Annotated in this window: 42 protein-coding genes (1 of these 42 running past the window's edge); 27 read left to right on the plus strand and 15 right to left on the minus strand. The window is 43.9% G+C overall.

The genetic code is table 11. The annotated features are described in order from the left end of the window. The coding region (locus QUA42_RS19945) for an AAA family ATPase (RefSeq protein WP_333139429.1) at positions 1 to 4,538 on the minus strand (4,538 nt) is incomplete at its 3' end. A gap of 406 nt (positions 4,539 to 4,944) precedes the next feature. On the opposite strand from QUA42_RS19945, the gene QUA42_RS19950 reads away from it, so the two are divergent. After that, positions 4,945 to 5,433 (plus strand): hypothetical protein, encoded by a 489-nt coding sequence (locus QUA42_RS19950; RefSeq protein WP_333139505.1) that lies wholly within the window; start codon positions 4,945 to 4,947, stop codon positions 5,431 to 5,433. A gap of 123 nt (positions 5,434 to 5,556) precedes the next feature. Here the strand turns inward: QUA42_RS19950 and QUA42_RS19955 are convergent, their stop codons facing one another. The 3 genes from QUA42_RS19955 to QUA42_RS19965 all read right to left on the minus strand — a co-directional run bounded on the left by QUA42_RS19955 (position 5,557) and on the right by QUA42_RS19965 (position 7,773). After that, positions 5,557 to 6,225 (minus strand): 2OG-Fe dioxygenase family protein, encoded by a 669-nt coding sequence (locus tag QUA42_RS19955; RefSeq protein WP_333139431.1) that lies wholly within the window; start codon positions 6,223 to 6,225, stop codon positions 5,557 to 5,559. A 181-nt stretch (positions 6,226 to 6,406) separates the two neighbouring features. After that, on the minus strand, positions 6,407 to 7,171 hold the full coding sequence (locus QUA42_RS19960; protein WP_333139433.1) for an aldolase/citrate lyase family protein: 765 nt from the start codon (positions 7,169 to 7,171) through the stop codon (positions 6,407 to 6,409). 89 nt (positions 7,172 to 7,260) lie between these two features. After that, a complete protein-coding gene (locus QUA42_RS19965) occupies positions 7,261 to 7,773 on the minus strand; it encodes a hypothetical protein (RefSeq protein WP_333139434.1) in 513 nt (170 codons plus the stop codon). A 160-nt stretch (positions 7,774 to 7,933) separates the two neighbouring features. Between QUA42_RS19965 and QUA42_RS19970 the strand changes: the two genes are divergently transcribed. The 11 genes from QUA42_RS19970 (at position 7,934) to QUA42_RS20020 (ending at position 31,001) form a co-directional block, all read left to right on the plus strand. Then, positions 7,934 to 10,042 carry an FAD-dependent oxidoreductase gene (locus QUA42_RS19970; protein ID WP_333139436.1) on the plus strand — a complete coding sequence of 703 codons (2,109 nt, stop codon included), beginning with the start codon at positions 7,934 to 7,936 and terminating at the stop codon, positions 10,040 to 10,042. Positions 10,043 to 10,333: 291 nt separating this feature from the next. Next, positions 10,334 to 16,153, plus strand: a complete 5,820-nt coding sequence (locus tag QUA42_RS19975; protein WP_333139438.1) for a HAMP domain-containing protein — start codon at positions 10,334 to 10,336, stop codon at positions 16,151 to 16,153. 75 nt (positions 16,154 to 16,228) lie between these two features. Continuing rightward, the gene (locus QUA42_RS19980; RefSeq protein ID WP_333139440.1) at positions 16,229 to 17,056 is read left to right on the plus strand and encodes a protein-glutamate O-methyltransferase CheR; all 828 of its coding nucleotides are present in this window, start codon (positions 16,229 to 16,231) and stop codon (positions 17,054 to 17,056) included. Further along, entirely contained in the window at positions 17,010 to 17,735 is a 726-nt protein-coding gene (locus QUA42_RS19985; protein ID WP_333139442.1) for a chemotaxis protein CheB, read from the plus strand. The genes QUA42_RS19980 and QUA42_RS19985 overlap by 47 nt, the downstream gene beginning before the upstream one ends. A gap of 7 nt (positions 17,736 to 17,742) precedes the next feature. Next, a complete protein-coding gene (locus QUA42_RS19990) occupies positions 17,743 to 19,809 on the plus strand; it encodes a response regulator (protein ID WP_333139444.1) in 2,067 nt (688 codons plus the stop codon). Positions 19,810 to 19,951: 142 nt separating this feature from the next. After that, entirely contained in the window at positions 19,952 to 20,779 is an 828-nt protein-coding gene (gene map, locus QUA42_RS19995) for a type I methionyl aminopeptidase (RefSeq protein WP_333139446.1), read from the plus strand. Between the two features lie 205 nt (positions 20,780 to 20,984). Further along, positions 20,985 to 21,677, plus strand: a complete 693-nt coding sequence (locus QUA42_RS20000) for a response regulator transcription factor (protein WP_190663224.1) — start codon at positions 20,985 to 20,987, stop codon at positions 21,675 to 21,677. A 106-nt stretch (positions 21,678 to 21,783) separates the two neighbouring features. Continuing rightward, on the plus strand, positions 21,784 to 21,972 hold the full coding sequence (locus QUA42_RS20005) for a hypothetical protein (RefSeq protein ID WP_333139449.1): 189 nt from the start codon (positions 21,784 to 21,786) through the stop codon (positions 21,970 to 21,972). Between the two features lie 361 nt (positions 21,973 to 22,333). Beyond that, positions 22,334 to 22,693 (plus strand): hypothetical protein, encoded by a 360-nt coding sequence (locus QUA42_RS20010; RefSeq protein WP_333139451.1) that lies wholly within the window; start codon positions 22,334 to 22,336, stop codon positions 22,691 to 22,693. Positions 22,694 to 23,174: 481 nt separating this feature from the next. Further along, the gene (locus QUA42_RS20015) at positions 23,175 to 28,358 is read left to right on the plus strand and encodes an nSTAND1 domain-containing NTPase (protein ID WP_333139453.1); all 5,184 of its coding nucleotides are present in this window, start codon (positions 23,175 to 23,177) and stop codon (positions 28,356 to 28,358) included. A gap of 357 nt (positions 28,359 to 28,715) precedes the next feature. Continuing rightward, complete coding sequence (locus QUA42_RS20020; RefSeq protein WP_333139455.1) at positions 28,716 to 31,001, plus strand: FdhF/YdeP family oxidoreductase; 2,286 nt, start codon at positions 28,716 to 28,718, stop codon at positions 30,999 to 31,001. A 162-nt stretch (positions 31,002 to 31,163) separates the two neighbouring features. On the opposite strand, the gene QUA42_RS20025 is transcribed toward QUA42_RS20020, so the two are convergent. Together QUA42_RS20025 and QUA42_RS20030 are read right to left on the minus strand one after the other, a co-directional pair. Further along, positions 31,164 to 31,376: a hypothetical protein gene (locus QUA42_RS20025; protein ID WP_333139457.1), complete on the minus strand. Its 213-nt coding sequence runs from the start codon at positions 31,374 to 31,376 to the stop codon at positions 31,164 to 31,166. Continuing rightward, a complete protein-coding gene (locus tag QUA42_RS20030) occupies positions 31,370 to 31,684 on the minus strand; it encodes a glycosyltransferase family A protein (protein ID WP_333139459.1) in 315 nt (104 codons plus the stop codon). The genes QUA42_RS20025 and QUA42_RS20030 overlap by 7 nt, the downstream gene beginning before the upstream one ends. A gap of 391 nt (positions 31,685 to 32,075) precedes the next feature. Between QUA42_RS20030 and QUA42_RS20035 the strand changes: the two genes are divergently transcribed. After that, entirely contained in the window at positions 32,076 to 32,468 is a 393-nt protein-coding gene (locus QUA42_RS20035; protein ID WP_333139461.1) for a hypothetical protein, read from the plus strand. Beyond that, a complete protein-coding gene (locus QUA42_RS20040; protein ID WP_333139463.1) occupies positions 32,462 to 34,963 on the plus strand; it encodes a protein kinase domain-containing protein in 2,502 nt (833 codons plus the stop codon). Before QUA42_RS20035 ends, QUA42_RS20040 begins: the two co-directional genes overlap by 7 nt. Before the next feature lie 102 nt (positions 34,964 to 35,065). On the opposite strand, the gene QUA42_RS20045 is transcribed toward QUA42_RS20040, so the two are convergent. Continuing rightward, the gene (locus tag QUA42_RS20045) at positions 35,066 to 36,478 is read right to left on the minus strand and encodes a hypothetical protein (protein WP_333139465.1); all 1,413 of its coding nucleotides are present in this window, start codon (positions 36,476 to 36,478) and stop codon (positions 35,066 to 35,068) included. Positions 36,479 to 36,555: 77 nt separating this feature from the next. Between QUA42_RS20045 and QUA42_RS20050 the strand changes: the two genes are divergently transcribed. Then, positions 36,556 to 37,581, plus strand: coding sequence for a hypothetical protein (locus QUA42_RS20050; RefSeq protein ID WP_333139468.1), 1,026 nt, complete (start codon positions 36,556 to 36,558; stop codon positions 37,579 to 37,581). Between the two features lie 118 nt (positions 37,582 to 37,699). Here QUA42_RS20050 and QUA42_RS20055 read toward each other — a convergent pair whose 3' ends face one another. After that, complete coding sequence (locus tag QUA42_RS20055; protein WP_333068784.1) at positions 37,700 to 38,023, minus strand: TMEM14 family protein; 324 nt, start codon at positions 38,021 to 38,023, stop codon at positions 37,700 to 37,702. A 126-nt stretch (positions 38,024 to 38,149) separates the two neighbouring features. On the opposite strand from QUA42_RS20055, the gene QUA42_RS20060 reads away from it, so the two are divergent. From QUA42_RS20060 to QUA42_RS20075, 4 genes are all read left to right on the plus strand, one after another. After that, entirely contained in the window at positions 38,150 to 39,454 is a 1,305-nt protein-coding gene (locus QUA42_RS20060; protein WP_333139470.1) for an ATP-binding protein, read from the plus strand. A gap of 238 nt (positions 39,455 to 39,692) precedes the next feature. Next, entirely contained in the window at positions 39,693 to 40,139 is a 447-nt protein-coding gene (locus QUA42_RS20065; protein ID WP_190739853.1) for a tellurite resistance TerB family protein, read from the plus strand. A 152-nt stretch (positions 40,140 to 40,291) separates the two neighbouring features. Continuing rightward, a complete protein-coding gene (locus tag QUA42_RS20070) occupies positions 40,292 to 40,717 on the plus strand; it encodes a thioesterase family protein (RefSeq protein WP_333139507.1) in 426 nt (141 codons plus the stop codon). Between the two features lie 76 nt (positions 40,718 to 40,793). Then, positions 40,794 to 41,765 carry a putative 2-dehydropantoate 2-reductase gene (locus tag QUA42_RS20075; RefSeq protein ID WP_333139472.1) on the plus strand — a complete coding sequence of 324 codons (972 nt, stop codon included), beginning with the start codon at positions 40,794 to 40,796 and terminating at the stop codon, positions 41,763 to 41,765. A 97-nt stretch (positions 41,766 to 41,862) separates the two neighbouring features. On the opposite strand, the gene QUA42_RS20080 is transcribed toward QUA42_RS20075, so the two are convergent. The 4 genes from QUA42_RS20080 to menA all read right to left on the minus strand — a co-directional run bounded on the left by QUA42_RS20080 (position 41,863) and on the right by menA (position 46,236). Continuing rightward, positions 41,863 to 43,281: a 2-succinylbenzoate--CoA ligase gene (locus QUA42_RS20080; protein WP_333139474.1), complete on the minus strand. Its 1,419-nt coding sequence runs from the start codon at positions 43,279 to 43,281 to the stop codon at positions 41,863 to 41,865. A 69-nt stretch (positions 43,282 to 43,350) separates the two neighbouring features. Beyond that, positions 43,351 to 44,385 carry an o-succinylbenzoate synthase gene (locus QUA42_RS20085; RefSeq protein WP_333139476.1) on the minus strand — a complete coding sequence of 345 codons (1,035 nt, stop codon included), beginning with the start codon at positions 44,383 to 44,385 and terminating at the stop codon, positions 43,351 to 43,353. A gap of 11 nt (positions 44,386 to 44,396) precedes the next feature. After that, the gene (gene menH / locus QUA42_RS20090; protein ID WP_333139478.1) at positions 44,397 to 45,197 is read right to left on the minus strand and encodes a 2-succinyl-6-hydroxy-2,4-cyclohexadiene-1-carboxylate synthase; all 801 of its coding nucleotides are present in this window, start codon (positions 45,195 to 45,197) and stop codon (positions 44,397 to 44,399) included. Positions 45,198 to 45,339: 142 nt separating this feature from the next. After that, positions 45,340 to 46,236 (minus strand): 2-carboxy-1,4-naphthoquinone phytyltransferase, encoded by an 897-nt coding sequence (gene menA, locus QUA42_RS20095; RefSeq protein ID WP_333139480.1) that lies wholly within the window; start codon positions 46,234 to 46,236, stop codon positions 45,340 to 45,342. 384 nt (positions 46,237 to 46,620) lie between these two features. On the opposite strand from menA, the gene QUA42_RS20100 reads away from it, so the two are divergent. Beyond that, entirely contained in the window at positions 46,621 to 48,051 is a 1,431-nt protein-coding gene (locus QUA42_RS20100; RefSeq protein WP_333139482.1) for an isochorismate synthase, read from the plus strand. Between the two features lie 126 nt (positions 48,052 to 48,177). Here QUA42_RS20100 and QUA42_RS20105 read toward each other — a convergent pair whose 3' ends face one another. Next, positions 48,178 to 48,477 carry an antibiotic biosynthesis monooxygenase gene (locus tag QUA42_RS20105; protein ID WP_333139484.1) on the minus strand — a complete coding sequence of 100 codons (300 nt, stop codon included), beginning with the start codon at positions 48,475 to 48,477 and terminating at the stop codon, positions 48,178 to 48,180. 73 nt (positions 48,478 to 48,550) lie between these two features. Between QUA42_RS20105 and menD the strand changes: the two genes are divergently transcribed. Next, positions 48,551 to 50,368, plus strand: coding sequence for a 2-succinyl-5-enolpyruvyl-6-hydroxy-3-cyclohexene-1-carboxylic-acid synthase (menD, locus tag QUA42_RS20110; protein ID WP_333139486.1), 1,818 nt, complete (start codon positions 48,551 to 48,553; stop codon positions 50,366 to 50,368). A gap of 44 nt (positions 50,369 to 50,412) precedes the next feature. Here menD and grxC read toward each other — a convergent pair whose 3' ends face one another. Further along, positions 50,413 to 50,727: a glutaredoxin 3 gene (gene grxC, locus QUA42_RS20115; RefSeq protein WP_333139488.1), complete on the minus strand. Its 315-nt coding sequence runs from the start codon at positions 50,725 to 50,727 to the stop codon at positions 50,413 to 50,415. A 264-nt stretch (positions 50,728 to 50,991) separates the two neighbouring features. On the opposite strand from grxC, the gene QUA42_RS20120 reads away from it, so the two are divergent. After that, on the plus strand, positions 50,992 to 51,207 hold the full coding sequence (locus QUA42_RS20120; protein WP_190731630.1) for a hypothetical protein: 216 nt from the start codon (positions 50,992 to 50,994) through the stop codon (positions 51,205 to 51,207). 175 nt (positions 51,208 to 51,382) lie between these two features. Here the strand turns inward: QUA42_RS20120 and QUA42_RS20125 are convergent, their stop codons facing one another. Continuing rightward, positions 51,383 to 52,249 carry a WYL domain-containing protein gene (locus QUA42_RS20125; protein ID WP_333139490.1) on the minus strand — a complete coding sequence of 289 codons (867 nt, stop codon included), beginning with the start codon at positions 52,247 to 52,249 and terminating at the stop codon, positions 51,383 to 51,385. A gap of 88 nt (positions 52,250 to 52,337) precedes the next feature. Here QUA42_RS20125 and QUA42_RS20130 point away from each other — a divergent pair, with 88 nt between their 5' ends. The 5 genes from QUA42_RS20130 to cas3 all read left to right on the plus strand — a co-directional run. After that, positions 52,338 to 52,547 (plus strand): hypothetical protein, encoded by a 210-nt coding sequence (locus tag QUA42_RS20130; protein WP_333139492.1) that lies wholly within the window; start codon positions 52,338 to 52,340, stop codon positions 52,545 to 52,547. 69 nt (positions 52,548 to 52,616) lie between these two features. Further along, a complete protein-coding gene (locus QUA42_RS20135) occupies positions 52,617 to 55,157 on the plus strand; it encodes a hypothetical protein (RefSeq protein ID WP_333139494.1) in 2,541 nt (846 codons plus the stop codon). Positions 55,158 to 55,159: 2 nt separating this feature from the next. Continuing rightward, positions 55,160 to 56,104: a hypothetical protein gene (locus QUA42_RS20140; RefSeq protein ID WP_333139496.1), complete on the plus strand. Its 945-nt coding sequence runs from the start codon at positions 55,160 to 55,162 to the stop codon at positions 56,102 to 56,104. Positions 56,105 to 56,146: 42 nt separating this feature from the next. Continuing rightward, positions 56,147 to 56,920, plus strand: coding sequence for a hypothetical protein (locus QUA42_RS20145; RefSeq protein WP_333139498.1), 774 nt, complete (start codon positions 56,147 to 56,149; stop codon positions 56,918 to 56,920). Positions 56,921 to 56,924: 4 nt separating this feature from the next. After that, positions 56,925 to 57,671: the 5' portion of a CRISPR-associated helicase Cas3' gene (gene cas3, locus QUA42_RS20150; RefSeq protein ID WP_333139499.1), read on the plus strand. The gene runs 2,001 nt beyond the window's last position; the window shows 747 of its 2,748 coding nt (coding positions 1–747); its start codon is at positions 56,925 to 56,927; its stop codon lies beyond the right edge, outside the window.

Genomic DNA, 57,671 nt, shown 5'->3' on the forward strand with positions numbered 1-57,671 from the left:
CGATCGCTCACTAATTGCTCTAAGTTTTGATTGAACTCCTGCAAGTTATTGTAGAGTTGGGCATTTTCAATGGAAATGGCTATTTGGGCCGATAACAATTTTAACAGTTCTAGTCTATCTTTAGTGAAAGCTCCTTCTGTGAGGTTATTTTCTAGGTAAAGAATGCCTGTCAGTTTGCCTTGGTGTAGCAGAGGCGTGCAGAGAATGGATTTGGGTTGAGTGGCTGCTATATAAGGATCGCGGGTAAATTGTCCCTCTTGGGTGGCGTTATTTAAAACTACGTTTTCCTGGGTGCGGATGACGTAGTGGGCGATCGCACTTGCGAGTTTGGGCGTTTCAAGAGAAGCTGCTTCTGCATTCAGAGGAAGTGATCGCAGCACGCTAACTTCATCTTCCTTCACGGAACCTTCTGCCTCGATGGCCCAGTTTCCTGCTTTTTCTAAAATTAAAAATCCTTTTTGGGCGCCTGCATTTTCGATGGCGATTTTCATCAACCTTTCTAGTAGCTTACTCAAAACTATTTCACCGGAAATTGCTTGGGAAGCTTTCATTACTGTGGCTAAATCTAGTGTCTCTCCCAAATTGGTGCTAGTGGTGGTAGTAGGCTGAGTCGTTGTTTGGTTAAGTTTTGTTTGAGTTGTGGTTTTGATTTTAGCTAGGAATTGGGGGTATTTTTGTTCTAAATCCTCAACTTTAGCTAGAGCGCCCCAGAGTTGGTAGCTATAATGAGCTTTTTGCATATAAAGTTGAGCAAAATCTTCTTTGCCTTTAGCCAACCAGAATTTAGCCGCTAGTTCGTTCGCCAAAGCTTCGTTCTGGATATAGTCGTTTTCTCTAGCCGAAGCGATCGCTTTGTCGTATAAATCAAAGGCTTCTAAATCTTTCCCAGCTACCCGCGCTATTTCTGCTTCAACGAGCAGATACTTATGTAAATAGTTTTCCGGACAATTATTTGCCCAAATTTTCATTTTTTCTTGATTTATTGCCAGCTTTGAATAATACTCGGCTTTTTCAATTGGACTCGCTTGAAGAATAACATTCAATAAAATTAAAGAATGGTAAAAATAATGTTCAGATTCGTTGGCAAGTCCGATTGTAAAGGGGAGCATTTCTTCACTTGAATTAGCGGCATTCAACGCTTCAGCATAGTTTTCATACAGGAAAAAAAGTTGAGCTTTCAATGTCCTATACAATGCTATGCCGGGGGAAAACTGACTTTCCTGCCCCATTTGCATACAGCCATTTTCATTAAAGCGATCGCTGCTCAAGGAGAATTTATCTGCTGTCAAACCTTGTAGATTAAAGACAAAATGCTGGCACATCATTTGTGCCTCTACAAAGACTTGATTTTTTATCTTTAGTAAATATTCGGTATATTTATAAGATTCTTCTAGAACGCTCGTTAATTCCTCTCCCATTAAAATCTTTTGCAAAAGAGAATTGTACGCAATATAGCAAGCATAAATATCCCCAGTTTCAATCCCGGCTTGATAACCTTTTATGAAAATGGGAACATTGGTCCGCATATGGCTGCGCCAGTGACCAATTAACCCAGCAAATAAATTAGAAACTTTACAGATTAACTTAAAATTATTAAGTTTTTCATTCAAATCTATGGCTAATTTACCAAACTCATAACCTGCTTCATAATCCTCTAATCTCGATCCAGCTATAATTCCCCAGAACGCATAGCCGTGAGGAGATACGTCAGAATTGCCATATTGGATGGAGAGATTCACCATCTTTAATGCAGTCAAAGCGAGTAAGTCTTGGTCAGTAAAATAAGCAGGCCCAGTCATATTCATCAATATCTGCATGCAAGCCATAATTTCTAGGTCTTGCATTGCAGAGGCATCAATTAAATCTGCTATTTTAATTGTTTGGAGGTGGGTGCGATAGGTCTGCAACTCTAATTCTAATTGCGCTAGCAGTTCGTCATTATTACTAGGCCAGTTTAACCCTAACTCTTTTAAGGCTTCTGAACCTACTTTAATGTTCGCTATATATTTGCCAGTATTATCATAAAATACTAAGCGCATATTTTGAACCGCTGCTCTATCTAAATTAGATTTAGCTTTAGTTAAAAGTAGATCGAAAAGTTCTTCGGCTTTTTCAAAATTGCTACAAAGATATTCGCACTCTGCCTGTTCTTGGTATAACTCAAAAATTAACCGATAATCTTGCTCCCAAATATTTTTTGGCAATATTTCGATCGCTGCCGTCAGATATTTTAAAGCGGGTTCATAAGCTGCCGAAGCCTTAGCTTTTTTACCAGCGATTAAATTCAACTTTGCAAGTTCATAAATTGATTCAGAACTGGTTAGGAGTTCGGCGCCTATATTCAAATGGTTAATAATATCAAAGATTTTTTCTTCTAATTCTTTGTCGGTAGTATTTTGGAGAACTAATTGACCTATTTTTAAATGAGTTTCCTTTTTTTCCTCTTCGGGAATGAGGGCATAAGCCGCTTGTTGCACTCTGTCATGAAGAAATTTAAAGGAAAGAATTACTAAGCGAGCTTCTATTATTTCTTCTGGTGTAGTTTCCCATTCAGAAATCGGCAAGACTAACCCTTCCTGAATGGCAGGTAAAAGGTCGTAATAAGTTACGGCTGCAGTTGTCTCTTGAATGATAGAAATAGTATGTAAATTAAATGTATTACCGACACAAGCAGCTAACTGCAAAATCTTTTGGGTGGCGGGAGACAGTTTTCTTAACTTCCTAATCATTAACTCCACAACATTATCAGTAATTCCGATTGCCTCAATTTGAGCAATGTCCCATTGCCATTGGGCGTGACTGCCTTGGGAGGGAGGGATAAACTTCAGTAATTTTTCCTGAAAGAGGGTTTTGAAAAATTGATTTACAAAGAAGGGATTGCCCGAAGTTTTTTTGATGGCTAATTCGGCTAAATGCCCTACTGCGTTAGTATGTAGCGTGTCGGCAATTAGGTTGCTAATATGTTCGAGGGCTAAAGGAGTTAAGGTAATTGCATTAATAATTGCACCTTTAGTCCGAAGCAAATCCAGCGTTATAATTAACGGATGGTTGCGATTCACTTCGTTATCCCGATACGCACCAATTAAAAATAAATATTTTGTTCCTTCATCCGCGATCGTTGTTTCCAGCAATTTCAGAGTAGCGGAGTCAGCCCATTGCAAATCGTCTAGAAAGATAACTAAAGGATGCTCGACTGAGCAGAATACGCGGATGAATTTTTGAAAGATTAAATTAAAGCGGTTTTGTGCTTCGCTAGCACCTAATTCTTGGACGGGTGGTTGTTTGCCGACGATGAGTTCTACGTCGGGAATGACATCTATAATGATTTGACCGTTATCACCAAACGCCGCTAAAAGTTTTTCTTTCCAGGCGCCCAGTTGCGTTTCGCTTTCAGTTAATAGTTGCTTGACCAAGGATCCAAAAGCTTTGACAACAGCCGCATAAGGAACATTGCGTTGAAATTGGTCGAATTTCCCGGCAATAAAATAACCGCTTGCCTTAGTAATCGGTTTATAAACTTCTTGCACTAAGGCTGATTTGCCAATGCCAGAGTAACCGGACACTAACATAATTTCTGTTGTGCCATTGCTGACTCGCTCGAAGGCTGCTAATAAGGTTTCTATTTCGCGTTCTCTACCATAAAGTTTTTGAGGTATTTGAAACTTATCAGTAATATCTTTTTGGGCGAGATCAAAATCTAAAATCGTTCCTTTAGCCTGTAGTTGTTCCAGACATTGTTCTAAATCTGCGATAATTCCCCAAGCACTTTGGTATCTTCTTTCAGCAGTTTTTTCTAACAGTTTTACTACAATCTCAGAAACCGCTTTAGGAATTTCTGGATTGATTTCATGGGGCGGCACTGCTTGTTTAGCAATATGACAGTGCAGTAATTCCATTGCATCGTTGTAATCCCATGGCAGTTGCCCCGTTAGCAGTTCGTAAAAAGTAACTCCTAATGAGTAAAAATCCGTGCGGTAGTCGATCGCTCGGTTCATTCGGCCTGTTTGTTCCGGCGATATATAGCTGAGAGTGCCTTCTAAAACATTAGGATTTTTTAGGGTAGGATTCTCACGAGTTAAAACAGTAGAGATGCCAAAATCTATGATTTGGACTAGCCCTGTTGTCGAGTTAATAATAATATTGCTGGGGTTGATATCTTTATGAATAATGTTATGTTGATGAATTTGACCTAAAGCTCTGGTTATTTTAATAGCTGTTAACAAAAACTCTTCTAAGGTAAGTTTGTGATCAGCCAACCACAGCTTTAATGCTTCTCCACCACTCTCCTCGAAAATAATAACCAAACTGTTCTGGTATCTTTCTAAGCTGTAGGTTTTAGGTACCGTTTCTAGGTTGAGATTGCGTGTAATTTCGTATTCCTGCTTGTATCTGACTAACGAAGCTGGCATCGGATAATCTTGCTTGAGAAATTTGAGAATGACTGGTTGGTTGTCTTGCTTTCTCAGTCCTTGGGAAACTAAAGAATTGTTACTTTCATGAATTTGGTTAGTAATCTCGTAGCCGGCTAACTTAATCATCCTTGCAGCCTCTTTTAATAATAAATACACATTTTCTTTAGCAATTATCAATTTGTAAGTAGATGTACCCTCTCATATAAAGACTAGCCTGCACTTTAAGCAAAATTTAAATTTCAGCTAAAAAAATATTAATTTTTACATTTCTTCAAAAAAATACAAATAAAGATTTATGTTAGGAGGGATCTCGCAGCTTCCTCCAAAAGCAGGCAGAACAGAGACCAAGGGCGATCGCTCTTGGTCTTCAGAGGAGATTTGTACGGCTTGTTATAGTTACTCTATCCATAGCCAGATATGGGGGGACTGGCGGGGGGTGAATTTGACTTTTGCAAGAACTCTAAAGAAGTTTATAGATCACCTGGGATCGTGTAGAATCTGAAAAAATAATTTTAATGGAGTTTTGTTGCAAATGAAATTTTTGGCGATCGAAACACTAATTGTTAGTTCTATCCTTCTGTCAATTTCATCATTGTCCTCTGCTCAAAGTAATCAACAGGGCTCTACAATTCTCCCCACAGGAACTTACTACGCTCAAGGAACAATGTTCAATAACTTCCGTAGAGAGATTGCACATCAAAACAATAGAATCTGCATCAAGATCGTCGATGGCCCTGCAAATCCCTACAAAGGAGTCGAATCAATCACAATTAGCAGCGTGTCTTTGGAAAATGGGAAATTCTATATTGATGCAACTGGTACAGAGCTACTATTAAAAAACAATGGAAAAGCATTCTCTGGCGACATTCGCGGTACATGGGAGTATAGAGGTATCTCCCCCGATCCAAGGAGTCAACCCATACAAGCTAAAAAAATGGCAGAATGTGTAGCTGCTCAAGGACGATATGTGCAGAAGATGGAAGGAATATCCATTTCAGGAATCGATTTTCCCAAGCATTAACCACGATCGAGATGGGTGGGGGCGCAACCAAAAGGTGATCTGTGGGATGCAGTAATGGGTAATCGGAGTAAGGTGCGCGGCGCGCACCCTACATCATTAGGTTATGCGTCCAGGACTGTATCCTCAATCGGTCAGCAAACTCGGAGAAGTCAGCACAAAGACATCCCTGGTTCCCACCCCTTCAGATTCCGGTTTAATCGGTGTAGTAAAGTGGAAAAACTCGTGGTCGTTAACTAACAGCAATTCTCCCGGATGCAGAATTTTATTAAAAACAGGCTTCTCTTTTTTAGCCAAGTACAAATGCGTTTCCCCGCCTACAATATTAGTTCTGTCAACCGAGAAAATCCCGATAAAGTCAGTACCGTCTTGGTGAATGCCTTCCGGTGCCGGGTTGCCGAAATTGTTTGGCGAACAAGTCGTCCTGATTTGATGGATGCCGATTTCAGCTTCCGGGTGAATTTTGCAGGAATCGAAAAAAGCAAAAATCATCTGTTTGAAATTATCGAGGGCGATTAGCCGATCGTCCAATTCGGCAAATTCCCGCCTGATATCACCCACTAGCGGATTGTATGTTTTGCTTTGATACAAATAGCCGTGAGGTAACTTAACTAACTCATTTCCGTTGACTGCAAACCGCGACAATCTTCTAGAACGATACTTACCTTTCACATACGGATCGACAGGCATATCGTCAAAAAATTCCTTGAAACCTTCTAGCTTAATCGAGTTTACTTTTTTGAAAGTAAACATGAAGGCATAATCCAAATGAATGGATTCTAATACGGTTTTCATAGATTTTACTCCCTGAAGCCTTGCTCCCCTCCCTAATTTTGCCTTGAGGAGGTGTATGCTTCTACTCTAGCGCAGGTTTTTTGTATGTGTCGTAAAAGACACTACTAAAATTGCAAAGATATCGTAAAGCTTGCAAGATGAATCCGGGGGCTGGTTCTTCTTTTAATCCCAAATCCAAAATCTAAAATCGATTGACCGCTTTCACCAGCGACTGACAGGCGCGCAGGAAAACGGCAACATCGACCCCAAGTGTGACGTACTGAACGCCAGCATCAATCCACTGCTGGGCGATTTCGGGGTTGTCAGCAAAAGTACCCGCGGCTTTGCCTGCTTTGCGGATGGTTTGCACTGCCTCCTGCATCATGTCGATGACCCGGGGATCGCGGACTTGGCCGGGAATGCCGATCGACTGCGACAGATCGTAAGGCCCTAGAAAAATCACGTCCACCTCTGGGACAGTCACTATTTCTGCCAGGTTGTCGATGCCAGCTTTGCCTTCGACATGAATCACAACTAAGGATTCTTCGTTGAGTTTGTCGGTGATATTTGTACCTGCGGCGGTGTAAAGTCCCGCCCGCGTAGCGAAGGAAAGGCCTCGCGTGCCCAGAGGACTGTATTTAGCGCTTTTGACAGCGGTTTCAGCATCAATTTTGCTTTCAATTTGAGGTACTTGAACACCTGCACTGCCGATGTCGAGAGCTCGTTGGATTTGCGGCCCGTCGTTTTTGCGGACGCGAATAATCGGTGCAATGCCGGTACAGTCGGCGGCGCGACACAAATCTTCAGCAGCAAGCGGGTTCAGGGGGCCGTGTTCCATGTCGATAACCGCAAAGTCGAATCCAGCGTGACCGCATATTTCCATGAATGCGGGATAAGCGCAGTTCATAAATAAACCGAGGACTGTTTCCCCTTGTTTAATTTTTTGTTTTAGTTTGTTGGGACGCATAATTTGGGAGTTTTTTTACCGCCGCTGACGGCCGATGAACCTAAAGTGTTTTTAATAATACAGCTAAATTATTGCCGTTACCAATTACTTTATGTTAAGAGAATAGACAAAAATTTTGTAGCTGCTTTTGCTTCTATTTTAAAGGGAATCAAGCACAAAAGCCAGCCCAAAATAAACATTGCTAAAATTGGTAAAAATATTGCTCCCACGGATGGTTCTACTAACCAAGCAAATAAAGCAAACATTCCAATACTGCCAGTTGTCCACAGCCAAAGAATCAGAAATCCTATAACTGTTTTATGTAAACTCATCCTAATTTTGATGGAACAACCGAACTGTTGATTCTGTATATCTCCGTGTATAATTGGAAACAATAAATGTCTCCCGATGATGATGCGATTAATTTTGAAGGTTTTGCCATAAATCGTTCCTTCATAGGGTTTCGCAGGGGGCGGACCAAAGGGTATAATTATTCTAACAACTTTTGGAGGAGTAACAACTTCGTCCAACCTGCGTAAAAGTTCGGAATAAGTTAAACTGGTGGTAATTGTTAAAGTCTCAAAAGGAATTAATGACCTAAAAAATTTGACGATTTTCAGCATAAGGTAGATCCGGCTGTTCAATAGTTGTTGCTGGTATTAATGCCTCTTCTCTAAAAAAGTTTTCCCTGACAACACCGCGAAATACCAGTATACTGCAAAATAAACATTTAGATGGGATGAGTGTTTTTCGCTGATGTCAAAATTAATTCCACAATCTCCGATGAAACTTCGACAGTATCTATTTTTGCTCAAAGGTCGATCGATCCTTAGCCTCACCCTCGGCATAATTTCCGCGATGGGGAGCATTTCCCCAGTATTTGCCGCACCTCCCCGCAATCCGGACACTGCAGAAACTTGCGACATTCTAGTAGCAGGCGGCGGGCTTGCAGGCGCTGCTACCGCTTACGAAGGTTTGCTGGCGGGGCGCACAGTTTGCCTCACTGAAATTACTGACTGGGTAGGCGGCCAAATTTCCTCCCAGGGAACTTCGGCACTCGATGAAAGAGAGACTCAGCGATCGCTCTTATTTTACCCCCGTGGCTACCTCGAATTGCGGGGGCGGATCAAGGAACATTACGGGCGGCTAAATCCTGGAGGCTGTTGGGTTAGCTATTCGTGTTTCATGCCCTACGACGGTCACAAAATTCTATTTAACATCTTGCAGGATGCCGCTAGAAAAGGCAAAGGCACGCTGAAATGGTTTCCTAATACGGTTATTAAAGAACTAGCAATTACTCCTGCTGTGGCTGGGAATACGGTTGGGGGCCAACAAATTAAAAGTGCGATCGCCATTCAACACAAACCCGCCGCCAACACGCCACCACTCAACACCGAAACTCTTTCTCAAACTATCGAAGATGCCTATCGCTACGAAAATTCTCCGCGATTTAACAAAACTATTATTCGGTTTATTTCTAAAGCCTCTCAGAACCCCCCTAACAAAAAAAGGGGGGGAGATTCCCCAAGTTCCCCGCCTTTACAAGGGGGTGCTGATTGGTACGTTGTAGATGCCACTGAAACAGGCGAATTGATCGGACTTGCCGATGTTCCCTACCGCCTCGGAATTGACCCGCGTTCCCCTCTTGAACCTTCCTCCCCCAGCGCAACCGGCGATGCTTACTGCACTCAAGGTTTTACCTACACCTTTGCGATGCAGGCAACGAAGGAACCGCAGCAGCATCAAGTGCCATCTTTTTATCAACAATACGCTCCTTACTACAGCTACGAATTGCAGAGATTAGCGAGCTTTCCCTTAGTTTTTACCTACCGCCAAATCAGGAGCATGAGACCGGATGAAAAGCGACCTTCAGACCCAAAGCAATTTCCGATTTATCCGGGGGATATTTCGATGCAAAACTGGACTTGGGGCAATGACTATCGTCCCGGTTCTGCTGAGGATAATTTAATTTATTCTCGCGCCCAGTTGGAAGCAGCAGGTCAACTGCAACCGGGGGGATGGATGGGCGGTGTGCGAACCGAAACTTTGCGAAAGGGAGAAGAAAATGCCAAAGGATTTTTCTACTGGCTGGTAACAGGAACTACTGACTCGCAGCTAGGAGAGGGAGTGAAAAAGCCTAATCCAAACAATCGTTTTTTGAGCGGGTTGGATTCGCCGATGGGAACAGTACACGGACTTTCTAAATATCCTTATATGCGGGAGGGCCGGCGCATTATTGGGCGGCCGAGTTTCAATCAGCCTCAAGGTTTTACGGTGTGGGAAGTTGATATGTCTCGCACTGACTTTACGGCTGATTTTTATCGCCAGAATTTGTCAGAGGAAGAGTATCGCAATTTGTGGTTGGCTGTGGGTGGTTTGAATGCGCCGGCTTTGGCTGTGGGAAGTCAATCTGTTGAGGATACAAAATCGCGATCGCGCGCTACGATTTATCCTGATTCTGTGGGTATCGGTCATTATGCGATCGACTTTCACCCCTGCATGACTAACAGTCCGCCGGAAGCACCGGGAAATACCGAACGCGAAGGCACTCGCAAAGCTCAAGGGCAAGCTTATCCCTTCCAAATTCCGCTGCGGGCAATGATTCCCCAGAAAATTGACAATATGTTAGTGGCAGGTAAAAGTATTGCTGTTAGCCACACAGCGGCGGCTGCTTATCGAGTGCATTCTTTTGAATGGTCTGCCGGTGTGGCGGCGGGAGTTACGGCTGCTTTTTCCCTAGAAAAGGGGATTCTACCTTATGAATTAGTGGACGAATTGCCGTCCCGCGAGCCAAACTTGGAAGTGTTACAGTTGCGGTTGCAACAAAATGCCAATCCCATCGCATTTCCGGGTACTTCTATTTTCAATAGTTCGTGGCAAAATTGGAAATAATCGCAGTTGGTAATCTGTAGGGCGGCCAGGATGCCCGCCCTACAAGAAAATTCACTCTTTGTAGAAAAGGGTGGAACATGCTTTGGGGCTTGTTCTTGACACCCGACAATTAACTGGTTATTAAGAAGAGCCTGCGAACCAGTATAAAATAACCAATAACAAAATAGCTGATAAACAGCAATTTGTCATCCATCTTTCGATAGAAGCAATCAGACACTGCTTTAGTCGGATAATATCAATAATCTCAAAAATATTCCCCCTTCCCCTTCAAACTCGTCAAAGGTAACTGTCATGTCAACTGCACAGATCACAAGCCCCAATTCCAATAATGGTTATGCCAAACAGTTACTTAGAACCTTAGTGGCAGTCAAAAAAGGGGACTTTTCAGTTCGGATGCCCATAGACCAGACCGGTCTAGCGGGGAAAATTGCTGACGAACTTAACGACATTATCGATCTCAATGAGAGAATGGCGGCCGAACTCGATCGGATCGGCACAGTTGTCGGTAAAGAAGGCAAAATCGCCCAGCGGGCCACCATCGGCAGCGCCGAGGGTTCATGGGCAGCTAGCGTAAACTCTGTCAATACCCTAATTACAGATTTAGTGCAACCAACCTCTGAAACCGCCAGAGTAATTCGGGCCGTAGCAAAAGGGGATTTATCGCAAACTATCGCCTTAGAAATAGAAGACAGACCCCTCAAAGGAGAATTCCTCCAAACAGCGCAAATTGTTAACACAATGGTAGACCAGTTGAGCTCCTTTGCGTCGGAAGTAACCAGGGTTGCTAGGGAAGTGGGAACCGAAGGGAAATTAGGCGTGCAAGCTGAAGTTAAAGGAGTTGCTGGAACTTGGAAAGATTTAACAGATTCAGTTAACTCGATGGCGGGGAATTTAACAGCACAAGTGCGTAACATTGCCGAAGTGACAACGGCGGTGGCAAATGGCGACTTGTCGAAGAAAATTACGGTAGATGTAAAAGGGGAAATTCTCGAACTGAAAAACACGATTAACATCATGGTGGATCAGTTGAGTTCCTTCGCATCTGAAGTAACCAGAGTTGCTAGGGAAGTGGGAACCGAAGGGAAATTAGGCGTGCAAGCTGAAGTGCGGGGAGTTGCAGGAACCTGGAAAGATTTAACGGATTCAGTTAACTCGATGGCAGGCAATCTTACGGCACAAGTACGGAACATTGCCGACGTGACGACTGCTGTGGCAAATGGTGACTTATCTAAAAAAATTACAGTAGATGTTAAAGGTGAAATTCTGGAGTTAAAAAACACTATTAACATCATGGTGGATCAGTTAAATTCCTTCGCATCTGAAGTAACGCGGGTGGCGAGAGAAGTAGGTTCCGAAGGCAAACTCGGCGGTCAAGCTGAGGTGAAAGGAGTTGCCGGAACTTGGAAGGATTTAACGGATAGCGTTAACTTCATGGCAGGCAGTTTGACAGCACAAGTGCGGAACATCGCTGAAGTGACAACCGCTGTGGCAAAGGGCGATTTATCTAAGAAAATTACAGTAGATGTTAAAGGGGAAATTCTCGAACTCAAAAATACCGTCAACACGATGGTTGACCAGTTAAATTCCTTCGCATCTGAAGTAACCAGGGTTGCTAGGGAAGTGGGAACGGAAGGTAAATTAGGCGTGCAAGCTGAAGTGCAGGAAGTAGCAGGAACCTGGAAAGATTTAACGGATTCAGTTAACTCAATGGCCGGGAATTTAACAGCACAAGTTCGCAACATTGCTGAGGTGACGACGGCTGTTGCTAACGGTGACTTATCTAAAAAAATTACGGTACAGGTTAAAGGCGAAATTTTAGAACTAAAAAACACCATTAACGTGATGGTGGATCAGCTTAATTCCTTTGCATCTGAAGTAACCAGGGTTGCTAGGGAAGTGGGTTCCGAAGGTAAACTCGGCGGTCAAGCGGATGTCCGAGGCGTAGCAGGAACTTGGAAGGATTTAACGGATTCAGTGAATTTTATGGCGGGTAGTTTGACCGAACAAGTACGGAATATTGCGGCTGTTACGACTGCTGTGGCAAATGGCGACTTGTCGAAGAAAATTACTGTAGATGTTAAAGGTGAAATTCTGGAGTTAAAAAACACCGTCAACACGATGGTGGATCAGTTAAATTCCTTCGCTTCGGAAGTAACCAGGGTTGCGAGGGAAGTGGGGACGGAAGGGAAATTAGGTGTGCAAGCAGAAGTTAAAGGAGTTGCTGGAACTTGGAAAGATTTAACGGATTCAGTTAACTCGATGGCGGGGAATTTAACAGCACAAGTGCGTAACATTGCCGAAGTGACAACGGCGGTGGCAAATGGCGATTTATCCAAAAAAATTACAGTAGATGTTAAAGGGGAAATTCTCGAACTGAAAAACACGATTAACATCATGGTGGATCAGTTGAGTTCCTTTGCATCTGAAGTAACACGGGTGGCGAGGGAAGTGGGAACGGAAGGTAAATTAGGTGTGCAAGCTTACGTGCGGGGTGTAGGGGGAACTTGGAAAGATTTAACCGATAATGTTAACTTGATGGCGGGGAATTTGACGGCGCAGGTGCGGAATATTGCGGAAGTGACGAAAGCGGTGGCAAATGGCGATTTGTCTAAGAAAATCACCGTCGATGTCAAAGGCGAAATTCTGGAGTTGAAAGACACTATTAACGTGATGGTGGATCAGCTTAATTCCTTCGCTTCTGAGGTAACGCGGGTGGCGCGGGAGGTGGGGACTGAGGGTAAATTGGGCGGTCAAGCTGAGGTGAAAGGAGTTGCGGGAACTTGGAAAGATTTAACCGACAACGTAAACTCGATGGCGGGGAATTTGACAGCGCAAGTGCGGGGTATTGCTAAGGTTGTGACGGCGGTGGCGAATGGCGATTTGAAGCGCAAATTAATGCTGGAAGCTAAGGGAGAAATTGCGACTCTGGCAGATACGATTAACGAGATGATTGATACGCTGGCGACGTTTGCCGATCAAGTTACTACAGTGGCGCGGGAAGTAGGAATTGAAGGGAAATTGGGCGGCCAGGCGAAGGTTCCGGGCGCGGCGGGGACGTGGCGAGATTTGACGGATAATGTGAATGAATTGGCGGCGAATTTGACTACTCAGTTGCGGGCGATCGCCGAAGTGGCAATTGCTGTTACCAGAGGCGATTTAACGAGGTCAATTTCCGTCGCCACGGAAGGAGAAGTTGCGATCGTTAAGGACAACATTAACCAGATGATCGCCAATCTCCGGGAGACTACGCAGAAAAATACTGAGCAAGATTGGCTCAAAACCAACCTTGCTAAGTTTACTCGAATGCTACAAGGTCAGCGGGATTTAGAAACTGTTTCTAAACTAATTCTCTCAGAATTGACGCCGCTGGTGTCTGCTCAGCATGGCGTCTTCTTTATGATGGAATCTGTCGAACACGATCCGTTTCTCAAACTGTTAAGTACCTACGCATACCGCGAACGCAAACAGTTAGGAAATAGATTCCATTTAGGCGAAGGTTTGGTAGGACAGTGCGCCCTGGAAAAAGAACGGATACTGTTGACAGAAGTGCCGGAAAACTACGTTAAAATTGGATCGGGACTGGGAGAATCTACGCCGCTGAATGTGGTGGTTTTACCCGTATTATTTGAGGGACAAGTGACGGCAGTAATCGAGTTAGCTTCGTTCCGCCGATTCAGCGAAATACACTTGACATTCCTCGACCAACTTACAGAAAGTATCGCCATTGTCTTAAATACAATTGCGGCGAGTATGCGGACGGAAGAGTTGCTGAAACAGTCACAGTCTTTGGCAGAAGAGTTACAAACTCAGCAAAAAGAACTAACGGAAACTAACAAGCGTCTCGAACAACAAGCGCAGTCACTCCGCGCATCTGAGGAACTGTTAAAGAGTCAGCAGGAAGAGCTGCAACAAACGAATGAAGAACTAGAAGAACAAGCAGAATTGCTAGCGCTGCAAAATAAGGAAGTTGAGCGGAAAAACCGAGATATCGAACAGGCGAGGGGGTTGTTGGAAGAAAGAGCAGAACAGTTGGCTCTAACTTCTAAGTATAAGTCGGAGTTTCTGGCAAATATGTCTCACGAGTTGCGAACTCCGCTAAATTCGCTGTTGATTCTGGCTCGATTGCTTTCTGACAATACTGAAGGCAATTTGACTCTGAAGCAAGTTGAATATACGCGCACAATTTACTCGGCGGGAAATGATTTGCTGGGGCTGATTAATGACATCTTGGATCTCGCTAAGATTGAATCAGGCACGATGTCGGTGGAAATTGAGCAAGTGTTGTTTACGGACTTGCGAGATCATTTGGATCGGACTTTCCGCCAAATCGCCCAGGATAAGAAGTTGAGTTTTAAAATAGAGCTTGAGGCTGGGTTACCAAAAGGTCTCTATACTGATGCTAAACGGCTGCAACAAGTTTTGAAGAATCTCCTCTCTAATGCGTTTAAGTTTACAGAGCGAGGTGAGGTGAAATTGCGTGCCGAAGTAGTGCGGGAAGGGTGGAGTTTAGAGATAGAAAGTTTAAGGAATTCCCCTACTGTTTTGGCTTTCTCAGTTAGCGATACCGGGATAGGGATTTCTGCTGAAAAACACAGGGTTATTTTTGAGGCTTTCCAACAAGCAGATGGTAGCACTAGCCGCAAATACGGGGGCACGGGTTTGGGTTTGTCAATTAGTAGAGAAATCGCTAATTTGCTAGGCGGAGAAATTAAATTGACAAGTAGTCCTGGTGAGGGTAGTAGGTTCACGCTTTATCTGCCACAAACTTACCAAGAATCGCGAATAATAATCACTGATACGGGAGCGGGAACGGGCAAGCAAACGCCTCCATTACCCTCTGCTAATTCTCCCGCACTTCCTTTGCCGAATTTCCACTTGCCGATCGCGCCTTACCCCTCACCTTTAATCTCTGATGATCGAGAAAATATTGAGAGTGACGATCGCGTGCTTTTGATTATTGAAGATGATGTAAACTTCGCTCGAATTCTGTTGGATATGGCGCAGGAACAGGGTTTTAAAGGTTTGGTGGCTTTGCGGAGCGATATCGGTTTGGCGATGGCGCGAGAGTTCAAGCCAACTGCGATTATGCTGGATCTAAATTTGCCTGTGATGGATGGCTGGACAGTGCTCGATCGCTTGAAGCACGACCCAAGTACGCGCCACATTCCGGTTCACATTGTATCAGTTGAAGAAGGGCGGCAGCGCAGTTTGCAGTTAGGGGCGATCGCCTACTTACAAAAGCCTGTCAGTCGCGAAGCATTGAGCAAAGCTTTGACTGATATTAAGGGTTTTGTCGAGCGGCCAGTGAAGAATTTGCTAGTCGTGGAAGACGACGAAACGCAACGTCTGAGCATTGTGGATTTAATCGGCAATCACGATGTTTCTACCACGGCTGTGGGAAGTGGTGCAGAGGCGCTAGCAATTTTGAAATCGGGGCATTTTGACTGCGTTGTACTCGATTTGGGACTACCAGATATGACTGGTTTTGAACTGATAGAGCAGATCAAGCAAGAGACTACTTTGAAAAGTCTGCCGCTTATTATTTATACGGGCAAAGAGTTGACAAGATCCGAAGAAACTCAACTCAAGCGCATGGCGGAAACAATCATTGTTAAAGATGTGCGATCGCCTGAGCGCCTTTTAGATGAAACAGCTTTGTTTTTGCACCGAGTCCAAGCAAATTTGCCGGAACCCAAGCGCCAAATGCTAGAGCAATTGTATCAAACAGATTCGACGCTTGCGGGCAAAACAGTCTTGATTGTTGACGACGATATGCGGAATATTTTCGCCCTCACAAGTATGCTGGAGCGCCATAAAATGGAAGTTGTGTATGCTGAGAATGGTAGAGAGGGCATTGCTAAATTGCAAAATACGCCTGAGATAAATATTGTGTTGATGGACGTGATGATGCCAGAGATGGACGGTTACGAAACAATGCAAGCAATTCGTAATATGCCTCAATTTGCTTCGTTGCCAATGATTGCTCTGACTGCGAAAGCTATGAAGGGCGATCGGGAAAAATGTATCGAAGCTGGTGCGTCTGACTACATTACCAAACCTGTTGATACGGAACAGTTGCTCTCGCTGCTGCGTGTCTGGCTTTATCGATAATGGAAATCACTTGTCAACTGTCAACTGTCAACTGTCAACTGTCAACAATGCCCAATAACCAATTAGTAATTAAAAATGCCCGAAAGCCATGAACTTGAAACAATCGAAATTCAACTCCTACTAGAGGGAATGTTTCGCTATTACGGATTTGATTTTCGCAATTATGCTCTTGCCTCTCTCAAGCGCCGTATTTGGAACACTATTCGCTCGGAACGGCTCACCACTGTCTCTGCTCTTCAGGAAAAGGTACTGCACAATCCTGCTTATCTAGACCGTTTACTGCTGGACATTTCTGTCAATGTAACGGCGATGTTTCGCGATCCCAGCTTTTACATTAGTTTCAGAAATAAAGTGGTGCCGCTGCTGCGTACTTATCCTTTTATTCGGATTTGGCACGCTGGATGTTCAACGGGAGAAGAAGTCTATTCTATGGCAATCTTGCTGCAAGAAGAAGGACTTTATGACCGTTGTCGGATTTACGCTACGGATATGAATGAATTAGTTTTGAAAACCGCAAAAACTGGGATATTCCCGCTAAAACAAATGCAAGAATATACGCAACTCTACCACCAAGCGGGGGGCAAGAAAGCGTTTTCTGAGTATTACACTGCTGCCTATGAAAATGCGATTTTTCGCTCTTCACTTAAAGATAATATTGTCTTTGCTCACCACAACTTAGCAACGGATAACTCTTTTAATGAATTTAATGTTATTTTATGCCGTAATGTGATGATTTATTTCAATTCACACCTCCAAGAGCGGGTACACAAGCTTTTTTATGAGAGCCTGGGAATGTTTGGGGTTTTAGGACTAGGACATCAGGAGTCTCTAACTTTTACACCTTATGAAAAATACTATGAACCAATTGAAAGTAGTGATAAACTCTACCGAAGAGTTAAATAAAAAAAAATTTGAAATAGTGGTTGTTGGCACGTCTTTGGGAGGACTAGAGGCTCTGACTGTGCTGCTGGCAGATTTGCCACAAAGCTTTCCTTTGCCTGTAGTTATTGTCCAACACCGCCATAAGAGTTCTCAGAATAGGCTTACTTATTTTTTACAAAAGCAAAGCTCTCTCCAAATCACAGAGGCAGAAGACAAAGAAGAGATCGCACCTGGACGGGTTTACTTGGCTCCCGCTGACTATCACTTGCTAATAGAATCGCCCTCTGAGGAGGAGTTTAGCCTGTATGAAAACGAGTTTACAGAATGGGGGAGCGTGGCAGTGGAGTCAATCCATAATTCAAAATCCCCAATCCCCTATCGCGGAACTCCTAAATTTGCACTATCAACTGAAGCTCCTGTCTGCTACGCGCGGCCCTCAATCGATGTGCTGTTTGAGTCGGCTGCGGATGCCTTTGGGGAGAAAGTTATCGGCATAATTTTAACGGGAGCTAATTCGGATGGCACTAAAGGGCTGGCCAAAATTAAAGCTGAGGGAGGATTGACATTTGTGGAGGAACCGGCTTCAGCTCTATGCCCGACCATGCCAGCGTCGGCGATCGCAAATGTTGAAGTAGACTGGATTTTACCCCTCTCTAAAATCGCTCCCTGTTTAGTCAATTTGCTAAGAATTAAAGATTAAAAAAATTATGAATCTGCAGTCCCCCCATCGAGTAAATGTCCTTTTAGTTGACGATCGCCCAGAAAATTTGGTAGCTCTAGAAGCTATTCTCAACAGCCCCTCTTATCATCTAGTACAAGCTAATTCGGGCGCGGAGGCTCTGAGATGCCTGCTTAATGAAGATTTTGCGGTAATTTTGCTTGATGTGCAGATGCCGGGAATGGATGGATTTGAGACCGCAACATTGATTCGCTCTAGAGATCGATCGCGAGCGACTCCGATTATTTTTATCACAGCATTCAGCAGTAATGACACCCACGTGTTTAAAGGTTATTCTCTGGGGGCGGTGGATTACCTGTTCAAACCCTTAGAACCGGAAATATTGACCTCGAAGGTGCAGGTATTTGTGGAATTGTTCCAAAAAACAGTCGAGGTGAAGCAGCAAGCAACACAGTTAGCTGCGGTTAATAATGAACTAAGTAAAAGTGAAGAGCGGTTTCGCACTTTGTGTGCTTGTTCACCACTGGGAATTTACTTAGCTGACGTTGAAGGCCGCTGTACTTACATCAATCCCCGTTGTCAAGCGATTTGTGGGTTAACATTGGAGGAAAGTTTAGCAGAGATTTGGCAGCGGGAAGTTCATCCAGAAGATCGCGAGCGTGTAGTAGCAGATTGGTTAGCTTGGATTAAAGAAGGCCACGAATTTTCTAACGAGTTTCGGTTAGCTGGTAGCGAAACTGTGCGCTGGATTAATGTGCAGTCGTCGCCAATGTTTTCGGATTTGGGAAAACTGATCGGTCACGTGGGCACGGTTAGAGATGTCACAGACCGCAAGCAAGCAGAGGAAGAACGCAGCAGACTAATCCGCGAACAAGTGGCGCGGCAAGAAGCGGAGAGAGCTAACCAGATGAAGGATGAATTTCTAGCTATTCTCTCTCACGAACTCCGCACTCCTTTAAATGCAATTCTCGGCTGGTCTAGGCTGCTTCGCAGCAAAACATTTGACCAAGAAACTATTGATAAAGCCCTAGAAACAATTGAGCGAAATGCTAAATCTCAATCTCAACTCATCGAAGATATTTTAGATGTTTCGCGGATTTTGCGAGGGAAACTAAATTTAAATAAGCATCCGATTCGGTTGGAATCTGCGATAAACCTGGCAATAGATTCTTTGCAGCCCCTGGCTGAGGAAAAATCAATAGTCCTAGAATTAACGTGCAGTCCAAATGTAGGTGAAGTTATCGGCGATTTCGATCGCTTGCAGCAAATTGTGTGGAATTTGCTGTCAAATGCGATTAAGTTTAGTCCGCAAGAGGGTAAAGTACAGGTGCGGTTAGAGTCAGTTGGAGATGAGGCTCAAATTGAGATAATTGATAGCGGCATTGGTATCGCTCCTGATTTTTTGCCTTATGTTTTCGATCGCTTCCGCCAAGCTGATAGCAGCACAACTAGGTCTTACGGGGGTTTGGGCCTGGGATTGGCGATCGTCCGTCACTTGGTGGAACTGCATGGCGGTAAGGTGTATGCAGAGAATAATCCGGGCGAGGGTGCGAAATTTACGGTGGCTTTACCTGTGGCACAGAGGAACGCCCTCGCTGCTGACGATGATTGGTCGCCGCTCAATGACGCGACAGAGGTTCTCCCCACTCTCGCTAATTTGCAATTGCTGGTGGTGGATGATGACGATGATACGCGGGAGTTTTTGATTGCTTTACTCGAGGACGAAGGAGCTATCGTGCGATCGGCGGCATCGGTGGCCGGGGCTCTAGCTGCACTGGAGAGTTATTGGCCGGATCTGCTGCTGAGCGACATTGGAATGCCACAAGCAGACGGCTATGAGTTGATCGCGCGCGTGAGAGAAATGGAATTGCTCAGGGGTGGAAAGATGCCTGCGATCGCTCTGACGGCCTACGCCAGAGAGGAAGAGCGCCAGCAAGCGCTGGAAGCTGGTTTCCAGATGCACTTATCTAAACCAGTTGACATAAATAAGTTAATTGCCACAATTGCTAACCTCACAGGAATGCTCGGAAATCCCGCTCCAACGGACTCGGCGGTTGAAACCGCTTTGTTGACCCGCCAATCCCGTGCCGATTAGTGAGAAAAATATTAAGCTAGCTACAAGGACAAGCGATCGACAGTTCGGAACAAGACACTCGTTTTTCCACAAAAAAGTGGATATTTGCCGTTTTTTTGCTTCAACCTGCCGTCAAAGTACAAAATTACCCGCCAATCAATTCATGAATATTTTTAGCAGTCTGCTTTCTAGCCCAACTCAAGCACCCCAAGTCAAAAAACAGCGTCGAGGCATTGAAATTAAGTCTGAACGCGAAATCGAAATTATGCGGCAGGCAGCGAAAATCGTTGCAACGGTACTCAAAGAAATTTCCCAAATGGTGAAACCGGGAATGACTACTGCTGATTTGGATGCTTATGCCGAAAAACGCATCCGTGCTATGGGGGCAACTCCGAGTTTTAAAGGCTATCACGGTTTCCCAGGATCGATTTGCTCTAGCATTAATAACGAAGTTGTTCACGGCATCCCCAGCGCCAAAAAGGTAATTCGGGCAGGAGATGTTCTCAAGGTAGATACGGGGGCATATTACCAAGGTTTTCACGGCGATTCTTGCATCACGATCGCAGTTGTGGAAGTGACTCCGGAATCGGCAAAATTAATCCGAGTCGCAGAAGAAGCTCTGTACAAAGGCATCGAACAAGTGAAGGCTGGAGCCTATTTGCTCGATTTGGCTGGTGCGATCGAAGATCATGTCAAAAGCAACGGTTTTAGCGTCGTTGAGGAGTTTACCGGCCACGGTGTCGGGCGAAATTTGCACGAGGAACCGTCGGTTTTCAATTTCCGCACGCGGGAAATGCCGAACGTGAAATTGCGAGCCGGCATGACATTGGCGATCGAACCAATTCTGAATGCGGGTTCTAAGTACACTCGGACGCTTTCTGACAAGTGGACGGCTGTAACCGTTGACAATGCTATGTCGGCTCAGTTTGAGCATACTGTGTTGGTAACAGAAACTGGTTATGAAATTTTGACCGATCGTTCAAAAGTTTAAGTGGAATGGTTCAACAATAATTTTGAGTTTTGAGTTTTGAGTTTTGAATTAAAGATTTAAGAACTTTTTAATCGTTAGATCAAAACCTAACTCAAAGCTCTTGAGTTGAACAACAATTTTTTAACTTCCTTCGAGGGATAGAGTGACAATAAGAGTTAAATGCGGCTAAATTTAACAATAGTGGTAAAGCGTAAGGGTAACAACTATGTCAGCACGATTATTATTGGTAGATGATGAACCGGGCTTGCGGGAAGCAGTACAAGCTTATTTGGAAGATAGCGATTTTGCGGTTGAGGTGGCCAGTAATGCTCGGGATGGGTGGGAACTCTTGCAGCAGACTAATCCCGATTTGGTGATTTCAGACATTATGATGCCCCAGGTGGACGGTTATCAATTTCTCAAGCAAGTGCGGGAAGATCCTCGCTATAAGGCTTTGCCGGTGGTATTTTTGACGGCTAAGGGGATGACGAGCGATCGTATTCAAGGCTATCAAGCAGGCTGCGATGCTTATCTTTCTAAGCCCTTCGATCCCGACGAGTTAGTAGCAATAGTAACCAATTTGCTGGCCCGTCGCGCGGCTGCTAAGGAGACGAGCGAAAATGCTGAAAGTCCCGATATTGCTGCTTTGACAAGCCAAATGGCAAGAATTGAGTCTTTGCTGAGTGGGCGGAGTTCGATCGCCCAAAGTCCTTCGCCGATCAAAATTGATTTGACTCCGCGAGAACAAAGTGTTTTGGATTTGGTTGCTCAAGGTTTGATGAATAAGGAAATTGCCCGCCGCTTGGAAACTAGCGTGCGTAATGTGGAAAAGTACGTCAGCCGTTTGTTTAGCAAGACGGGTACTAACAGCCGTACTGAGTTGGTTCGCTTCGCTCTCGAACACGGCTTGACGAAATAGGAGTCCTCTCGACTTGGCTGGAGGCTCTGCCTCGCCGAGCTGCGTTACCAGGCTCTTCCTGGTAACGATAATTATGAAAAAACTTAGAAATGTTAAGATATAAGTATTGACAGATATTTGGTGGCTGTGGTATGTAACATCAGCTTGCTGGTGGCAGCAGGGGAGTGCGAAAACTGGTGTGCGAAAACTGGTTTGCGAAAACTGGTGTGCGAAAACTGGTTTGCGAAAACTGGTTTGCGCTCGAACTTCTCACCCACTTTGCTTTGAGTCTGAGATGAACACTCGCAAAGGCTAGGGAATTACTTAACGGGAAAACCTGACTGTTTAAGAGTTTTCACGTAGTAAATAGAAAGGCAAACAGTTGACCGGATATGCTCTGTTAAGCAAACTTGTCGCGAAGTTTCACATATAAGGTTATATGCTGTGGAAAAGCAAGCCACTATTATATTAATTAATGACTCTGCTCAAAAACGGATAGTTGCGAACTGGAGGAGTGGTAAGTAGCCCACAATTTTAGATCAAAGTTCAAGCTCTCAGATTCATCTGTGGAGTAAATCTAAAATCTAAAATCTAAAATCCACTGACAGCGCTCTAAAGTAGCCGCAGATGTTGAATGTATAGCAGCACCAAAGTTTAGTTTATACCAGGAGAATACCATGAGGAAAATCACGGCGCGACAAACAATAAGTGCCATAGTAGCACTGCCGCTCGTACTAATAGCCAATACAACTGAAGCTTTTGCCACTGATACCAGTCAGAAAATAGATCCAATTAAGAAAGTTTCGGATTTTGGGGATGAACCCAATTTTGATATTGGGCCACCAATAACACTCAGCATTGAAGAAAGCGAGGATTGGGATGAACCTGAGTTTGCAGCTACTTTAGATATGGAGATTAGTAAATTTATGACAAAAAATCTTCAAGCTGTAATTGATGAGCCGCCGCCGATAGTTTATCTCAGTGCGGCCAGGGGCCAGTCAACCCGGGAATGCCGCATTTCTGGGATCTGCGAATAACTGAATCGGATGTGCGATTTGGGCGAGGGCTGGGAACCATGCAAACAAAGACTCTTTGGCTGGATAGAATTTGCGCAATTATCAAGATTTAAGTAAAATCCGGTTGATTTTGCTGGGAATATGCGAATAACAGAGTATGTATTTTTTTGGGTATGCTTTAATGCGATCGGCTAAAATAATAAGTATGCAGGCTGAAATAAACTTAACTAATTGATAGTTTCCCGTGATGGAAAATCGCCCAAAGGGGCCGAAATAAAATTAATCATGTGATTGTTCGCTGTGATTGGCAAACGTAAAAACGGGTAAAAGTAAACTTAGAGCAACCGCCAAAACGGTTAGGATGTTCTTAATTGTACTTTCCCGAGAAGTCGATTCCTTCCATCCGTTACACCCGTTACATCCGTTAAAAAATCCGTTGCCGAACTTCCTTTTTTCGGCAGTTGACAGCACCTATTCTGAGAAATTTTTTCAAATATTAATTATGATTAATTCGCATTGCCAGCAAGAAACCGCAGCACAGCAAAACAAAAGTTCGCTGCAAACTCTCACCCGGACTCTGAGAATGTCTCAGGGGCAATTTTCGCTGATTTTGGTGCGGTGCAATTACAGTGCGATGAGAGAGCAAACTGCGCGGCAATTGCGGGAGGAGTCTGGGATCGAGATTCGAGAAATTGTCCTCCCGCCATCTGTTAAAACTCTTTACACGACGATAGAAACCAAAGTTTCCTGCAGCCACCCGTCAGCTTTAATGGTGTTTGGATTGGAATCGGTAAGCGCGATCGATCGACTCCTGACTTCTACCAACTACGTGAGGGAAGAATTTCGGAATAATTTTCCCTTTCCGGTGGTGCTGTGGGTGACAGACAAAATCTTAAAAAAACTGATTCGGTTAGTAACAGATATCGAGACTTGGACGACAAGTGTTGAATTTGTGATTGGCCCCGACGACTTGGTGGATTTCCTGGGCAAAAGTGCCGATCGCATTTTTTCCAACATTTTAGAAAGTGGCAATTGGCGTTTAACTAATTCTGCCATTCTCGGAGCCAATTCTTTGAGTGAACTAGAGTCGGCTAGCCAAGACTTGCAAACTTGCAACATCAGGTTAGAACCAGCTATTGAAGCGAGTTTGCAATTTATTCGCGGTAGGCACGAATATGCTTGTCACCGCATCCCTGCGGCCATTGAATTGTATCAAAAAAGTCTCATTTTTTGGAAGCATCAAGTAGCATTTATTGGGTCCAAAACACAATTTAGCGATTTGTTATTTACCGTTCACCCAGCACCGGTGTTAGAGGGAATTCTGCTATTCCACATCGGTCTTTGCTACCGCTTCCAAGCAGAACAACACCGCAGCGGCAACCGTCCTTACTGGACGGAGGCGAAGAATTATTTTCAGGAATGTATTGATGTTTTAGAACGCGCGGGGCGGCCGGATGCCGTTGGTATATTCATCAATCAACTTGGCGAAGTATTGCAGCATTTAGAAGATTGGGATGCACTGTGGAATTTAGCTATCAAAGCTCGGAGGTTACATGAAAATATGGAAAATTCAGCAGTTAATTTGGCTCAAGATTACGGCTTTTTGGCTAGAGTAGCCTTAGAGCAAAAGAACTGGCAAGGGGCGAAAGAATGGGCTTTAATGGCTCTAGACGTTCTCAACTCAAATTTAGAAGCGACGGGACAGGGAACCCCTGTAAAGTCGCAGCATCTAGGCTTGTATCTGTTAATTTTAGCAGAGGCCCAGAGTCAGTTGGGTGAGGTACAGGAGGCGATCGCGCATTTAGAGCTTGCTCGCTCGGAAACCGAACCTTGCTACAACCCGCAACTGTATTTGCGGGTTTTAGAAATGCTGCGATCGCTCTATTTTCAGCGGGGACAATATCTCGAAGCATTTCAAATTAAGCAAGATTATCGAGCGGTGGAACACACGTATCGGTTCCGAGCTTTTATTGGAGCCGGAAAGTTGCAGCCGCACAGAGAAGCGATTAATTCCGTCGCCGAAACTGTTGCAGACACGGCTACTATTGCTGACGAAATTACAGCTTCCGGCAGAGAGCAAGACCTCAACCGCTTGATATATAGGATGAACAATACCCCCGACAAACTGACAGTAATTTACGGTCAGTCGGGAGTTGGTAAAAGTTCCATTGTCACGGGAGGATTAGTACCAGCTCTCAAACAAAAAAAAATAGAAATGCGGACTGTTTTGCCCGTAGTGCTGCAAGTTTACAACAACTGGCCACGGGAATTGACCAGACAGTTATCTGCTGGGAAAGCTGAAATATTCGATCCGGAAATTGCCGAAGCAGTACCAGAAACTGATCCGGTAGATTTTCCAGTAGAAGCAGGCGAAGTCAAGGGAAATCTTATTTCGCGATTTCATGGTGGAGCGACTGGGAATAATGAGGATCGAAAAGAGCACTCACAGCCAGTAGAATTAATCATACAACAACAGGCGATCGAATACGAAAACATTATCAAGGAGCTGCAAAGAAATTCCGAACATTTAGTGACTGTTCTGATATTTGACCAATTTGAAGAATTTTTTTTCGTGTGGAAAGAGCCAGCGGAAAGACAAATATTTTTTGATTTTTTGCGGGAATGCTTGAAAATAAAATATTTAAAAGTCGTCCTGTGTTTGCGGGAAGATTACCTGCACTATTTGCTGGAATTTTCCCGACCCAAAAACCAGACAGGATTCGTTAACAATGATATTTTGGAGGACATTCTCAGCAAAAACATTCTGTTTTATTTGGGAAATTTTTCGCTGATCGATGCGCGATCGGTAATTCGCACTTTAACTGAGCGAGCGCAGTTTTACTTAGAACCGGAGCTGATCGAAGAATTAGTCCAAAATTTAGCTGGAGAATTGGGAGAAGTCCGCCCGATCGAACTACAACTTGTCGGCGCTCAACTGCAACAAGAGAACATTAGAACTTTAACTCAATATCAGGAACTTGGCAACAATCCGCAACAAAAATTAGTCGAAAGGTTTCTCGAAGAAGTAATCAAAGATTGCGGTCCGGAAAATGAAGTTGCCGCGCGCCGAGTTTTGTATTTGCTGACAGATGAAGATGAGATACGTCCCCTAAAAACTCGCGCCGAATTAGCCTCTAATTTAGCGACATTTGCTGAAGCTGACAAATTAGATTTAGTATTAGAACTGTTAGTAAACTCGGGTTTAGTTTTTCGCTGGACAGAATTGCCTGCTGAGCTTTATCAGCTCGTTCACGATTATTTAGTTAGCTTCATTCGCCAGCAGCAAGAATTAGATAAAAAGGCAGAATTTGAGGAACTGCGAAAGCAAAACCAAATTAACCGAGATGAAATTGAACAAATTCGCAAAGACCGAGAGCAAGATGCTTTGCTGTCGGAAGCTAGAGACAAACAGTACCAAGCGGAAGCTCAACTTTACCACACTCGGAGATGGCAATTGCGGGCGGCGGTTCTAGGAGTGCTTGTACTCGCAGGTGTTTCGGGGATGGCATTCGAGCAAGCAAAATTAGCAGAAAGCGCACGGCAGGAAGCAGAAAAAAGTCGGACTGATGCCCTAAATTCGGCGTCGGAAGCTTTGGTGCTTTCTAATGAAAAAAACCAATTAGGAGTGTTGGGAAATAGTATCAAAATTGGTCGTGATTCTCTGAAAAGTACAGCGCTGCCTGTGGACACTAAAACTCAAATTGCAGAAAGACTCAGACAAGCAGTTTCCGGGGTGCAAGAACGCAACCGTTTCGAGCAGCACAGCAAGTTTGTTTTGGATGTGAGTGTCAGTCCAGACGGCAATTCAGTTGCTTCGGCAAGTGCTGACAAAACTGTTAAATTGTCGACCAAAGAAGGTAAGTTATTAAAAACTTTCAATCATCCCGATAGCGTGACGAGTGTTAGTTTTAGTCCCGATGGGAAAACGATCGCTACTGGTTGTGCCGATCGCACAATTAGAATTTGGCAAGTAAATAACGACAAAAGTGCAATCGGCATTTTATCCGGTCACCGCGATATCGTCACCAGCGTCAGTTTCAGTCCCGACGGCAAAACCCTAGCTTCCGCCAGTCACGACAACACCGTCAAAATCTGGAACCTTGCGAACAAAAAATTGCTGCAAACCTTAACGGGACACAAAGACTGGGTACTCGGCGTCAGTTTCAGTCCCGATGGCCAAACAATAGCCTCAGCAAGTGTTGACAAAACTGTCAAACTTTGGAACCGAGAAAGTAAAACCCAGAAATTTAGGATTAATCCCAAAACACTAACCAAACATTCTGACATTGTTTACAGCATTAAGTTCAGTCCAAACAGTCTAGAACTCGTCTCAGCAAGTGCCGACACCACAGCCAAAATTTGGAACCGAAACGGTGAGGAAATCAGAACTCTCAAAGGACACAACGATGAAGTTGTCAGCGCGAGTTTCAGTCGCGACGGCAAACAAATTGTCACCGGCAGTGCCGACGATACCGTGAAAGTTTGGAGTCGCAGCGGCACTTTGCTTAACACTTTTCGAGGACATCAAGACGACGTAAGAGCCGTAAGTTTCAGCGGTGACGGCACTATTGCTTCCGCAAGTAAGGACAAAATAGTGAAAATTTGGAAACCGGATAGCACTCCGCTGAATAAGATTTTATCAGGACACGGAGACTGGGTTTACAAAGTCAGTTTTAGCGCTGACAGTAAAACAATTGCTTCTGCTAGCCGGGACAAAACCGTGAGACTTTGGCGGGCTGACGGCAGTTTATTCAAAATCTTAGAAGGTCATAAGGATTCTGTTACCTGGGTGAGCGTTTCGCCTGATGATAAAACTGTTGCTTCGGCGAGCGATGACAAAACAGTGAAAGTCTGGAGTTTAGACGGCAAACTGTTAGATACTCTCAGCCACAGTGGCATTGTCAGAAGCGTGAGTTTTAGTCCAGATGGAAAGATAATTGCCGCCGCAAATGCCGATCGCAAATTGTACCTCTGGCGCTGGAACGGTTCTAAAGCAACTTTGTTTGCAAAACTCGATCACAGCAATCCAGTAATTAGCGTTAGCTTCAGTCCCGACGACAAAACTATTGCTACTGCTACTGCTGCTGAGGACAAGGCAAGCGGGAAGAAAAAGGCTTTTGAAATTACCGGAGAAAAGAGAGTTTACCTGTGGCAATTTAACGGTTCGTCGGCGAAAATTCTGAAAACTCTCGACCACGAGGACAGCGTTAAAAATGTGAGTTTCAGTCCCGACGGCAAGACTATTGCTGCTGCTTGCGGTGACAAAAAAGTTTACTTGTGGGAGTTTGATGGAAAGGTGGCGAATTTAACTGAAAAACTCGACCACAGCGATACTGTAGAAAGCGTGAGTTTTAGTCCAGACGGCAAATTGATTGCGGCGGCGAGTGGGGGAAATACTGTTAAGCTGTGGGATTTTGACGGCAAAAAGGCGCTGCTATCTAAAACTTTGGAATCGAGCGATCGCGTGTTGAGCGTTACTTTTAGTTCTGATAGCAAAACTCTGGGTTTTGCTAGTAGGGATAGGAATGTAATTCTGTTGCCTGTGGAGAATTTGGAACTGAATAATATCATTGCTCGGAGTTGCGAATGGTTGGGAGATTATTTGCAGAATGACCCGAATGTGGCTGAGGGCGATCGACTGCTTTGTCTTGGGTTTGGCAAGCAGGCGTTAAATAAGAGGAAGTAAACCTGGTTTGTAGTGAGGACTTGAGTTTTCTCTCTGCCTGTGCATGAAGATTAAAGTCCTTACTGCGAACCTATTCTTGAATAGAAATTAAAACATCTATCTGTTGAGTAGTTTTTTCTGTTGTAAATTTGCGGTAAAATTCAAGTAATAAATTTAACTCCTCTGGCGGTTCCCCCGCCGAGTCAATAGAAGTTACTCGGTCTGCAGCAGAATTGTATTGTACAGTGCGCTCAAAAAAATCGCTTTGAAAAACAACAAAATTCTTGCCTTCAAAATTTTTATTTCATTCTGCCGAATGCCTTGTGCTCCGGCTGCATTTCTTCAACTAATCCGCAATTCAAACAAAAGGTAAACCACATGGATGTCAACTCCCAAAATGCCCAACCAATCCCGCCATTCAACGAGACAAACGAGGAAACACCAGAGATAGGTGGCGGTTTGCCCGTAATAGAATATTGGGCAAAGCATACATTGTCTCCAGAAGGCCCGAAACTTTGGAAAACTTTGCTGCATAAAAGTGCTTGTTTGTCTTGTTCTTGGGGCACTGGCGGGCAGAAAGGAGGTTTTACAAATGAAGAGGGCGAAAAACTTCAGCGCTGCATGAAAAGCGTTGAAGCAATCTCCGCTGAAATCAAGCCGGCTATCTCAACTCAATTTTTTGAAAAGAAGAGTATTGCTGAACTCCAGCAATTAACTTCAATGGAAGCCGATAGGTTGGGAAGGCTGAGTTTTCCGATGATTTTGCGGGCTGGTTCATCTCATTACGATCGCATTTCTTGGGAAGAAGTTTATCAAATTGCCGAAGCTGCTTTTCGCAAAACCCCCGAAAGAGTGGCATCTTACAGTTCCGGTCGCTCTTCCAACGAAGCGGCTTTTCTGCTGCAATTGATGATGCGGGCGATGGGTTCCAATAACTTAGCAGATTGTTCAGATCTCTGCCACGCTCCCTCGACAACTGGCTTAAGCGAAATGTTTGCCACACGCACCTCGGTAGTGAGTCTAGAAAACTTAAAGCAAGCAGATTGCGTCGTGCTCGCGGGTGCGAATTCTGCCTACAACCATCCCCGCTTCATGAACGAATTAATTAAAATTCGCGACAAAGGCGGTAAAATCATTGTAATCAATCCGGTGATGGAAATCGGGTTAGTCAAGTTTGGTTCTCCAGCATTTCCCGTCAAGTCGCTCATCCCCGGTTCCGATATTTCCTCCTTATACTTGCAACCAATTCCGGGCAGCGACACGGCGCTATTTGTCGGCATTCAAAAGTCTATAATCGAACAAGGATTGCTGGACGAAAAATACTTGCAAGCCTATACAGAAGGCTGGGAAGAAGTAGTCCAGCACGCCCGCGTAACCGATTGGGAAACTATTACTAAAACCTGCGGAGTTTCCCAAGCAGAAATTGAGGCAGCAGCCAAAATCATTGGCACGTCCCAGCGGGTTGTCTTCGGTTGGGCGATGGGAATTACCCAACACGATAACGGTGTAGATAACGTTTTCAGCATCGCCAACACGGCCTTGATTACGGGAAATGTCGGCAAAGAAGGGGCGGGATTAATGCCCGTCAGAGGACACTCAAACGTCCAAGGATTCGGCTCTATGGGCGTCACTGTGAAGCTGAAAAAAGAAATTCAACAAGCTTTAGAAAAGTTATTAAATCGTCCCCTCAGTCCTGTTAAAGGTTACGACACTCGATCGCTCATTGAAGCAGCAGATGCAGGCAAAGTCGATACGCTGATATGTCTGGGCGGTAATTTGTATGGGGCAAATCCAGATTCAACGCAGGCAAAACGCGCTTTAAGCAATGTTGAAACCGTTATATACCTCGCAACCAAACCGAATTTAGGGCATTTTAGCGGCTTGGCAAAACACAATACAATTGTGATTCCTGTACTGAATCGCTTTGAAAATCCCCACAAAACAACCGTGGAATCTGGGAATAACTTTGTGCGTTTAAATGATGAGGGCGAAACTCATCTCCAGAATTCTGATTTGATTCCTGAAGTGTATTTTTTAACGGAATTAGCTAGCAGAATTCACGGCGATTTCCCTGTTGATTGGCGCCGACTTCAAGACACAAAATACGTTCGCCAATTGATTGCTAAAACTATTCCTGGCTATGAAAAAATGGCGACAATTGATGAAACAAAAGAGGAATTTACCATCGGCGGTCGCATTTTTACAGAACCTAAATTCCCTACCGCGTCTGGGAAAGCGAAGATGTTTGTCACGCCTTTACCTAAGCTGAAATTACCGGAAGCGAAAGAGTTTAGAGGATCGGAATCAACACAGGGTATTGTTGTGGCATTGATGACGGGACGCAGCTATTCTCAGCACAATACTGTTGTCTACAAAATTGATGACAAATACCGGGGAATGCCGCACCGCAACTGCATTTTGATGAATCGTGCGGATGCAGAAAGTGTGGGTTTGCATGAACATCAGCGGGTTACGGTGCAGGGAAATGTGGGGAAAATGGAAAATGTCGAGGTGATTTATGGGGCGGTTCGTGAGGGTGCTGCTTTGATGTTTTATCCTGAAGTTAATGTAATTTTTCACCCGGAAATAGAAAAGCGCTCTGGTACGCCTGCTTACAAGCGCGTACCTGCTTTTGTATACGCGGAAGTTCGGCAACGGATGTAACGGAAGTAACGGATGTTATGATTAGCTCTGCCTTATTTCTTCTTCCTTCTTTATTCTATAACTCCCATTTTATATGATTTTGAAAAACAGGCAAGATGCCTGTTCCACAAGGAGTTAATTTTTTGTGGGTGGGCATTTTGCCTGCCCATATGTAAGTCTTAATTAACTCTTAATTTGCAAAGTTCTACCGCGCCAAGTCCATCTCCAACTGGTTTCAGTTTTAATCGCAGAACCGATCGCCCTCGCGGCAACTAACGCACCTCCCAAACCTCCTAACCACAAGTATTTCGTCGGACAGTCAGAAATCTCAGCACCCAAGCGGCGCAAATTGTAATGCTGCCAAATTACGATTACGGATAAACAGATAGTTAACAAGGTAATTGGTTGGTTGGTCGCGGCTGACCTGCTAATATTTTAAGCCGGGGGTCGTTGAGATGCTGTTGCAGGGTTTGCCCGATCGCTAACGTGTCATCTGTTGATCGATCGTCTACAATTAAAACCTCTAAGTTTTCCACAGACAGGGGTGTACTCTCCAAAATGGCGATCGCGCAATCCCGAATATTCTCTGCCTCGTTGTATGCTGGTACGATTACCGAAACTTTAGGGAACTGCGCGGCGGACTCCGGTGACAGCTTAGCCAAACTTCTGTCGGTTCGAGGCGCATTTTCGACTGATCGGCGCAAATTCTTAGTGTAAGCTCTACTTACAATGAGAGAAAAAATTAGCAGGGTTAACAATATCAAAGCGAACAGACCTCAAATTTTCGGTACACGATTTGTCTCCCTAAATATTAAAAAATATTAAAACAAAAAGCTAGTCGATCGCCCTAAAAGTTATTTTGACCGCCTCTTTTGCTATAATTTGTGAGCATCTTTCGGCTCGCCCGCAGCGAGGGGCAAGACCCCTCACCCAGACAGCGACCGAAAAGCCGAGGATAGATATCAGTTTTCAGAGGATATTGCAATGGGCGAATTTTTTACAGTCGATGTGTTTGCGAACACGATAGCGGTACTCGGCGCTTTGGGTTTTTTCTTTTTGGGATATCAAGCTTTGCAGATGTTGAAAAAATAAAGTATGTCAGAAATGAGATGTTGCACCATTGTCAAGAACGGGCAAGATGCCCGTTCCACAAAGAATGATTTTTCTTGTGGAACAGTCATCTTGCCTGTTCCTAAACAAGTATTTGAGAATCGTGCAATATCTCACTTAGAAGTCAGAAGTCAGAAGTCAGAAGGAAAGAAGTCAGAGGGAAGAAGTCCGATGGAAGTCGGAATAAGGAAAGAAAGAAGAAAGAAAGAAAAAACTATTCCGAATACCCAATGCCCTGTTTTGCCAATGCCCAATGCCCTGTTTTGCCAATGCCCAGGAACACCTAATTTACCTGAAAAAGGCTATACAACTGACTCAAAATTGCAACTGTTTCTTGCGAAAATCAACCAAAAAAAGGCTGCGTTATTATCATGGTGAGCCAACTTTTAGATGGACGCTATCAAATCATTGAAGTCATAGAAACAGGAGAATTTGGACAAACCTATCTTGCCAAAGATATTCGCCGTCCCGGAGAACCGCAGTGCTTTGTCAAGCACCTGCGTCCCGGTACTACCGAACCGAAATTAATTAATACTACGCGCCGTCTTTTTCAAAAAGAAGCAGAAGTTCTAGAAAAGCTCGGTCAACACGACCAAATCCCTCAGCTATTCGCTTATTTTGAAGAAAATGAAGAATTTTTCTTAGTTGAATCCTTTGTTGCCGGTCACTCGCTATCAACCGAGATTGTACCGGGCAAGCCTTTAACTGAAGAAAAAATGATTCCTTTGCTAAAGGAACTGTTAGAAATTTTAGTGTTTGTACACGGCCAGGGAGTAATTCACCGAGATATTAAACCGGCAAATTTAATCCGCCGCTATTCCGACAACAAGTTAGTTTTGATTGACTTTGGCTCGGTGAAAGAAATTCACATCGCTCAAAGACAAGCGCCGGTAACGGTGCGGATTGGCACTCTGGAATATATGCCGATCGAACAATTTCAATACAACCCCCAACTCAACAGCGATATTTACGCTTTGGGAATGATTGGCATCCAAGCAATGACGGGTTTGCCGGCTTACGATTTGCCGAAACTGCGGGATTTGAAAAATTCTAATAAAGGCGAAATTGTTTGGCGGCATTTAGCCACGTGTTCCCAAGCGCTGGCCGATGTTTTGGACAATATGGTGCGCTACGATTTTCGGGAGAGATACCAGTCGGCGGCGGAAGCTTTAGCCGATTTGAGGAAAATTGGCGATCGCTCGCGGGCGCGGATTCCCAAGCTAACAATATATCGGGAAGAAGTCGATCGGCGCAGCAGCAGCCGGGGTGATATTACAGTCGTCGGTCGGAGGATATTAGATGAACTGCGCGTCAGTTTGGAATTGCTGCCAGAAGAAGCAGAGGCGATCGAAGATGAGGTATTGAACCCTTACCGCAAATACAGAGAAAAAGGCGAACGCTACGAACAATCACTGCAAGAAGCAATGCAGCAAGAATATCCCTTTTCTCTGGAAACTCGCGACGAATTAAAACGCTTGCAGCAAGTTTTAGGGCTTACCGACGAAGATGCCGCAAAAATCGAAGAATTAGTCATTCCTAAATCTTTATTTGCTAAATTGTACAAGGCGATATCCACAGTTTTGGAGGGACACCGTAACCCCAGTCTGCCACCACCGAGTAGCGCCACTCACCTCGAATTACAGGCAAGTCCGGCGGTATCCTCGCAGGTAAATCTGAACGGAAAAACCGATTTCTTGCTCGCCAGCCCACCAGCACTTGTCCCCAAAGAAACTCGCAAATTCAATCCTTATCTTGCCGGGGCAACAATTGCGGCTATCTTAGCTGCGATCGGCGGAATTTACGGATATCTCAAGTGGCAAGAATGGCAGCAGCGAGCCCAGAAAGAATCCCAAGAACTCAATCAAATTGCCGCTCTTTATAAAGCCAGCAATTATGAAGACTGCATCAGCCAAATACCAACAATTGCCAACACTTCCAGCAGCTATGCGTCCGCTCAGGAGTTACAAGAACAGTGCCAAGCAGGTCTGCGGTGGAAGAATGCCAAAGTCAAAAATTTCGCTCAGCATTCAGATGCGGTTGGGTCTGTTGCTTTCAGTCCAGACGGCTTAATGTTAGCCAGCGGTTCTAAAGACAAAACCATCCAAATTTGGGATTTAGCTACAGGCAAGTCGATCCGCACTTTTCCAGGAGATTCCTCCACTATTTGGTCGGTTGCTTTTGACTCAAACGGTACGAAATTGGCGACTGGAACCGGTTTTTGGCGAGTCATGCTGTGGGATTTGAAAACAGGGCAAGTGATTCGCAGTCTCGACCACACTGCTTCTGTGTGGTCTGTCGCTCTCAGCCCCGACGGACAGCTTGTCGCTAGCGGTAGCGGAGACAACACCACAAAGATTTCGGATGCAGCAACTGGCCGTTTGATTCAGAGTTTTCCCGACCATACAGATTTTGTTTATTCTGTTGCTTTCACTCCAGATGGAAAAAGTTTGGTTAGCGCTTCTAAGGATAAAAAAATTACAGTTGTGGATGTCGCAACAGGGGCGTTGCTCAAAACTATTGAGGGACACGGCGACCCGGTGAGGTCGGTTGCTGTTAGCCCAGACGGCAAGACAATAGTTAGCGGTTCCTACGATGAAAGTATTAAAATCTGGAATATCGAAACCGGAGATTTAATTCGCTCTATCCAGGGACATTCTGACGATATTGTCTCGGTTGCTATCAGTCCGGACGGGAAGTTTATTGCGAGCGGGAGCAAGGATAAAACTATTAAAATTTGGGATTTTGCTACCGGAGAATTGCTGAATACTTTGACAGGACATTCCGATGAAGTTTATGTGGTAACTTTTAGTCCCGACGGCAAAACTATTGCTAGCGGTTCTAAAGACAATACTATTAAGTTGTGGCTGAGGTAATACGATTTTAGATTTTAGATGGAATGACTTACTGCATGATGCTGGGGGACTTCCCTACAGTTGCATCCTTTTGAGGAACTGATATCATTAGCCATTGGTCATTTAATTGCTATAATTGAGCTCGTTTTTTAAGGTTGGGGGAAAGTGCCAATAAGGCGTTTCTAATTCCTCCTTAGTTGGATAATTTTCAGTTGAGTTCTCTCGGATTTGAAAAAAGTAGTAGAGGTTAGCCACAGTTAAATCCGATATTTCTTGCCACTTCGATGCAGCTAAAGCTTGATAGCCAGTAGCGATCGCCTGCTGGCTGACATAAACTTCGTATCTCCGGCGGATTTCCGGCGACACAGCGAAGATTAGCTGGTCGCGCAAGGATAGAAAGTGAGACTTTTGCTTTAAACTTTCATAAAGTGAAGGTTCCGCAGCTAATACCGCGAATGTAGTGTACACGCTGCTTTTTAAACTCTCGCCGGTGAGTTTATCTAAACTAGCTAACTGGTGCTGCTCTTTTGGAGACAAAGTTTCCATCCAATCAACCTCATTTTGCCAAAATTCTATTACACTTAAATCATGACCGAGAATCCTAGTAACTTCAGGAAATAAAAAATCTAGTTCTGGTTCGGATTGACATCCTTTAACAACAGTGAGAAGATTTTGACAAATTTTTGATTGGAGTTCCCGCAGGCGATCGCTCACCATATCGTAGGCCCGCTGCAAGTGAAACGTGACCCCGATCGCCTGCTCGATCGCCCAAACACATTCCATTTGCCTGAGCTGTCCAGCAGAAGACAGCCCCTCCAACAAACTAGGATTATCATAAATTTTTAAAGCCTCAAACAGCATATCCCGGCCGCTATTAATTTCGGAATTCCGAAGTTTAAGATCTGGAACTGTCAGGGCTGACTGACAGCGTTTGATAGCTTTAGAAAAAATCTCGTAACCGTTAACCAGTTTCTGGCGGTGCATTTCAAAACTAGAGTCGTGAGCCACCTTAAAAATCTGCTGGATAACCTCTACTCCTCTATCTTTGAGGATGTGTCTGAGATCAATAAATCCATCTTTAATTTTTAGCTTCTGGTGCTTTGCCTCTTCTCGGATTTTTAATACTTGGTTGAGGTTGACTGCTGATAAAACTGTGCTCGATACAGCGCCAATACCAATGACAGCAGCAGTCGCTTGCATAACTGCCAAATTAATTTTCAGACAGTTAAGCATTCTGTATGTTTTTTGAAACCCCTGATGAGTTTGAGCCACCTGCAACGGCGCCAGTGTCACGTACACGGGAGCTACCAGCGGCTGTATGGGGCCACCTCCGGCTAACTGTGCGAGCAATCCTATCACTCCGCGATCGGATAGAGTTTCACTTCTTGATTGATAAAAAATTTTTGCGAGCTCCACAAACTCCCCTGTCACCGGATCTCTAGCAGCAGGGAGCAATTTTCCTGTTTTGGCAGCAGGCTGTACAAGGTTGCCACTATTGAGTCGCGCCTGAGTTGCAGGAGTGAATATATAATCCATGTGGTGACTCAGTTTCCATTCAAAAAGGCAGATGTTCTGTATTGTATGCTGTTTAGGGAAACGAGGCATGAAAGGAAATGAATGAGTATCTCAAGGCATTCCAGGCTATTACCCAGTTTAGCGATAGATTGTTGGCAGACGAATATCAATCCGTGGAGATTAAACAGTCAGCTACCCAACTCAGTTTAGATGTGGAACCTTGTATTGACGAAATTAAGCAATCTGCCATCAGACTCAAGGGGTTACTTCAAGTATGTTTCAAAGATGTATCTCAGGCTGAGGATGTGTGGAATAGCAAGCCGAGAATTGCTGGATCATCTCCTGTTGATGTCTGGGAGCAAATTGGCGAACTAAGCGGATGCGATGTGAGAATTCGCAGTTTAGGAAAACAGGGCAAATATGATGCTGTTGCTAAAGTTCGCAAATCTTGGAGCGACAAGGCGACCAAGTTAAAAAATCAGTGGTTTTTGTGGGATAAAAACCCTCAAGTCTTTCAAAGAGATACTATTGGTTTTTTTGAAAAAGATAATTTGCACAAAGAGTTGCGGAATGAAGTTGATGCCCAAGCCGAGCGAGTGATTTTAATTATGGAGAATGAACTGAGTTTAATTTTTAATGAATTACAATCTATTGATATAGAAAAAATTGAACTTTGTATTGAATGCTTCGACCTAAACAGTCAGTCTAAATTTAGAGAGCGACTACAATCAATAGGCGGGGAGATTGTATCGAAGTTTACGGAGCCACTGAAATATTTGCCTGATTCTTATATGAAAAGTTTTAAAGAAATGCTGAAAGAACCTGTAGAAACTCTGGTTCATAAAAGCAAGATGGGAATCAGTTTGGTCGATTTTGAAGAGTCCTGTAAAGTGATTGGGTTAATCCTGGATAATGTAATTATAGCAGTTTTTGATGAGCGCCTGAAACTGGCAATTCAAACAGTTGAAAAAGCGATTAAATTCTACAATAATTTTTTAGAGAAGCAGGCACGGTATCAGAAAGAGACGCCGGAACAGCGAGTGGCGGAAAAAGATTGGATCGAATGCCAGCGGCAGCAACTCAGGGAAGTTCAGCAGTATATTGATGCAGTCATTAGTCATTAGCCATTAGTTATTGGTCACTGGTTATTGGTTATTGGTTATTAGAACGAACAACTAACAATTAACAAATAACCACTGACCACTAAAAACAGTTAATAGTCAACAGTCAACAGTCAACTGATTATTGATATTGACCGCTGAGTTCGTAAACGATCGCGCCCAAAGACGCTAAGCTAGCTAAAATTAGCATTCCTGCCGGCATGAATTTTTGAGTTTTAACCAGGCGCACAATAAAGACTATTACTAAAACGGCGGAGATGGCTGCTGCTAATGTTAAACCCCAACTTTGTCCCATAAGCTGGGCGGTGCCGGCAAAAATTAGCAGCGAACCGCTAATCAAGCCCGAAATGAGCGAGGCTTGGCTTTTGGCCTTGATATAACCCATGATGCCGCCAACCAGTGTTAAAATGCCGTAGCCGATCGCCGCTGCTGTACCTAAATTCATTTTTAATCCTCCCGATTTCACTCTTTGCATCTAAGTTTATACAGCGCAGCCTGCAATTAGTGTCACGAATTGTTAGAAAATTTATTAAAGCCAGTCAGGATATGTAACTGTTATACAATTGCCATTATGTCAGCCCTAACTTCTGCTGCGATCGCCCAAATCCGTTACCTCCAGCGCCAAGCAGCATCCCTGCTGCTGTATCAATCAGTTCTTAAAAGCCCCGCAGGTCAAGCTTTTCTCGATTTGCTGCAAGCCCTTCACCACAGCGAAGTCAGCGGTTTGGAATGTCAGGTAGCTTACGGGAACTGGTTCAAAGTTCAGGCTGCTAAAAATTTAAGCTGGAAAGATTTTCTGATTTCCGAAATTCTCAAAGACGAAAACCCCTTCTCACGCCGAGCACAGCAAACAGATTTTGCAAGTTTGCCCCCCGCTTTGGTGGAGGCCGCCCGACATGATTTAGAAGTGCTGCAAAATATTTACGAATGCAGCAGCGAACAGTTGAGCAAGTGGGTGCGAGTAGCGGGTCAACTTGACGCAGTGCCTCCGATTTGGCATTCAGAAAGTGTCAAAAAAAATGGCGATTTGCCGCTGCACGAAAAACTGGAAAAATGGTCTAGCGCTGCGGAATCTTTGGCAGCTTATTACCGACAGTTTGGCACTGGTTTGTTTGCCGAATATCGCGCTTTTAGGTGGCGGGGAGGGGAGTTGGCAAATATTTCGCATCCCGATGGCATAACTTTAAAAGAGTTGGTTTGCTGCGATTGGCAGCGAGATGCTCTTGTCAAAAATACGGAGTTTTTGCTGGCAGGTTATCCGGCTTTGCACGTCTTGCTGTACGGCAGCCGCGGTTCGGGCAAGTCTTCTTTGGTGAAGTCCCTGTTAAATGAATTTGGATCTCGCAATCTGCGCTTGATTGAAGTATCTAAATCGGATTTGCAAGATTTGCCGCTAATTGTTGAGCAGTTGCGGGGAGTTCCTCAAAAGTTTATTATTTTTGTAGACGACCTTTCTTTTGAGGAAGATGACGATGCTTTTAAAGCTCTGAAAGTTGTTTTGGAAGGAAATGTCACTGCTCGCTCTCAAAATGTGGTTGTTTACGCAACATCTAACCGCAGGCATTTAATTCGAGAGTTTTTTGACGACAGGCCTCGCCCTCGCGATGGAGACGAAGTTCACGCTTGGGATACTGTGCAGGAAAAACTTTCATTTAGCGATCGGTTTGGCTTGACTTTAACTTTTGAACCGGCAGATCAAAACACTTATTTAACAATTGTCCGACATCTGGCAGAACTTGCTGGAATCAAACTCGCTGCTGAGGATTTGGAACACCGCGCTAAAGAATGGGCAACTCGTCGCAATGGGCGATCGGGCAGGACTGCGCGGCAGTTTGTTGATTTCCTGAAAGCAGATTTAGCCATTGTTCACAAGTAGCTCGTCTGCGCTGGGATGGCGGGTTTTACCTGAAATATGGGAAGGCAATTCAGGAGCTGAATAAACCCGCCATTGCAGTGCCAAAGGGCGAAAGAAAAATTCTTAAGTTTTTCATAATTTTATTGATAATAAATAACTAACAAAATTTGATATAATTATCAAAATCTCCCAAGAAACCTCCAGAGCCAGAACCAATCCTGACTCCATAAATCGACCACTAAATAATGAGGAAAGTATCATGGGTTTATTTGATAAAGTATCGCAGACTCGCCAAGAAACGGACGTAACGTTAGGACCGGCCGAAGCATTTGCTGCGATCGCGCTAATTGCCGTAGCAGCCGACGGTTACATCAATGACAGCGAAAGTAAAGCGATTAGCATGACACTATCTCGGATGCAACTGTTCCGCAGCTATCCCGATGACGTGATGAGAAAAATGCTCGATCGCCTGCTGATGATTCTGCAACGGCAAGGAGTTGAGGTACTGTTTAATGCTGCTTTGGCAACGCTTCCCGACGAACTTAAAGAAACTGTTTTTGCTGTGACAACTGATATCGCTTTAGCAGATGGCGAGGTTTCAGAAGAAGAAGAACAACTTTTGAACGATCTTTACAGTGCATTGGGGCTTTCCGAAGATATTGCCCTCAAGATTATAGACGTGATGTTGATTAAGAACAAAGGTTAAGAAAGAAGGGGGAGGAGTGAGGAGGGCGAATTTTACAATATAAAAAATTAGCGCCTACTTACTTAGCTGACAACTTCTCCAAAAGTGCGGTTTTACCGATATGATGGTTGGTAAAATTGCGATCGAATTTGCGATCGCCGTTACTACCTCAAATGCCTTTCACTTACACCCGCACTGTTCGCTTTCAAGATACCGATGCTGCTGGAGTCGTTTACTTTGCTAACGTTTTGGCGATGTGCCACGAAGCTTACGAGGCATCTCTAGCAGCATCGGGAATCAATCTCAAAGCATTTTTCAGCAATCCCGAGGTTGCTTTTCCCATAATTCATGCTAGTGTAGATTTTTATCGCCCAATGTTTGCGGGCGATCGGCTGACGATTCAATTGACGCCCAAACAAGTTGCTGGCGATGAATTTGAAATTACCTATCAAGTATTTTCTGGGGAAGTTGCAGGAAGAAGCGCGGCGAAAGCTCTTACTAAGCACGTCTGCATCAATACAGTTAGCCGAACTAGAGAACATCTATCTGAAGACTTGATGCAGTGGATGAGGAAATTTGAGATTGAGATTTCAGATTAGTTCTATCTTTAAATAATAGCAGGATATGACAGTCAAATTTCTGTTTTGTTGATATTATTTAAGACTTTTTGATATTATGTCAAATCGCAATTATGCCATTGTGGGCACAGGAGCTTTAGGCGGATTCTACGGTGCTAGACTGCAACAAGCAGGTTTAGAAGTCAATTTTTTGCTACGCAGCGATTACGATCAGGTCAGAAAACACGGTTTGATTGTGGAGTCTCCCGAAGGTGACTTCACCCTACCCCACGTCCGCGGCTACCACGACGCGCACAAAATGCCTCAGTGCGACGTAGTAATTGTAGCGCTGAAAACTACTCAAAATCACTTGTTGCCGAAAATTTTGCCTCCTTTATTAAAGGATAACGGCGCGGTTTTAGTATTGCAAAACGGATTGAATGTCGAACCGGAAGTAGCTAAAATTGTCGGTGCAGAACGAGTAGTTGGCGGGCTGTGTTTTCTCTGTTCTTATAAAGTTGGGCCCGGTCATATCTGCCACCTAGATTACGGCACTATCACGCTGGGAGAATATGCCCAAGACTACAAAGCAATCGGTATTACTGATAGATTGCACAAAATTGCTGCGGACTTTAAACGTGCTCATATTCCTATTAAAATGAGCGAAGATTTGCTATTATCAAGATGGAAAAAGCTGGTTTGGAATATTCCTTATAACGGGCTGTCTGTAGTGTTGGATGCCAGAACTGACGAACTGATGGCTAATCCCGATACTCTGATTTTAGTCAAGGAAATGATGGGGGAAGTGGTAGCGGGAGCGAAAAGTTGCGATCGCATTATTCCCGATGACTTTATCCCACAAATGCTTGAATACACTCAGAAAATGAAGCCTTACCGCACGAGCATGAAAATCGATTATGATGAATCGCGGCCCCTGGAAGTTGAGGCGATTTTTGGTAATCCAATACGGGTGGCGCAGCAAGCAGGTATTAAGTTGCCCCAAATAGAGGTAGTTTACCGAATGTTGAAGTTTATGGATTTTCAAAGACAAGAAGCAGAGAGGACGAGAAGGCTATTAGGTTTGTCATAATTAGTCTGTTGACTGTTGATTGTTGACTGTTGACTGTTGTCAGGAGTCGGAAATAAGCATGAGAAATTCTGCCTTCTGCATTGATGGCGCCTAATAATTATTGATATTTGAGCGCAATTTCTTGCAATTTTTCTCGATTGACTTTGCCTTGAGAATTGCGCGGCAATTGTTCGACGATAACCCAATATTTCGGCCGCTTAAACTTGCTCAACTTATCTTCTATTGCCCCTTGCAGATTTTTGACAGTAACTTCGGAATTAGCGGGAACGTAGATAGCCGTAACGACTTGACCCCAATCTTTGTCTGGCAAGCCAATTACAGCAATATCCGCAACTAAATTAGTCGATCGCACAACGGCTTCAACTTCCGCCGGAAATACATTTTCTCCGCCTGTGATAATTTTGTCGCTGCTGCGTCCGACGATATTTAAGTAGTTATTTTTATCAAAAAATCCCAAATCGTCTAATTGGAAGTATTGGCGATCGCCAAAATTTTTAGGATAATAACCCAACGCCAAAGATTTAGCATTTACCACAATATTTCCGATTTGATTATCGCACAAAATATCGCCATTGGCACTGCGAATAGTTATTTTAGCGTGCGGTAAAATTTTACCGGAACTGTTATTGCCAGCGAGAAAATCTTGGGGTTTTAGTGTAGCAATTTGCGAGGCAGTTTCGGTCATGCCATAACTGGGCGCTAATTTGATTTGATAGTTTCTAGCTGTTTCTAAAAGTTCCTGCCAAGCGGGAGCACCACCCAAAAGTACGGCGCGAAACCGTCCCAACCAATTAGCTGTATCTGGATTTTGCAGCAGCCGTTGCAGTTGAGTTGGAACTAAAGAAATAAAAAATTCTTCTGGTTCGATGTCGCTTTTTTTAGCACTTTCTAATTCTTTAAAGGGCTGAATAGCGAGTTTTCCTCCGGTAGTAAACGAGCGCATGAATTGCATTAAACCGCTGACATGATATAAGGGCAAAACGCAAAATGAGTTGATTTGGTCAACTTGAAAATATTGTTGAAAACCTTGTACTGATGCGGTTAGTGTTTCCCAAGTGTGGATGGCAAAACGGATTTTTCCTGAAGAACCGCCGGTGGGAATCATAATCGTATCAAAACCGCTTTTACCGGGCGAATGGAAGTCGCGGCTATACAAACGAAGTCCGCCTTCGCGGACTGGGATATGGGGATTTTTGGGAAGCAGGTATTGTCCTAAAAATATGTCTGGTTGGACTAAATCAAAGACTTGTTCCCATTCTGGTTTTACCCAGTTGGGATTGCAGAGAAAAATGGGACATTTGGCGGCGCGGGCGGCGGTGAAGCTGGCAAGAAATTGCACTGGTTCTGGTTCGGCGAGGCAAATTTTTGGGGGTGTTTTTTGTGCGGGATTTTGGGTGATTTCAAGAAATACCCGATCGACAATTCGGGCAAATTCGCGACTGTCACAACCGATAAGCCAGTTATCGGGCAAGCCAGACGCGATATCCCGGATATTTACTGTTAGATTTTTTGCCATAGATGCTTTCACCAAGTTTCTCGATTCAAAACAATTACCTAACCCGCTTGATTTAGTCGTGGGAGTAATCTAAAATCTAAAATCTAAAATCGAATGATTGTCATCGAACCAGCAATCAGTGCCGAAGCCTAATGCTCTCTTATTTAAAGACAATTCTGTTGCTAAATTTAAGGCTGCTTGTCTGCCGATTTCGGTTTCAAATACTGATGAGAAAACGGCGTCTATATTGTGAGTTTGACAAAATTTTCGCAGTTGGGATGGGGAACCAGCAATCGCAGGTTTAATGACGAAAATTCCCCGCCAGCCTTGGCTGTAGCACTCTTGAATGCGATCGAGGTTGGCGGCAGATTCATCAAGGGCGATCGGAGTTGCATAAATAGCATTCAATTCTACCATTTCTTGAAACTGTGTTACGGGCAACGGCTGTTCCAAAAATTCAATTTCTGCAGAAAAATCGGGAGTTGCTTTTACCTCGTCGCAAGCTTCCAGCCATGTTTTAGCCTGCGAGTAACTGAGTCCCCCGTTGGCATCTAAGCGCAAAAATGCTTTTTCGCGATCGCACAAATTGTGCATTGCTTGGATTAGCTGCTGAAAAATATTTAATTCTTGTTCAATTGCAGCAACACCAATTTTCCATTTAAACGTGCGATATCCCTCTAACCAAAGCACTTGCAAAGCCTGCAAAGCTGTTTCACCTGCTGGCAATAAACCGCTGAACCGATTTTGCATTTTCTCCCCATTTTGGGAAAGGTAAGTTAAATTTTCGCTTTTCTCCCCCCCTTGGCAAGGGGGGGCTGGGGGGGGTGAATTTTTCTCGTTTAGTGCCGACTCAAAGCCAAATTGACAAGCCGGCAATTCACCGGAAATAGCAAAAATCATCTCTGATGAAATATTACCTGGCAACTGGTGACAAAAATCTAAAGCTTGCTCAAAACTTTCGGAACAAAACCAACTCAAAGGGGAAATTTCTCCCCAACCAATTTGACCATTCTCGCCCAAAAGTCGCAGGATAATCCCTTCGCGAATATCCCAGATGCCGTGACTTGTTTGCAAGGGTCGCTTAAATTTTCGCTGATAAGTGCGAAACTCGAATTGATAAAGCATTGCTTTTTTAGTTAATCATAAAATTGTCTCACAACAGCGACAAAATTATCAATATTTTCAAAATGGATATTGTGACCAGCTTTTGGTACAATTTCCAGACGGGCGGTTGGACACAATTGGGCAATTTCGGTATTTATAGTTGTAAATTTATCATCATATTCTCCCGCTAGCAAGAGGATGGGGATGTGATTTTGTGCGAGTTTTTCCCAAAGAGAGGGCTGGTTGCCGGTTCCCATATTGCGGAGTGATTTGGCTAATTCTAAGGGATTGTTTGCTAAGCGGGTTTCTATGAGTGTCTCGAAATTAGGAGAATTTTTTAAAGATTTGAATAAAGGGCGATCGTACCAGTTGAATAAAAAATCTTTAATGTTGCTATTTTCCAGCTTTTGTGCTAGCTGTAAATCGGCTTCCAGGCGGTGCGATCGCTCTTTTTCTGTCTTCAATCCTGGCGAAGCTGACTCTAATACTACTTTCTCGAATCTTTCTGGGAAATGTAATGTCATGTAAAGTGCCAATCGCCCGCCCATTGAATAGCCCAACAACAAACATTTGTCTATTTGTAAATCATTTAATAACTCGATCAATGCTTGGGCTGTATTTGATATATTGTAGCAACTTTCGTCGCCGTTGACTCTAGTTTTTCCATGACCGGGAAGGTCAACTGCTAAGCAGCAATAACTGTTAGAAAGTAAGGGAATGACCCTGCTAAAGTCTTGACTGCTGCCCGTGAATCCATGCAAAAATAAAAGTGTCGGCTGATTTTTGTTGCCAGTTAAGGAATAGTGAAAGTTATAATTATTCAATTTGTCCATATACAATTATACGATTCAATGTGAGGTACGGATTGCTGAATTAAAGAAGATTTTGAGAAGTCGCCCAACTCTGCCAACTCCACCAACTCCCTCAACTTAGCAAACCATACCTCCAATTTACCGTAATTCTCGATCGCCCGATCTACAAAGCAAACCCCAACGCCAGCAGCAATCCGCTCGAAAAATGCAGGGTGACTGCGATAAACTTAGAGTTGCTGACCTTTACTGGTTGGTTGTGATAGTCTGTGACATGGCGGCAAAGGTCGATCGCAAATGGCAAACTCCCAAAAATCAACAACGTCCAAATTGGGAACATTCCCAAAGCCACAAATACCACAGTCAAAACATAAATGCTGCCGCACAACCACTGCAACAACTGGGCACCTTTATTCGTACCGAGTCGAACAATTGGGGATTTTTTACCCGCCGCCAAATCGTCCTCAACTTGGTGAAAATGGGAACAAAATAAGATGATACTGGTAGTAATTCCCACGATTGCCGACGCTGCAAAATTAGTGGCCGACCAAGTTTGAGTTTGACTGTAATAAGCAGCGGCGAAGGCTAGCGGCCCGAAGGTGAAAAAGCAAATAATTTCTCCCAAACCTTGATAGCCAAGACGAAACGGAGGCCCTTGATAAGTGTACCCGAGAGCACAGCACAAAACTACCAGCAAAATTACTGTTGGGTCTTTTTGCCACCAGCTTATGGCGCAAATTCCCGACACTCCGACTGCTAAAAACAGGTTTGCCAGCCCGAAAATTAAAGCTTTATTTCCGGTTAAGTTAACTAGGGAATGCGCTTTGTTTTTATCGATGCCTGTTTCAGAGTCAAATACATCATTGCTGAGATTCAGCCATGCTATAATCAAAATGGCTGACATTAAAAAGGTCGAAAAAATTGACGAATTAATCGTTTGAGTTTCGGCAAAAGCAATTGCTGTTCCTACTGAAATAGGAATCACCGCAACGCTGTACATGGGCGGCTTGATTGCCGCCAGCCACAATTTACTATTGGGATGTTCAATTAACTTTGTTGTCATTACACAAACTTGATGCAATTGATAGCAGCTTAGTGATTTTACAATGTTATTGGTAAATAATCTTTACTCTGTATAAGGTTGAGTGCGTGCGGGGCATCCGTTGAGAGGCTGTGAAGGTGCTCAAAGGCTTGAAGTAGCCCGTCTGCAAACCTTTGTAGGGGCGATCGCATGAGAGTCCAGATTTAGTCGCTCAATCTTAAAGTTTTATGTATAAATGTTTCGATCGATCACGCGATAGTCTGTTTTCGCCCCCAAGCGAGCCCAAACTTTCCGGGAAACTCGAAAGGTCATGTTTTGCGATCGCCCTCCCGTGCTTAGATCGAAATAGGGGTTTTAGCCGGATAAACCCACACTCTATCTGACAAATCTGCTATTCTCACTTTCATGACAGTAATACCGCACCGCGCTAATCTCTTGCAAGACCGCAATCAACTGCATCAGTTGCTGTTAGATTGCCAGCAGTCTTTAACTGACAAATATCAAACCAAAATAGTTAGTATTTCTCAGGAAATTTACCCCCTCGATCCACTAGCTGTACTGCAAGAAATTTCCGAACCTTGTCAGCGGCACTTTTACTTTGAAAAAAGAGACCCCATTGCAGACAAAAGTTTTGCGATTGCCGCCCTTGATTCGGCAATTCATCTCACCGTAGCAGGAAGCGAGCGATTTGCTGCTGCTCAAAACTTTATTCGTTCAACTCTTGCCAGTACAATTAACATTGGTACGGAACGCTTGCCATTTAGCGGGCCTTACTTTTTTTGTAGCTTTGCTTTCTTTGATGAAAACATCTACGACAATTCTTACTTTCCGCCCGGTACCATATTTTTACCAAAATGGCAAATTTCTCGACAACAAGATAGCTGCATTCTCGTCGCGAATGCCCTTGTAGAAAAAGATATAAACGTTAAAAACCTATCTGAAAATTTTTGGCAAACTTTTGATAAAATTGCATCTCGCAAATACCCTAAATTAACCGATCGGATCGATTCGATATCTTTAAAACAAATACCTGTAAATGATGCCAGTCTATTTAAAACATCTGTCAAGTCTGCGTTAGAATTAATCGAGTCTAAATATTTTAGTAAGATTGTTTTATCCCAAGCAATAAATGTGCTTTCTCAAACCAGTTTTAGTGTAATTGATTCATTGAACAACTTGCGTCTCAGTTATCCAGGTTGCTATGTATTTTCAACCAGTAACGGTAAAGGTCAAAGTTTTATTGGAGCTAGTCCAGAACGCTTAATTAGTATTCACAATAATCAATTATCAACCGATGCTTTAGCTGGTTCAGCACCGAGGGGCAAAACGGAAGCAGAAGATGCGAATTTAGCAAAAGGCTTATTGAACAGTGAAAAAGATATTAGAGAACATCAAGTGGTGATTGATTTTATAGTCGATCGCCTGTCTAAACTGGGTATAACTCCCAAACTTTGCCCACTTCCCAGACTGCTACAACTATCAAACATTCAGCATTTGTGGACACCCATAACTGCTCAAATTCCGGCTGATGTTCATTTATTAAAGATTTTAGCTCAACTGCATCCAACCCCAGCGGTAGCAGGCGTGCCGAGAGATATTGCCCTAGAGCAAATTCGCCGCTGTGAAAGCTACGATCGCTCTTTGTACGCAGCACCCATTGGCTGGATCGATCGCAGGGGAAATGGGGAATTTGCGGTCGGCATTCGATCGGCATTAATCGATGGCGATCGGGCTATACTCTATGCTGGTAATGGTATTGTGGCCGGTTCCGAACCGGAAAAGGAATTAGCCGAAATTCAGCTCAAATTACAACCACTTTTAAATGCTTTGGTTTAATTCACTGAATTTTAATTGGTGGCTAGAAACCGGGTTTTTTACTGAATATCTGGGCTATAACGAAGTATGTTGGTAAAAAACCCGGTTTCTCTGGTGGGAGTGCGTCAGTGATGTTAATGTTTAATTTTAATCTTTAATTCTAACCTCCTCAAAATATTCTACTATGGGAAAAGGATCGTAAAAATGGTGAAGCATTCTTTTCCACTCTTGATATTCAGCGGAATTCCTAAATCTAATGGTATGAGCTTCTAAATTTTCCCATCTAACCAATAATAGATATTTTCCTTGAACTTCTGTGCAGCGATGAAGTTCGTGAGATAAATATCCATCTATAGACGCTATCAGACTGGAGGCTTCTCTAAAAGCTATCTCAAAATCCCTCTCACAGCCAGATTTGACATTAAGCACAACCGCCTCAAGAATCATAAAAATGTATCCTGACAATTATTTGAGTATAATATCCTAGCACAATACAGAGTTGAGCTACTCAGGTTTAGCAATGCCAATAGATTTTCGCAATACAAACACCGTTTGGGCTTCCGTATTAGCAGAAACTTTGCAGCGGTTGGGATTAACTACAGCCGTGATTTGTCCCGGTTCGCGATCGGCACCGCTAACAATAGCCTTTGCTCAAAACAAAAAACTAGAAACTATTCCCATACTCGACGAACGTTCAGCCAGTTTTTTTGCATTAGGAATTGCCAAAAAATCCGGTTTACCAACCGCACTAATTTGCACATCGGGAACCGCCGCTGCCAACTTTTATCCTGCTATAATAGAAGCCAGAGAAAGTCGAATTCCACTGCTAATATTCACCGCCGATCGACCTCCGGAACTGCGGGACTGTCACGCCGGACAAGCGATCGACCAAGTGAAAATATACGGCAATTATCCCAACTGGCAAGCCGAATTAGCGATCCCTTCTGCGTCCAGAGGAATGCTAGACTATCTGCGGCAGACGATCGTGTATGCTTGGGAGCGATCGCAATTTCCAACGAAGGGCCCCGTTCACCTCAACATCCCCTTTCGCGACCCGCTTGTACCCGTTCCAGACATAGCCGTAGAAGCTTTAGAAACAGAATTTAATCCCGAAGATTTCTTTGCAGGATTAGAACCCATTTTCGGAGGAGAAAGCTCTACCCCCCCCAGCCCCCCGTTGTTAAGGGGGGGAGAAGAAAGTACCATGCAACAGTGGCAAAAGTGCAGCAAAGGGATTATTATTGCAGGCGTTGCACAGCCTCAATTTGCCGAAAAATACTGTAGTGCGATCGCCCAAATTTCTAAATCCTTAAACTGGCCAGTTTTAGCAGAAGGACTATCCCCAGTCAGAAACTACGCCCAACTAAAAAACCCCCATCTAATTTGCACCTACGATTTAATCCTGCGAAACCGCGAACTAGCAGATAAATTAACCCCAGAAATCGCCATTCAAATCGGAGACTTACCCACAAGCAAAGAACTGCGAAACTGGCTAGACAAAACCCAACCAAAACGCTACATAATCGACCCCAGCCACCACAATTTCGATCCCCTACACGGCCAAACAATTCACCTGCGAACCTCCGTCGAACATCTCGCAACTAATCTCGCAACTATATTAACTCTTGTCCCCCCCCTTAACAAGGGGGGGTTAGGGGGGGTTCAAACCTCTCCATCAAACGAATACCTCCAACTTTGGCGCAACACCGAAACCCAAGTCAGACAAACAATAGACCAAAAAATATCAGCAATTAACAACATAATCGAACCCAAAGTTTCCTGGCTGCTTTCCCAAATTTTGCCGCCCGCCACACCGATATTTATTGCCAACAGTATGCCCGTCCGAGATGTAGAGTTTTTCTGGAAGCCAAACCACTTAGAAATAAAACCTTTTGTCAATCGCGGCGCTAACGGTATAGACGGCACATTATCAACAGCTTTGGGAGTAGCTCACCGCAATCAAAGCAGCATCATGCTAACAGGCGATTTAACACTTTTGCACGATACAAACGGTTTTTTAATTAAAAATAAATTTGTCGGTCATTTGACAATCATATTAATTAATAACAACGGTGGCGGAATTTTTGAAATGTTGCCCGTTGCCAAATTTGACCCGCCCTTTGAAGAGTTTTTTGCCACGCCGCAGTATATCAACTTTGCTCAGTTGTGTGCAACTTACGGCGTGGAACACGAGATAATAGACGATTGGGAACAGTTCAAACAAAAATTAAGTTTTTTGCCAAATAGCGGGATTCGCGTCTTAGAATTGCAAACAGACAGGCGCGCTGATGCTAAATGGCGGCAAGATAATCTAAGTAAATTTGCCAAAGATTTGTAAATTGGTAGGTTGAGCAGGTGGAACGAAACCCAACCTACACTAATTTAAACTGCTGGTTGAGCTAGCAGCGGATCTAACTCTCCATCTGCATCGAGTTTGTGAATGTCATCGCAGCCGCCTACGTGTTGGTTATTAATGAAAATTTGGGGCACGCTGCGGCGTCCGTTAGCGCGCTCGGCCATTGCTTTTCTAGCGGCTTCGTCGCCATCAATTTTGTATTCCGTGAAATTTACGCCTTTCCACCACAGCAAAGTTTTGGCGCGGATGCAGTAGGGACAGGTTTGCCAAGTATAGATTTCGACATTGGCTTTGATGCGATCGGGCTTGCGGCCCAAAATGGGATTTAGAAAATCAAGCATTTTCGGTACTGGGGTAAAAATTAAACTGGTTGGGGGATTAACGATCATTTTAGCGAAATGCCGTCAGCCCCACGTCCTACCCAAAAATCGGCGCGGGATGGAATTGCCTGCAGCAACCTGTGACCCTGTGACCCAAGTCACAACTTTACTCTACTCGGATCACTTGCTGTCACCCTAGAGAATCACATTCGCGACCTTATTAATATCACCGATATTTAGAGGAAACCAGAAGATGATAGATATATCGAATTCAACCGCACTGCCATGCACCCCGTACAACTCCTCCCCGGCGCTATCTCTGAAATCCTCGCTTCTGTAACCGATACAGGCGTTTTGACTCTGGCGGATCGCTACGGTTTGATGGCCGCCACCTTCGACGACTCTCTGAATGACGAAGACAGAGGCTGTGTCAACCGCTTGTTGCGGGCGGTGCTCAGAGGCCGAGTGAAAGTGGTCAACGAACTTTCAGCAGCATTCTAATCGGGATTTGAAGTTTTGTTCTGAAGGCAAGGTGAGTCAGCGGTAGATGAAAATAGTGGAAACTCAGGCAGGAGTGGAAACAGCAGTAATTTGAATTCGATTTAAAAGTTTTCTCCTCTAACTCAACAACGGTTTATTTGTCAAAGCAGCCTTTACCGGCTGCTTTTTTTTTGATTTAATCGCGGATTTCCAGGTTGTACTGGCGGCAGAGGGCGATCAGTTTTTGTTGGAATCGATCGCGCACGCTGTCTGGAGACACAATGACGCAATCTTCGCCGTAACGGAATACCTCCCGAATCAGCCAAAAGGGATTAGAGACGCGCCGCACGACTTGGCGGACATCTCCGATGACTTGATCTTCCTCACTGATATCTTTTTGCCTGCGTTCGTAAGCTTTTACCATGCCACGATAAAAGTGTAAGTACACTTTTAAAAAATCTAACCCTTCCTCGCGCCACTGTCCGTCCATTGGCTCAATAGCCTTGATGCGATCGAACCGCAAACACCGATTGTGAACAAGTTCGGGATAGTCGGGATTTTTGAGATCGTTAGTCTCTTCGCACCAGATTTCCAAGTAAAAGCGCTTTTCTTCAAAGGAAATCTCCGCGTAGCGCACTGTAAACTCCAGTTCCTCGTCTTGAGCGTTCAGGTACAGCAGGCGGAAAGGTTGCTGGTTATTGATGTGTCGATCGACGTGAGTTCGCCATGCGACGCTAGGCTGATTAGCTAATTGCCAAAGCGATTGGCGCATCGGCGCTTCAAGCTCTCCTTGGTCTAAAAGCAGACTTAAAAGGGTTTGAGCTTGTCCGGCGTGACCTGAATCTGTCAGGATTTTAGTGGCTTGCAGTAGCGCTTCCACCTGAGTCGGTTTCAGGGTAAAGAGTTTGCGGACTTCCGGCGTTTGTTGGGCGATCGCGACGATCAACCCCGAAGGACTGGGACTTTTGCCCCAGAAAATGTTCAAGCGGCGAGCTAGCTCCTCTAGCTGCTCCTTGGTTCCCGGCGGAACTGACAGTGTAAGTGTTTCTTTTTTCCTAGACATCTGTAAAATATACTTGCATTATTCATAATAGTCTGCAATACTCTACTTATTGTACTTAAGAAAGCCTGACAGCTTAAGGCAGCCTGCCATGAAAGAAAGTCTTACTGATCGCCTACTGCAACTGATGTCCGATGGGCAGTGGCACTCAACAGAGGAACTGGTGGCAAAAATCAGTCATCGGTTTTCCGCAACGCAGCACGTTTTGAAGAAGCGGGGTTACAAGTTTGAGAAGCGCCGGATAGAAGGACAGCACCACGAATATCGGTTGGTGACCAGTCCGAAAGCGATCGCTTCTTAAATAAACTTTCTCCGATCTTGGGGGTAGTATCTACTACTCCTAATATTCAGCTAGCGGAGGTAAATGACTGTGAATTGGATGCAACTATCTTTGTTTGATGATTTGGATGAACAGCCTCAAAAAGCCTCAAATCAAGATGCTATAGATGAGATTACTAACTCTGACATCAGCATTCTTTTAAGTGCCTTAGCTGCTAAAGGTATTTCTGACGGTCAAAGGTCAGAAGTAATTACTAAATTAGCAAATCAGTCAGAGGCGGTAGCGATCGCACATTCTTTCAGCGACTCTAGTCTAGTTAGAGAACTCAGACTCAGGCGCAGTCAAGAAAAAACTCAGCTACCAAAACTAACTTTCACAGGCGATCGCGTTATCTATCAAAATCAAGATATTGGCAAAACTCAAATTTTGTACAAATCGCCGTTACCAGGAGAGTTACAGGCAAGATTATCTATTGAAAGCGCCATAGATAGATTTTTAGAGTATTTGCAGAAACAATATCAAATAGCGGTACTCCATGAAAGTGACTATCACGTACAGGTTTTTATTCCCCATCGAAAAGCAGCAGCCGACTTTAGTCAATATTGGCGAGAGTTTATCGAAAATATTGCTTTCTCAACTTATGGCGATACCAAGCGCAATTTACCAGGATTAGTACAAACATTCATTGTCATGCTCAATAGTGTCACTCTAGCCGGACGCGGTTTCAGTACCTTGGAAATTCCGATTTTGACACAAGAGCAATCTAATGTTTTAGCCGCTTGGTATTTGGCAGTTGTTAGGGAGGTAGAAAAGCGTCAAACAGAGCGTCAGAAGCAAATGAAGGCTCTCAAAACAGAAATAGATAATCCTGAGACAACTGATAAAGACCGCAAATCTTCAGAAAAAAAGTTGCTAGAAAAGGAGGAGATGCAGTTAAAAGAAGCGAAAAAGTACAACGAAGCTTTTCAAAAGTCCTTTGGTAAAGTCCTGGAGGAGCAACAGTCTATAGGGCAAGAGCTCAATCAACTTAAAAGTGAATTGGCCGACTCAAGGTTAACGAAAGCACAGAGGAATAAGTTACACAAACAGCAAGACAAGCTAGTTCCTAAAATTATTTTTACTCAAGAGTCTGTCCAGCAGAAAATTCGCTTGCTTGCAGAGTCTGATGGCGAACCTTTTAAGTTTATAGAGCGCGATTGCCAACAAAACCCCGCTCGGTTCAAAGACATTGTTAACATTTCTAAAAGTTTCACTAAAACTGCTACAGACCAGATCAATGCAACTCGTGGAGATATTTTTACTCAGTGTATTCTAGAGATGTATCGCCTTTTGGAAAATCCGCCAAGCGCTCCATTCCCTGAACCATTGCTGAGCGAACAGCCAAGTATCAAAGAAGTGCGATCGGCTGGAGATGACGGGAAAGATTTTTGCTATTCCTGTGGCGTTAATCTTGAAAATGCTAAATGGAAAGTAGCCAGATTTATGTTTGAGCGACCTTCCCAGCGTCGTCAATCGTCATCAAGCGAAGATCGACCTTATATTTGTGCTTCTTGTTCAGCTTTAGCATTTGCTTCACCCTTAAAAGTTACTGATGAAAGCATCATTTTGAAACTTGAACCAGTAAATCAAAGTGAACCTGCCAAACTCAGAGTTAAAGACTACCTTAGAATGTTAACCAATAAAGAGTTACATTTAAGTGCAGGTCGATATTTAGTCCTAGCCTCAGATCGAACTGGTGGGGGTGATTTAGCATCCCAGAAACTCGGTCAAGTTCAATATGCACTAGCAAAAGTAGCTTCAATTTTTGCCCTTGAGGTTTTAGCTGATTTTAAATTCTCGCTAATTATTCAGGGAAGTCAGCCAAAACACTTAGCCAGCAGATATCTAGTTTTCATAAAGGGATTGATCGACGGCTACAACCAATCAATTGTAATTACTGGCAAGGAAATTAATATGACTCTAGGCGATGCTGTTCGCTATATAGAGGGAGATTTACCCTTTCTTGCTGAATACGATGTGACGAAGGCTGCTGCTAAAGTCAACTCTTTGCAACTTGAGAAAGTCCGCCAACTCTACTGGCAAATCATTCAAGAAGACTTGAAATTACAAGGAGTAAATATGGGGTCATCAAACCAAATGGCTAAACGAGCCAAATTATACAAGGATGTCACTGCTTTGACTGGATTAACCTATGCCTTTGCTCAATCTTTAGAAAGTACAGCTAAAAAGGCAATGAAAACAGAAGATGCAGAAAGAGAAGTAAGTAAAATCATTGAAAAAGTGGATGATGCCGTTGCTTTTTGCTACTACGCCACCCTTGGGGATGAGAAAAAAACAAATGTCCAAGCAAGACTTTATTGCAACCCTGAAAACTACTTTGTTTATGAACAAACAAAGAATTTGTTGGAAGAATTAAAAATTACCAACAGAGAAGAAAAAGATGCAGAAAAACAGCAAATGTGGCTAACGCTCTACGCTGATGATGTCATGAGAGCTTATACCTACTTTGCTGAAAATGGCTACAGTCAAGACCGAGAGTGGAATGAGTTAACTTATAACTTAAAACTTTCTCTCTACACTCGTTTTCCTGAATTGGTTCGCAAAGTAAAATCTACCACGGATAAAAACTAATCATGGCTGCTAAAAAATTTCAAACAACTAATGATCAAACTGAAAATGGTTCTGAGACGGCTAAGGAATCCAAAGTAACCAGTGGATTACCCAGAACAGATGAAAAGAACCCTCGTATGCACTTTGATATTTATGCCATTCTTGAAGGTTCGCAGGAGCTTTATTTTGGGCATGAAGTACAAGTCAATGTCAACTTGGTGGAAATAGTTAAGCTCACTACTAAGGATGGGAAATCCATCGAAAAATGTTATATCTCTCCAACGAAACGGCGAGGTGTTGAGCGACGTTGCTTGCTTTGGGCACCTGTGAAAAGTGGGGAACTGCTAGGAGATAAACAACAGTGTGGCATTCCCAAAACTTGTGCTAAACCTGACTGTCCTATTTGCGCTCCCTATGGTGCTCTTGACCCAGGAAAAAGCACTTTAATTGGTCGCGTTACTCACGGTGGCGGTGTTGCTGTTCAAGATATTTACCCAGTAGAGAAGCAACGGGCAATGCACCCGGCACGTCTAGTAAATCAAAAAGATGAAACGCCGATACCATTTAAGCGTCAGTACAATCAGCCCGGTATCCTCTATCCAGTTTCTAACCATGCGTTGAGTGTTACTGATAAAGATTTTTCCTCTGTTGCCTATGCTTTTCTGGATTCCTTACCACGCATTGGTTCAGGAAATCCCAAGGGAATTGCGATCGCCGAATCCGAGAACCAAACCCCTCTGCTAGTTGTCGATCGCTACTTAGTACCCAGAGGAAAACGCCCGATTATTTCTCCATCTGTAACCGATCCAGAACAAGCGATCGCAGACTTTATGCGCCTTGCCCAATATCCAGAAGATAATACCGATCGCATCCAAGCAACTTACTTCGATCGCTGGATTGGAAATGCAGCATTAGAGAAATTACAAGAATACGCCGCGAACTTCGTTGAAACTGTTTTACAGGCGTGATCTATGTATTGCATAAAAGTCACCATCACACCTACGGCAGCAATGACATTCCGCATTCTGCCGGGGTCAATTCTCAATATTGCTACCTATCCTTTTGTACCGCCGACAACTCTATCAGGTTTCTTGCGAAGGTTAGGAATGCTCAGTGTCGGGTTAGAAATTCCTGAAACTCGAATCAACAAAGATGACCCGCCGTTTTATGCTTTACCCCGTCATTATGTAGCGCTAGGAGCTTATCCTAGCTTAAACAGTTGGCGAGGAGTGCATAAAACCTACCGCAAAGGAATGCGAGAGTTTAATCATGATGTATTTTCCCGATTGTATGTGGAAAAAGACAAAGCTAACTTTCAACTCCACACTTGGGAATATTTAATTGTTGAAGAACTAACGGGTTATGTGGTCAGCGAATCTTTACAAGGTTTAGAACATTTCCAAGACCTAGAAACCTACGGCTGCAAACTGGGTAAAGAAGGCTTTGCCGTTGTCACAGAAGTTTTTACACCCATTGAGTTAAAGCGCGAAACAGTTACAGCTTATCCATCAACAATTGTCCCGATGGAAGCACTGTTGCAGAGTTCTCAATTTGTGGGAGGTTGCGACATTTACAACTTGTACCGTTACAACTGGTCTGCGGGTTCTGAAATTGATTCAGAAACAGAGGGATTCTTAGATACAAATCGCACTCCTGTAGATGGGTTTATTCCTTTTGTCGCCGCTTACTACTCGAAAGTTGTTAACTCTGCACCTACCTTTGATTGCTACACCGACGGAGAAATTTATATCCCCGTTTCCCTGGTAAACCTGCTGAGAGATTAAATTTATGGCTAAGTCAGAACGTCAGCCTCCCTATAATTTTGGTCGTGTCTTTTTTCCTAGTGACCCCAATCCCAATCCGGCTATTCCCAATGAAATCCGTTTTCAACCTCTGGGTAATCATGTTAGCAATGTAGGAAAACTTGTAAAAAAATGGCAACCGAGTGATTTTCCTGACCATTACGAATCCTCATTCAAGCGAGTAATAAAAGCAGCCAACCTTCACGATATTGGCAAACCCCAGAAATTCGCTCTCCAAGTTGAGACTGACTCCCAACAAAAGTTTAAAAAATACATCTACTCATTTAGAGGGCATCGATTTCTAGCCGAATGCAAGGATAATATCTGGGTGGAAAAACTTGCTCAAGGACATCACGATTTTTCAGTAAAAGATATTAGCCGTGATGCTTATGTGTTAAATAAATATCCAGAGTACCAGAGCATTCTTGCTAAAGATCCCTTAGCTTATGCACGAGAACTTTACATTTTAGAAATGTGCGATCAAATTGAAGCTGAGTTAGCTTGTCGCGTAATTGGAGATGACGAGCAAGCCGAGTCGCGCACTTTCATGGATTATACCATTGCTAAGGATGATTCCGAGAAAAATGTTTATCGAGTTGACCCTTGGATTTTCTCGCCCGACCAAATTGAATTAACTTTTGACTATTGGTTGTTTTGTCTTTCTGAGGGTGACCAGGCTGAGTTGAAAAAATGTCGCACAGAAAATCGAGATGTTGACTTAGGGAAAAAGTTA

This window comes from Microcoleus sp. Pol11C2, assembly GCF_036701505.1.
In the GTDB taxonomy this organism is placed as follows: domain Bacteria; phylum Cyanobacteriota; class Cyanobacteriia; order Cyanobacteriales; family Microcoleaceae; genus Microcoleus.

What these genes read in the sequence shown, in the direction of transcription:
- QUA42_RS19950 (WP_333139505.1), top strand. Translation starts at nt 4,945, where the DNA reads ATGAAATTTTTGGCGATCGAAACACTAATTGTTAGTTCTATCCTTCTG.
- QUA42_RS19955 (WP_333139431.1), bottom strand. Translation starts at nt 6,225, where the DNA reads ATGAAAACCGTATTAGAATCCATTCATTTGGATTATGCCTTCATGTTT.
- QUA42_RS19960 (WP_333139433.1), bottom strand. Translation starts at nt 7,171, where the DNA reads ATGCGTCCCAACAAACTAAAACAAAAAATTAAACAAGGGGAAACAGTC.
- QUA42_RS19965 (WP_333139434.1), bottom strand. Translation starts at nt 7,773, where the DNA reads ATGCTGAAAATCGTCAAATTTTTTAGGTCATTAATTCCTTTTGAGACT.
- QUA42_RS19970 (WP_333139436.1), top strand. Translation starts at nt 7,934, where the DNA reads ATGAAACTTCGACAGTATCTATTTTTGCTCAAAGGTCGATCGATCCTT.
- QUA42_RS19975 (WP_333139438.1), top strand. Translation starts at nt 10,334, where the DNA reads ATGTCAACTGCACAGATCACAAGCCCCAATTCCAATAATGGTTATGCC.
- QUA42_RS19980 (WP_333139440.1), top strand. Translation starts at nt 16,229, where the DNA reads ATGCCCGAAAGCCATGAACTTGAAACAATCGAAATTCAACTCCTACTA.
- QUA42_RS19985 (WP_333139442.1), top strand. Translation starts at nt 17,010, where the DNA reads ATGAACCAATTGAAAGTAGTGATAAACTCTACCGAAGAGTTAAATAAA.
- QUA42_RS19990 (WP_333139444.1), top strand. Translation starts at nt 17,743, where the DNA reads ATGAATCTGCAGTCCCCCCATCGAGTAAATGTCCTTTTAGTTGACGAT.
- map (WP_333139446.1), top strand. Translation starts at nt 19,952, where the DNA reads ATGAATATTTTTAGCAGTCTGCTTTCTAGCCCAACTCAAGCACCCCAA.
- QUA42_RS20000 (WP_190663224.1), top strand. Translation starts at nt 20,985, where the DNA reads ATGTCAGCACGATTATTATTGGTAGATGATGAACCGGGCTTGCGGGAA.
- QUA42_RS20010 (WP_333139451.1), top strand. Translation starts at nt 22,334, where the DNA reads ATGAGGAAAATCACGGCGCGACAAACAATAAGTGCCATAGTAGCACTG.
- QUA42_RS20015 (WP_333139453.1), top strand. Translation starts at nt 23,175, where the DNA reads ATGATTAATTCGCATTGCCAGCAAGAAACCGCAGCACAGCAAAACAAA.
- QUA42_RS20020 (WP_333139455.1), top strand. Translation starts at nt 28,716, where the DNA reads ATGGATGTCAACTCCCAAAATGCCCAACCAATCCCGCCATTCAACGAG.
- QUA42_RS20035 (WP_333139461.1), top strand. Translation starts at nt 32,076, where the DNA reads ATGTCAGAAATGAGATGTTGCACCATTGTCAAGAACGGGCAAGATGCC.
- QUA42_RS20040 (WP_333139463.1), top strand. Translation starts at nt 32,462, where the DNA reads ATGGTGAGCCAACTTTTAGATGGACGCTATCAAATCATTGAAGTCATA.
- QUA42_RS20045 (WP_333139465.1), bottom strand. Translation starts at nt 36,478, where the DNA reads ATGGATTATATATTCACTCCTGCAACTCAGGCGCGACTCAATAGTGGC.
- QUA42_RS20050 (WP_333139468.1), top strand. Translation starts at nt 36,556, where the DNA reads ATGAATGAGTATCTCAAGGCATTCCAGGCTATTACCCAGTTTAGCGAT.
- QUA42_RS20055 (WP_333068784.1), bottom strand. Translation starts at nt 38,023, where the DNA reads ATGAATTTAGGTACAGCAGCGGCGATCGGCTACGGCATTTTAACACTG.
- QUA42_RS20060 (WP_333139470.1), top strand. Translation starts at nt 38,150, where the DNA reads ATGTCAGCCCTAACTTCTGCTGCGATCGCCCAAATCCGTTACCTCCAG.
- QUA42_RS20065 (WP_190739853.1), top strand. Translation starts at nt 39,693, where the DNA reads ATGGGTTTATTTGATAAAGTATCGCAGACTCGCCAAGAAACGGACGTA.
- QUA42_RS20070 (WP_333139507.1), top strand. Translation starts at nt 40,292, where the DNA reads ATGCCTTTCACTTACACCCGCACTGTTCGCTTTCAAGATACCGATGCT.
- QUA42_RS20075 (WP_333139472.1), top strand. Translation starts at nt 40,794, where the DNA reads ATGTCAAATCGCAATTATGCCATTGTGGGCACAGGAGCTTTAGGCGGA.
- QUA42_RS20080 (WP_333139474.1), bottom strand. Translation starts at nt 43,281, where the DNA reads ATGGCAAAAAATCTAACAGTAAATATCCGGGATATCGCGTCTGGCTTG.
- QUA42_RS20085 (WP_333139476.1), bottom strand. Translation starts at nt 44,385, where the DNA reads ATGCTTTATCAATTCGAGTTTCGCACTTATCAGCGAAAATTTAAGCGA.
- menH (WP_333139478.1), bottom strand. Translation starts at nt 45,197, where the DNA reads ATGGACAAATTGAATAATTATAACTTTCACTATTCCTTAACTGGCAAC.
- menA (WP_333139480.1), bottom strand. Translation starts at nt 46,236, where the DNA reads ATGACAACAAAGTTAATTGAACATCCCAATAGTAAATTGTGGCTGGCG.
- QUA42_RS20100 (WP_333139482.1), top strand. Translation starts at nt 46,621, where the DNA reads ATGACAGTAATACCGCACCGCGCTAATCTCTTGCAAGACCGCAATCAA.
- QUA42_RS20105 (WP_333139484.1), bottom strand. Translation starts at nt 48,477, where the DNA reads ATGATTCTTGAGGCGGTTGTGCTTAATGTCAAATCTGGCTGTGAGAGG.
- menD (WP_333139486.1), top strand. Translation starts at nt 48,551, where the DNA reads ATGCCAATAGATTTTCGCAATACAAACACCGTTTGGGCTTCCGTATTA.
- grxC (WP_333139488.1), bottom strand. Translation starts at nt 50,727, where the DNA reads ATGCTTGATTTTCTAAATCCCATTTTGGGCCGCAAGCCCGATCGCATC.
- QUA42_RS20120 (WP_190731630.1), top strand. Translation starts at nt 50,992, where the DNA reads ATGCACCCCGTACAACTCCTCCCCGGCGCTATCTCTGAAATCCTCGCT.
- QUA42_RS20125 (WP_333139490.1), bottom strand. Translation starts at nt 52,249, where the DNA reads ATGTCTAGGAAAAAAGAAACACTTACACTGTCAGTTCCGCCGGGAACC.
- QUA42_RS20130 (WP_333139492.1), top strand. Translation starts at nt 52,338, where the DNA reads ATGAAAGAAAGTCTTACTGATCGCCTACTGCAACTGATGTCCGATGGG.
- QUA42_RS20140 (WP_333139496.1), top strand. Translation starts at nt 55,160, where the DNA reads ATGGCTGCTAAAAAATTTCAAACAACTAATGATCAAACTGAAAATGGT.
- QUA42_RS20145 (WP_333139498.1), top strand. Translation starts at nt 56,147, where the DNA reads ATGACATTCCGCATTCTGCCGGGGTCAATTCTCAATATTGCTACCTAT.